44 protein-coding genes, 1 tRNA gene and 1 CRISPR repeat array (2 of these 46 only partly in view) are annotated in these 57671 nt (G+C 65.7%); of the genes, 20 read left to right on the top strand and 25 right to left on the bottom strand.

The window, feature by feature from the left end; genetic code table 11:
- From rpsD to PSQ40_RS16685, 4 genes are all read left to right on the top strand, one after another.
- Positions 1 to 617, top strand: partial view of a 30S ribosomal protein S4 gene (rpsD, locus tag PSQ40_RS16700; RefSeq protein ID WP_273928280.1) — the 3' portion only. The gene continues 7 nt to the left of window position 1, outside the view; 617 of the gene's 624 nt are visible here — the last part of the coding sequence; its start codon lies beyond the left edge, outside the window; the stop codon is at positions 615 to 617.
- Positions 618 to 722: 105 nt separating this feature from the next.
- Positions 723 to 1712, top strand: coding sequence for a DNA-directed RNA polymerase subunit alpha (locus PSQ40_RS16695; protein ID WP_273953023.1), 990 nt, complete (start codon positions 723 to 725; stop codon positions 1710 to 1712).
- Positions 1713 to 1839: 127 nt separating this feature from the next.
- On the top strand, positions 1840 to 2238 hold the full coding sequence (gene rplQ / locus PSQ40_RS16690) for a 50S ribosomal protein L17 (RefSeq protein WP_273953022.1): 399 nt from the start codon (positions 1840 to 1842) through the stop codon (positions 2236 to 2238).
- 21 nt (positions 2239 to 2259) lie between these two features.
- A tRNA-Met gene (locus PSQ40_RS16685) sits at positions 2260 to 2336 on the top strand.
- Positions 2337 to 2610: 274 nt separating this feature from the next.
- Here the strand turns inward: PSQ40_RS16685 and PSQ40_RS16680 are convergent.
- From PSQ40_RS16680 to PSQ40_RS16640, 9 genes are all read right to left on the bottom strand, one after another.
- Complete coding sequence (locus tag PSQ40_RS16680; RefSeq protein ID WP_273953021.1) at positions 2611 to 3156, bottom strand: ureidoglycolate lyase; 546 nt, start codon at positions 3154 to 3156, stop codon at positions 2611 to 2613.
- A 49-nt stretch (positions 3157 to 3205) separates the two neighbouring features.
- Positions 3206 to 3544 (bottom strand): polyhydroxyalkanoic acid system family protein, encoded by a 339-nt coding sequence (locus PSQ40_RS16675; protein ID WP_273953020.1) that lies wholly within the window; start codon positions 3542 to 3544, stop codon positions 3206 to 3208.
- Positions 3545 to 3546: 2 nt separating this feature from the next.
- A complete protein-coding gene (locus PSQ40_RS16670) occupies positions 3547 to 4671 on the bottom strand; it encodes an aminopeptidase (RefSeq protein ID WP_273953068.1) in 1125 nt (374 codons plus the stop codon).
- Positions 4672 to 4897: 226 nt separating this feature from the next.
- On the bottom strand, positions 4898 to 5293 hold the full coding sequence (locus PSQ40_RS16665; RefSeq protein ID WP_273953019.1) for a RidA family protein: 396 nt from the start codon (positions 5291 to 5293) through the stop codon (positions 4898 to 4900).
- Complete coding sequence (locus PSQ40_RS16660; RefSeq protein ID WP_273953018.1) at positions 5290 to 6960, bottom strand: AMP-binding protein; 1671 nt, start codon at positions 6958 to 6960, stop codon at positions 5290 to 5292. Before PSQ40_RS16660 ends, PSQ40_RS16665 begins: the two co-directional genes overlap by 4 nt.
- Positions 6961 to 6963: 3 nt before the next feature.
- Entirely contained in the window at positions 6964 to 8151 is a 1188-nt protein-coding gene (locus PSQ40_RS16655; RefSeq protein ID WP_273953016.1) for an acyl-CoA dehydrogenase family protein, read from the bottom strand.
- Position 8152: 1 nt separating this feature from the next.
- Complete coding sequence (locus PSQ40_RS16650; RefSeq protein WP_273953014.1) at positions 8153 to 9007, bottom strand: enoyl-CoA hydratase family protein; 855 nt, start codon at positions 9005 to 9007, stop codon at positions 8153 to 8155.
- Entirely contained in the window at positions 9004 to 9498 is a 495-nt protein-coding gene (locus PSQ40_RS16645; protein WP_273953012.1) for a MarR family winged helix-turn-helix transcriptional regulator, read from the bottom strand. Before PSQ40_RS16645 ends, PSQ40_RS16650 begins: the two co-directional genes overlap by 4 nt.
- A gap of 2 nt (positions 9499 to 9500) precedes the next feature.
- Positions 9501 to 11888 carry a bifunctional salicylyl-CoA 5-hydroxylase/oxidoreductase gene (locus PSQ40_RS16640; protein WP_273953010.1) on the bottom strand — a complete coding sequence of 796 codons (2388 nt, stop codon included), beginning with the start codon at positions 11886 to 11888 and terminating at the stop codon, positions 9501 to 9503.
- Positions 11889 to 12038: 150 nt separating this feature from the next.
- On the opposite strand from PSQ40_RS16640, the gene PSQ40_RS16635 reads away from it, so the two are divergent.
- The gene (locus PSQ40_RS16635) at positions 12039 to 12362 is read left to right on the top strand and encodes a DUF1840 domain-containing protein (RefSeq protein ID WP_273953009.1); all 324 of its coding nucleotides are present in this window, start codon (positions 12039 to 12041) and stop codon (positions 12360 to 12362) included.
- Between the two features lie 174 nt (positions 12363 to 12536).
- Here PSQ40_RS16635 and PSQ40_RS16630 read toward each other — a convergent pair whose 3' ends face one another.
- The 10 genes from PSQ40_RS16630 to PSQ40_RS16585 form a co-directional block, all read right to left on the bottom strand.
- Positions 12537 to 13583: a Bug family tripartite tricarboxylate transporter substrate binding protein gene (locus PSQ40_RS16630; protein WP_273953007.1), complete on the bottom strand. Its 1047-nt coding sequence runs from the start codon at positions 13581 to 13583 to the stop codon at positions 12537 to 12539.
- A 177-nt stretch (positions 13584 to 13760) separates the two neighbouring features.
- Positions 13761 to 14738 (bottom strand): tripartite tricarboxylate transporter substrate-binding protein, encoded by a 978-nt coding sequence (locus tag PSQ40_RS16625; protein ID WP_273953006.1) that lies wholly within the window; start codon positions 14736 to 14738, stop codon positions 13761 to 13763.
- A gap of 102 nt (positions 14739 to 14840) precedes the next feature.
- The gene (locus PSQ40_RS16620) at positions 14841 to 15581 is read right to left on the bottom strand and encodes an IPTL-CTERM sorting domain-containing protein (protein WP_273953004.1); all 741 of its coding nucleotides are present in this window, start codon (positions 15579 to 15581) and stop codon (positions 14841 to 14843) included.
- A 666-nt stretch (positions 15582 to 16247) separates the two neighbouring features.
- Entirely contained in the window at positions 16248 to 17501 is a 1254-nt protein-coding gene (locus tag PSQ40_RS16615) for a phenylacetate--CoA ligase family protein (protein WP_273953002.1), read from the bottom strand.
- A gap of 216 nt (positions 17502 to 17717) precedes the next feature.
- Positions 17718 to 18527 carry an ABC transporter ATP-binding protein gene (locus PSQ40_RS16610; protein ID WP_273928310.1) on the bottom strand — a complete coding sequence of 270 codons (810 nt, stop codon included), beginning with the start codon at positions 18525 to 18527 and terminating at the stop codon, positions 17718 to 17720.
- Between the two features lie 108 nt (positions 18528 to 18635).
- Positions 18636 to 19973 carry an ABC transporter substrate-binding protein gene (locus PSQ40_RS16605; protein WP_273953000.1) on the bottom strand — a complete coding sequence of 446 codons (1338 nt, stop codon included), beginning with the start codon at positions 19971 to 19973 and terminating at the stop codon, positions 18636 to 18638.
- Positions 19974 to 20069: 96 nt separating this feature from the next.
- Positions 20070 to 21146, bottom strand: a complete 1077-nt coding sequence (locus tag PSQ40_RS16600) for a branched-chain amino acid ABC transporter permease (protein ID WP_273952999.1) — start codon at positions 21144 to 21146, stop codon at positions 20070 to 20072.
- A 30-nt stretch (positions 21147 to 21176) separates the two neighbouring features.
- The gene (locus PSQ40_RS16595; protein ID WP_273952998.1) at positions 21177 to 22106 is read right to left on the bottom strand and encodes a branched-chain amino acid ABC transporter permease; all 930 of its coding nucleotides are present in this window, start codon (positions 22104 to 22106) and stop codon (positions 21177 to 21179) included.
- A 283-nt stretch (positions 22107 to 22389) separates the two neighbouring features.
- Positions 22390 to 23175 (bottom strand): ABC transporter ATP-binding protein, encoded by a 786-nt coding sequence (locus PSQ40_RS16590; protein ID WP_273952997.1) that lies wholly within the window; start codon positions 23173 to 23175, stop codon positions 22390 to 22392.
- Between the two features lie 18 nt (positions 23176 to 23193).
- On the bottom strand, positions 23194 to 25140 hold the full coding sequence (locus PSQ40_RS16585) for an AMP-dependent synthetase/ligase (RefSeq protein ID WP_273952995.1): 1947 nt from the start codon (positions 25138 to 25140) through the stop codon (positions 23194 to 23196).
- Positions 25141 to 25298: 158 nt separating this feature from the next.
- Between PSQ40_RS16585 and PSQ40_RS16580 the strand changes: the two genes are divergently transcribed.
- The 15 genes from PSQ40_RS16580 to PSQ40_RS16510 all read left to right on the top strand — a co-directional run bounded on the left by PSQ40_RS16580 (position 25299) and on the right by PSQ40_RS16510 (position 50071).
- Entirely contained in the window at positions 25299 to 26036 is a 738-nt protein-coding gene (locus tag PSQ40_RS16580; protein WP_273952994.1) for a Crp/Fnr family transcriptional regulator, read from the top strand.
- A gap of 172 nt (positions 26037 to 26208) precedes the next feature.
- On the top strand, positions 26209 to 26562 hold the full coding sequence (locus PSQ40_RS16575) for a PilZ domain-containing protein (protein ID WP_273952993.1): 354 nt from the start codon (positions 26209 to 26211) through the stop codon (positions 26560 to 26562).
- A gap of 204 nt (positions 26563 to 26766) precedes the next feature.
- Positions 26767 to 27339 (top strand): methylamine utilization protein, encoded by a 573-nt coding sequence (locus PSQ40_RS16570; protein WP_273953067.1) that lies wholly within the window; start codon positions 26767 to 26769, stop codon positions 27337 to 27339.
- A complete protein-coding gene (locus PSQ40_RS16565; RefSeq protein WP_409338609.1) occupies positions 27336 to 29693 on the top strand; it encodes a putative bifunctional diguanylate cyclase/phosphodiesterase in 2358 nt (785 codons plus the stop codon). The genes PSQ40_RS16570 and PSQ40_RS16565 overlap by 4 nt, the downstream gene beginning before the upstream one ends.
- A gap of 396 nt (positions 29694 to 30089) precedes the next feature.
- Positions 30090 to 31166 carry a pseudouridine synthase gene (locus tag PSQ40_RS16560; protein ID WP_337961837.1) on the top strand — a complete coding sequence of 359 codons (1077 nt, stop codon included), beginning with the start codon at positions 30090 to 30092 and terminating at the stop codon, positions 31164 to 31166.
- 107 nt (positions 31167 to 31273) lie between these two features.
- Complete coding sequence (locus PSQ40_RS16555) at positions 31274 to 32206, top strand: exopolyphosphatase (protein ID WP_273952992.1); 933 nt, start codon at positions 31274 to 31276, stop codon at positions 32204 to 32206.
- Between the two features lie 261 nt (positions 32207 to 32467).
- On the top strand, positions 32468 to 34414 hold the full coding sequence (gene htpG / locus PSQ40_RS16550) for a molecular chaperone HtpG (protein ID WP_273952990.1): 1947 nt from the start codon (positions 32468 to 32470) through the stop codon (positions 34412 to 34414).
- A gap of 467 nt (positions 34415 to 34881) precedes the next feature.
- On the top strand, positions 34882 to 35871 hold the full coding sequence (gene cas1f / locus PSQ40_RS16545; protein ID WP_273952989.1) for a type I-F CRISPR-associated endonuclease Cas1f: 990 nt from the start codon (positions 34882 to 34884) through the stop codon (positions 35869 to 35871).
- Between the two features lie 6 nt (positions 35872 to 35877).
- Positions 35878 to 39264: a type I-F CRISPR-associated helicase Cas3f gene (gene cas3f, locus PSQ40_RS16540; protein ID WP_273952988.1), complete on the top strand. Its 3387-nt coding sequence runs from the start codon at positions 35878 to 35880 to the stop codon at positions 39262 to 39264.
- 45 nt (positions 39265 to 39309) lie between these two features.
- Complete coding sequence (csy1, locus tag PSQ40_RS16535) at positions 39310 to 40596, top strand: type I-F CRISPR-associated protein Csy1 (RefSeq protein ID WP_273952987.1); 1287 nt, start codon at positions 39310 to 39312, stop codon at positions 40594 to 40596.
- Positions 40593 to 41600: a type I-F CRISPR-associated protein Csy2 gene (csy2, locus tag PSQ40_RS16530; protein WP_273952986.1), complete on the top strand. Its 1008-nt coding sequence runs from the start codon at positions 40593 to 40595 to the stop codon at positions 41598 to 41600. Before csy1 ends, csy2 begins: the two co-directional genes overlap by 4 nt.
- 33 nt (positions 41601 to 41633) lie before the next feature.
- Positions 41634 to 42668 (top strand): type I-F CRISPR-associated protein Csy3, encoded by a 1035-nt coding sequence (csy3, locus tag PSQ40_RS16525; RefSeq protein WP_273952984.1) that lies wholly within the window; start codon positions 41634 to 41636, stop codon positions 42666 to 42668.
- Between the two features lie 7 nt (positions 42669 to 42675).
- Positions 42676 to 43245: a type I-F CRISPR-associated endoribonuclease Cas6/Csy4 gene (gene cas6f, locus PSQ40_RS16520; RefSeq protein WP_273952982.1), complete on the top strand. Its 570-nt coding sequence runs from the start codon at positions 42676 to 42678 to the stop codon at positions 43243 to 43245.
- 129 nt (positions 43246 to 43374) lie between these two features.
- Positions 43375 to 45982: direct repeats of the CRISPR family, unit length 28 nt; unit sequence GTTCACTGCCGCATAGGCAGCTCAGAAA.
- 515 nt (positions 45983 to 46497) lie between these two features.
- Positions 46498 to 48669 (top strand): TonB-dependent siderophore receptor, encoded by a 2172-nt coding sequence (locus PSQ40_RS16515; protein WP_273952980.1) that lies wholly within the window; start codon positions 46498 to 46500, stop codon positions 48667 to 48669.
- 28 nt (positions 48670 to 48697) lie between these two features.
- Positions 48698 to 50071 (top strand): PepSY-associated TM helix domain-containing protein, encoded by a 1374-nt coding sequence (locus tag PSQ40_RS16510; protein ID WP_273952978.1) that lies wholly within the window; start codon positions 48698 to 48700, stop codon positions 50069 to 50071.
- Here the strand turns inward: PSQ40_RS16510 and PSQ40_RS16505 are convergent.
- The 6 genes from PSQ40_RS16505 to PSQ40_RS16480 form a co-directional block, all read right to left on the bottom strand.
- Positions 50046 to 52736 (bottom strand): bifunctional acetate--CoA ligase family protein/GNAT family N-acetyltransferase, encoded by a 2691-nt coding sequence (locus tag PSQ40_RS16505; RefSeq protein WP_273952976.1) that lies wholly within the window; start codon positions 52734 to 52736, stop codon positions 50046 to 50048. The two genes, PSQ40_RS16510 and PSQ40_RS16505, sit on opposite strands and share 26 nt — an antisense overlap.
- A gap of 57 nt (positions 52737 to 52793) precedes the next feature.
- Complete coding sequence (locus PSQ40_RS16500; RefSeq protein WP_273953065.1) at positions 52794 to 53720, bottom strand: histone deacetylase family protein; 927 nt, start codon at positions 53718 to 53720, stop codon at positions 52794 to 52796.
- A 169-nt stretch (positions 53721 to 53889) separates the two neighbouring features.
- Complete coding sequence (locus PSQ40_RS16495) at positions 53890 to 54606, bottom strand: MgtC/SapB family protein (RefSeq protein ID WP_273952974.1); 717 nt, start codon at positions 54604 to 54606, stop codon at positions 53890 to 53892.
- Between the two features lie 238 nt (positions 54607 to 54844).
- The gene (ggt, locus tag PSQ40_RS16490; protein WP_273952973.1) at positions 54845 to 56602 is read right to left on the bottom strand and encodes a gamma-glutamyltransferase; all 1758 of its coding nucleotides are present in this window, start codon (positions 56600 to 56602) and stop codon (positions 54845 to 54847) included.
- A gap of 408 nt (positions 56603 to 57010) precedes the next feature.
- Positions 57011 to 57226, bottom strand: coding sequence for a hemin uptake protein HemP (gene hemP / locus PSQ40_RS16485; protein ID WP_273952972.1), 216 nt, complete (start codon positions 57224 to 57226; stop codon positions 57011 to 57013).
- A 182-nt stretch (positions 57227 to 57408) separates the two neighbouring features.
- Positions 57409 to 57671, bottom strand: the final stretch of a protein-coding gene (locus tag PSQ40_RS16480; protein WP_273952970.1) for a molybdopterin-containing oxidoreductase family protein. It continues 1783 nt past the right edge of the window; 263 of the gene's 2046 nt are visible here — the last part of the coding sequence; its start codon lies off the right edge, out of view; its stop codon occupies positions 57409 to 57411.

Below are 57671 nucleotides of genomic sequence, written 5' to 3'. Positions count from 1 at the left end.
GTTACCTCGGCCCCAAGGCCAAACTCTCCCGCCGTGAAGGCACCGACCTGTTCCTGAAGAGCGCCCGTCGCTCGATCGCGGACAAGGCCAAGTTCGATTCCAAGCCTGGTCAGCACGGCCGCACCTCGGGTGCCCGTACCTCTGACTTCGGTCTGCAACTGCGTGAAAAGCAGAAGGTCAAGCGCATGTACGGCGTGCTGGAAAAGCAATTCCGCCGCTACTTCGAAGAAGCTGACCGTCGCCGTGGCAACACCGGCGCCAACCTGCTGTTCATCCTCGAGTCCCGTCTGGACAACGTGGTGTACCGCATGGGCTTCGGTTCGACCCGCGCTGAAGCACGTCAGCTGGTTTCGCACAAGGCCATCACCGTGAACGGCCAATCGGTCAACATCCCGTCGTACCTGGTCAAGGCCGGTGACGTGATCGCTGTCCGCGAAAAGTCCAAGAAGCAAGGCCGTGTGGCTGAAGCTCTCCAATTGGCTCAACAAGTCGGCATCCCGGCTTGGGTTGAAGTCAATGCGGACAAGGTCGAAGGCACTTTCAAGAAGTCGCCTGACCGTGATGAGTTCGGTGCAGACATCAACGAATCGCTGATCGTTGAACTGTATTCGCGTTAATCATCCGTTCAATTGAAATCGTTCCTATACCGCGGGGCACCGCGGTATAGGTGCTTCACCAGCCTTACCGGTGTAACGAGCCGGGGGTATTGAGAGGAAGTCTGAATGCAAACCAATTTGCTGAAACCCAAAGCAATCACCGTGGAACAGCTTGGCAACAACCGCGCCAAGGTCGCACTGGAACCGTTCGAACGCGGTTACGGTCATACGCTGGGCAACGCCATTCGGCGTGTTCTGCTGTCTTCCATGGTGGGGTACGCAGCGACTGAAGTCACGATCGCCGGTGTTCTGCATGAGTACTCGTCGATTGACGGTGTTCAGGAAGACGTCGTCAACATCCTTCTGAACCTGAAGGGCGTTGTGTTCAAGCTGCACAACCGTGACGAAGTGACCCTGAGCCTGCGCAAGGATGGCGAAGGTGTGGTGACGGCTGGTGACATCCAAACCCCACACGACGTTGAGATCATCAACCCCGACCACGTGATCGCCACGCTGTCGGCGGGTGGCAAGCTCGACATGCAGATCAAGGTGGAAAAGGGCCGTGGCTATGTGCCGGGCAACCTCCGTCGCTTCGCTGACGAGTCGACCAAGTCCATCGGCCGCATCGTTCTCGATGCATCGTTCTCCCCGGTCCGTCGCGTGAGCTACACCGTGGAAAGCGCCCGTGTGGAACAGCGCACCGACCTCGACAAGCTGGTGGTTGAGATTGAAACCAACGGCGCGGTCGCGGCTGAAGATGCCGTGCGTGCTTCGGCCAAGATCCTGGTCGAACAACTGGCGGTGTTCGCGCAACTCGAAGGTGGCGAAATCGCTTCGTTCGACACGCCGTCGCGTCCGGTGGGTGCTTCGTTCGATCCGATCCTGCTGCGTCCTGTCGACGAGCTGGAACTGACCGTCCGTTCGGCCAACTGCCTGAAGGCCGAAAACATCTACTACATCGGCGACCTGATTCAGCGCACCGAGAACGAGTTGCTCAAGACCCCGAACCTGGGTCGCAAGTCGCTCAACGAAATCAAGGAAGTCTTGGCTTCGCGTGGTCTGACCCTGGGCATGAAGCTGGAAAGCTGGCCGCCCGCTGGTTTGGACAAGCGTTAAGCTATAATCTTGGGCTCCGCTCTTTGGTGAGCGGATCACCCCGCTGCCCGGCTCGCGCCAGGGCAGCAAGTGCAACGGCCAGTACCTGATCCGGCTGGCCGTTTTTAAATAAAGAAAGGAAAGCACTATGCGTCACGGACACGGCCTTCGTAAACTCAACCGCACCAGCTCGCACCGCCTGGCGATGCTGCAGAACATGATGAACTCGCTCATCGAGCACGAAGTCATCAAGACCACCGTCCCCAAGGCCAAGGAACTGCGCCGCGTGGTTGAGCCCATGATCACCCTGGCCAAGGTCGACACCGTCGCCAACCGCCGTCTGGCTTTTGACCGCCTGCGCGACCGCGACAGCGTCACCAAGCTGTTCAACGACCTGGGCCCGCGTTTCAACGCCCGTCCCGGTGGCTACACCCGCATCCTGAAGATGGGTTACCGTGTTGGCGACAACGCCCCCATGGCCCTGGTTGAACTGGTTCAACGCGCTGAAGAAAATAATTCTGCTGAAGCCGCTCAAGCTGCTGAATAACAGGTTATACTACTAGCTTACCGCGCGATGGAGCAGTCTGGTAGCTCGTTGGGCTCATAACCCAAAGGTCGGAGGTTCAAATCCTTCTCGCGCAACCAAATTCAAGCGGTCTCCGCTGTTTTGCAAAAAGCCCACTTCGGTGGGTTTTTTGTTTTTCTGCATCCCCTTCTTGTTCGGATGGGGGGCCCGCGTGCGTGGACCTGCCGCGCCCACAGGGCGTTCATTAAAGCCCCGCACCCACCAACCCCCACGTCAGCATTCCAGTGCGACAGCATCCCCCGCCAGCCCAGCCCCCAAAAGGCCTGCCATCCAGCCCATCGCAGGCCCATGGGGCCTTGGCAGGTCACAGGGGCGACTGGCTGATCCCGAGGCTCAGTGGGGGGGGAGGGCGGCGATTTGCAAGGGCGCGGCCAGCCCGCTGAGCTCGCAGTCCACGGGGGCGCCGGGCGGGGTGTGCCGCTCCAGCACGACAAAGGCGCCGTCCTGCAGGGCCAGCAGGGCGTGGTGCCAGGTGCCAGGGTGCAACACAACGCCTTGCTGACCATTGGTGACGAAGGCCTGCACGTCGTCGGGGCCCGGCAGGGCATTGGCGCGGGCCACGACCACGATGAAACGCTGTCCTTCAAGCGGCATGAAGCTTTGGCTGCCGAGCTTGTGACGCTCCAGTTCGTGCACGGTGATTGGCAACGAGCGCGCCTGGGCCTGATAGATAGCCAAGCCTGCTTGTCCGTCCGCGTGGTGCAGCGACAGGGGCAGCGCCAAGTCCAGTCGCCAGCAACTGCCCTGGTTGATGGGTCGCGCGCCGGGGGGCGGTGTGTCGCCAAACCCTTCCAGCACGGTGCCGAAGGGCGCGAAGTGTTCGGCGCTCAGCGGGCGCAGGGGCAGGGTGGCGGGTGTCAGGGCAAGGGCAGCGTTCATGCCCACCGTGCAAGCACAGCCCGTGCCCGCCAGCGCCAGCGGTCGCCTGTCAGGCCGCGCCGGCCTGTGGTGCCGTGGGCACCGCCGCCACGCCGTCTTGGGGTTTGATCAGCTCGTCGAGTTGACGCGAAATCTCGGCTTCGATCTGGGGCTGGAATGAACCCAGCAGGAAACCCAGCTTGGCGTTCAGCTCGAAGCCTTGGGCCGTGACCTGCAGCGAGCCACTGGCACCCGCGCGGGTGAAGCTCAGCACGTCCTGCTCGGCGCCTTCGTCGTAGCGGCACTGCATGTCGAGCTTGCGTTCGGCCTTCTCGGCCCAGCGGCGGGCGACCTCGCGGGCGGCGGACAGGCCCAGGGCGTGGGCGCGTTGGATGTGGATGTCGGGCAAATTCAATCTCCGTCGGTCGCGCCGGGCAGGGTTGGCAGGGCTTGGCGCCGCTGAGCGGCAGGTAATTGCGCCAAGCGGCGGACCGCATCATAAAACGCGGGCCACGGTTCTGCGTGCTCCTTCTGCATTTGGGCGAACAAGGCCTCGAACGCGGGCACCAACCCATCGTAGGCCGCCTGGGTGCCGAAGCTCGCATTGTTGGCTTCGGCGACCCAGGGGTCATAGCCCGACCGCTGGCCCGGCGCGAGGCCCCAGGATTGGCGCAAGGCCGCGTAGCGGGCCCGGAACTGGGCCATGACCTCGGCCTTTTGCGCCAGGGCCGAGCGCCTGGCCTCGGGGTCCGCGTGGGGGGTGGGCGGGCGGTCAGCGCCGCGCGGCGTGGCCGGCGGCTGAAAGGGCTCATACAGGGCCAGCAGGGCCTCACGGGTGCTGCGCACCAGGGCCCGGAAGTCGCGCCGCTGCCGGTCGGCGCGTGCGTAGGCGTCACGGGCTGCGGGGCTGGCCTGCTGGGTCAGCCACTGGCGCACCCCGATCTGCTCCACCGCGGTGGCAAACGATTCATTGAAGGTGGTGTCGTCGTGGACGTACACCACCTGGTGCGCCATCTCATGGAAGATCAAGCGCGCCAAATCACCCTCGGGGTAGTGGATGAAGGTGTTGAGCAAGGGGTCGCCGCCCGCCCAGTTCAGCCAGCCCAGGGTCGAATAGGTGGGCACCCCATAGACCTGGGTTTCCAGGCCTTCAGCGCGCAGCACCTCGCTCAAGGCGTGGGCCTGGGCGGCGTCAAAGTAACCGCGGTAGCCGATGCAGCCCGCGACCGGAAAGCACCAGGTGCGCAGCGTCAGTGACAGCGGTTCGGCGGCCGTCACGTTCCAGATCGCAGCCGGGCGCCGCAAGTCGGCATAGCGCTGGTAGCTGGCGTTGTCCGGCAGGCCCAGCGCTTGCACAGCAAAGCGACGCAGGCGCTGCGCGGATTGCAGCTGTTGTTGCAGGGGCGCGGGGGTTTGGGGATCGGCCAGCCAGTCATCGATCGGCTTCGCCGCCTGCATCAGCTGCCAGTGGCCGTGAACCGATTGCCAGTAGTAGCCCATCTGGGCGCAGCCGCTCAGCAGCAGGCCGAGGCCCATGAGGACGCCGCCCCGCCCCAGGCGCACCAAGGCGGGGGACAGCCGGAGGCGCCGCAGAAGAAGACAGGTCAAGCGCATGGCCCAACGATAACCCGAGCAGCCGGCGGCCAGGTGCTGCGCCTCCGGCCTGCGGCGTTTGACATGGGGGCCGATCGCTTTGGCAGCGGCTGTCGCCGCCAGGCCAAGCCCTGGGGGGCGCAGGGCCGTCGCCAGGCGCACCACCGGCTCAGTCGGGTCGCACTGCGGTGACCTCGATCTCGACCTTAGCCCGGGCCTCGACCAGGGCCGCGACCTGCACGCAGCTCATGGCCGGAAAGTGGCGCCCCATCACCTCGCGGTAGACGGTGCCCAGCTCGCGCAGCCGGGCGTTGTACTCGTCGCGGTCCACGATGTACCAGGTCATGCGCACCATGTGCTCGGGGCCGGCCAGCCCGGCCTCGAGCACGGCGCGCACGTTCAGCAGGGCTTGCCGGGTTTGCGCAATGAAGTCGTCACTCTCGAACTGCTGCTCAGCGTTCCAGCCGATCTGGCCGCCGACAAAAATCATCGTGCCCCGCGCCGCCACGCCATTGGCATAGCCCTTGGGCGCGGCCCAGCCGGGCGGTTGCAGGTGTTCGATCATGGTGTGGGGTTCCTCAGTTTGAAGCGTTGCAGTTTGCCGGTTTCGGTGCGCGGCAGGCTGCTGCGGAACTCGATCTGGCGGGGGTACTTATAAGGCGCGATGCTGGCCTTGACGTGCTCTTGCAGGGCGCGCACCAGCGCCTCGTCGCCCACCTGGCCCGGGCGCAGCACACAAAAGGCCTTGACCACCATGCCGCGTTCCGCGTCGGGCACGCCAATGACCGCGCATTCGGCCACCGCCGGGTGCCGCATCAGCGCGTCTTCAACCTCGGGGCCGCCCACGTTGTAGCCGGCGGTGATGATCATGTCGTCGTCGCGGGCCTGGTAGTAGAAGTAGCCATCGTCGTCCTCGACAAAGGCGTCGCCCGGGTAGTTCCAGCCGGCTTTCACGTACTGCTGCTGGCGGGGTTCGTCGAGGTAGCGGCAACCGGTCAGGCCGGTCACGGTCAGCTTGCCGACCTGGCCGCGGGGCCGTTCGTGGCCGGCGTCATCCACCACACGCGCCACATAGCCCGGCACCACGCGCCCAATGGCGGTGCCGTGTGCGCTGCGCCGCACGTCGTCGGCCGGCGAGGAGATGAAGATGTGGAACATCTCGGTGGCGCCGATGCCGTCGGTCAGCTCGAGCCCGGTGGCAGACCGCCACATCTGGCGCGTGGCTTCGGGCAGCGCCTCACCGGCGCTCACGCAGGTGCGCAGGGTGGGCACGCCCAGGGCCTGGGCCACCGGCGCCATCTGGCGGTAGAAGGTGGGGGCGGTGTAGCAAATCGTGGCGCCCACCGCCTGGATGGTACGCACCATCGATTCAGGCGTGTAGCCCGCGTCCGGAAAGTACACCGAGGCACCGGCCCACATCGGGAACACCAGCAAGCCGCCGAGCCCGAAGGTGAAGGCCAGCGGTGGCGAGCCCAGCACGATGTCGTCGGGGGTGGCGCGCAGCACATGGCGCGGCCAGGCCTCGCAGGCCATCAGCACATCGCGGTGGGTGTGCACGGCGGCCTTGGGGCGGCCCGTGGTGCCCGAGGTGAAGGCCAGCAAGGCGACGTCGGTGGCCGCGGTGGGGCAGGGCGTGAAATGTGCAGGCTGGGAGGCGGCCAACACCCCCAGGTCTGCGGGGTCATCGGGCGAGCCAAAGCAGACGATGCGGCGCAACACCGGGTGCTCGGCCTGGGCCTGCGCCAGTTCGTCGCGCAGGCGCACATCGCACAGGGCCAGCGCGGGCTGGGCCTTGTCGATGATGTCCCCCAGTTCGCGGGCGCGCAGCAGCGGCATGCTGGCCACCGCGATGCCGCCGGCCTTGACCACCGCCAGCCAGGCCAGCGCCATGCCGATCGAGTTGCCGCCGCGCAGCAGGACCCGGTGACCCGATTGCAGGCCGGCCTCACGGCACAGCCAGTTCGCCATGCGGTCCACACGCTCGCGCACCTCGGTGTAGCTCAGCGTGAGCTGGGCCGAACGCAGCAGCGGGCGGTGCCCCCAGCCGCGCTGTGGGGCTTTGTCGAGCAGTTCTTCCACCAGGTTGAGCTGGCCCTGCAAGGGCAGGCCGGGCAGGTCGTAGTGCAGGCGCGGCCATTGCTCGGCCGGTGGCAGGCGGTCGTGCACGAAGCGGTCGACCTGGGCGCTGGGGGTGGGGGCGTCGGGCGCGTGGGGAGCGGTGGTGCCGGTCATGGTTCAACCTTGCAAGGCGGCTTTGCCGAGGATGAGCTGTTGCACTTCGGTGGCCCCTTCGTAGATGCGCAGGGCCCGGATGTCGCGGTACAGGCTTTCGACCTTGCAGCCCACCTGCACCCCGCGCCCGCCGTGCATTTGCAGTGCCATGTCGATCACGCGCTGGGCGTTCTCGGTGGCCACCATCTTGGCGCAGGCCGCGGCCTGGCTGCGCTCGGCCTGCGGGGCACCGCTGTCGCGCAGCCAGGCGGCGCGGTAGGTCAGCAGAGCGCCGGCTTCGATCAGGGCGCTCATTTCGCCGAGCTTGGCCTGGGTCAGCTGGAAGTCCGCCAAGGTGGCGCCGAACATGCGGCGCTGGCGTGCGTGGGCCACCGCCTCGGCCAGGGCACGGCGCGCCATGCCCAGGGCGGCGGCGGCCACGGAAGGCCGGAAGATGTCCAGCGTCTGCAAGGCCAGCTTGAAGCCCCCGCCCGAGGGGCCCAGCAAGGCGTCGGTGCCGACGTGGCAGTCGTCAAAGCGCAACGTGGCCAGTGGGTGCGGGGCCATCACCTGCAGGTGCTCCTGGTCGTTCAGGCCCGGGGCGTTGGCCTCGACGATCAGGGCCGACAGGCCGCGGGTGCCTGGGGCTTCGCCGGTGCGCGCAAAGACGCAATAGAAATCGGCCAGGCCCCCATTGCTGATCCAGGTCTTGACCCCATTCAGGCGGTAGTGGCCGGGGCTGGCCAGGGTGGCCTCGGTGCCAATGGCGGCCACGTCCGACCCCGCCTCGGGCTCGGTCAGCGCGAAGGCCGCGATCTTCTCGCCACGCGCCACGGCCGGCAGCCACCGGGCCTGCTGGGCCGGGTTGCCGGCCAGCGTGATGGCGCCGCTGCCCAGGCCCTGCATGGCGAAGGCAAAGTCGGCCAGCGGGGAGTGAAACGCCAGCGTCTCGCGCAGCAGCACCAGCGCGCGCGAGTCCAGTTGCGGCAGCGCCCCGCCGTGGGCGGCCGGCACGCAGTAGCGCAGCCAGCCCGCCTGACCCAGGCGTTGCACCCAGTCGCGGCAGGCCGCGCGGTCGTCGTGCTCGTCAACCTGCTGGGCCTCGGTCCAGGGCAGCAGGCCGGCCACCAGGTCACGGTGGGCCGCGTCGAAGAAAGGCAGTCCCAGGTGCTGGGTGTTGGGCCGCGCGGGCCAGGGGGCGGGGTGCTGCATCTCAGTCTCCGTGGAACTGGGGTTGTTGCTTGGCGGCAAAGGCTTCGTAGGCGCGACGGAAGTCCTGCGTCTGCATGCAGATGGCCTGGGCCTGGGCCTCGGCCTCGATGGCTTGCTCCAGCGTCATGGCCCACTCCTGGTTCAACATGGTCTTGGTCATGCCGTGCGCGAAGGTGGGGCCATCGGCCAGGCCACGTGCCAGTTGCTGCGCTTGCGCGAGCAGGGCCTCGGCCGGGTGCAGGCTGTTGAAGAAGCCCCAGGCCAGGCCTTCGTCCGCGACCATGGCGCGGCCGGTGAACAGCAGCTCGGAGGCGCGGCCCTGGCCGATCAGGCGCGGCAGCAGCGAGCAGGCGCCCATGTCGGCCCCGGCCAGGCCCACGCGGGTGAACAGGAAGGCGGTCTTGGCGCGTGGGCTGCCCAGGCGCAGGTCGCAGGCCAGGGCCATCATGGCACCGGCCCCGGCGCAGATGCCGTCGATGGCGCCAATCAGCGGCTGGGGGCACTGGCGCATGGCCTTGACCAGGTCACCAGTCATGCGCGTGAACTCGATCAGCTCGGGCATGGTCATGCGCGTCAGCGGGCCGATGATGTCGTGCACATCGCCGCCGCTGCAAAAGTTGCCCCCCGCGCCGGTGATGACCACGGCCTTCACATCGGTGGCGTAGCGCAGGGCGTTGAACAGGTCGCGCAGTTCGGCGTAGGACTCGAAGGTCAGCGGGTTTTTGCGCTCGGGGCGGTTCAGCGTCAGCGTGGCCACACCAGCGTCGAACGCCCAGCTGAAATGCTGCGCCTGGTAGGCCTGTAGCGGCTGGAACTGGGGGCGCATCGGGTTGCTGGCGCCAAGGTAGTGCTTCATGGGGTCTCCGGGTCGGGTTCGGTGTGTTGGGCCTGCGCTTTGACTTTGCCCAGCAGGCGGTGCAGGGTGCTGACCTCGCGCGGGCTCAGGGCGCTCAGGGCGTCGACGATCCAGCCTTCGTGTTCGCGCGCCATGGCGCGGAACTGCTGGTGGCCCAGCGGCGTCAGGCGCACGCGGTAGGCGCGGCGGTCGTCGGGGACTTCGACGCGCTCCACCAACTGCTCGGCCACCAGCTGGTCGGTGATGCCGGTGACGTTGCCCCCGGTCACCATCAGGCGCCGTGACAGGTCTTTCATCTTCAGGCCTTCGGGTTCGCGCTCCAGTTGGGCCATCAGGTCAAAGCGTGGCAGGGTGGTGTCAAAGCGATCGCGCAGGCGGCTGCGCACCTGTTTTTCGATCAGCTGGGTGCAGGTCAGCAGGCGCAGCCAGAGGCGCAAGGCCTCCGGGTGTTCGCTCGGGGCGCTGTCGTTGAGGCGGGCTTCCAGGTCCATGGTCAGTGGTCTTCTCGAGGGGCCGGGGGCCGGTTGGCGGCCTCGGCCTGGCTTTGTTTGAGTTGCTCGCGGTAGAGCTGGTCGCGGCCGCTCCAGTAGGGGCGGGGCCAGTCCACCGCAGGGCTGACCGTGCACTGCTGGCGCGCCGCCTGGTGCAGCGTCCAGGCCGGGTCGGCCAGGTGCGGGCGGGCCACTGCGCACAGGTCGGCACGGCCGGCGGCGATGATGCTGTTGGCCTGGTCGGCGTCGGTGATGGCGCCCACGGCCATCGTCAGGATGCCGGCCTCGTTGCGGATGCGGTCGGCAAACGGGGTCTGGTACATGCGGCCATAGACCGGCTTGGCGGCCCGCGAGGTCTGGCCCGAGGAGACGTCGATCAGATCGCAACCCGCGGCCTTGAACAGGCGCGCGATGGCCACCGCGTCGTCGGGGGTGGTGCCACCGTCGACCCAGTCGTGGGCCGACAGGCGCACGCTCATGGGGCGCTCGGCGGGCCAGACGGCGCGCATCGCGCTGAACACCTCGAGCGGGAAGCGGCAGCGGTTCTCCAGCGAGCCGCCATAGGCGTCCTGGCGCTGGTTGGTCAGCGGGCTGATGAAGGCGCTCAGCAAGTAGCCGTGGGCCGCGTGCAGCTCCAGCCAGTCAAAACCGATGGCCGCAGCCCGCCGGGTGGCGGCCACAAACTCGTCGCGCACCCGCACCATGTCGGCCGGCGTCATGGCCTGGGGCACTTGGTTCTGCGGGCCATAAGGCAGGGGGCTGGCGCTCAGCAGCGGCCAGTTGGGGGCGGCGTCGGGGGCGCCGCTGGCGCTGGGCAGGGGCTCATCGGTGCCCTCCCAGCCGCGTTGGGTCGAGCCCTTGGGGCCGGCATGGCCCAGTTGCACTCCGATCAGGGCGCTGCTCTGGCCGTGCACAAAGTCCACGATGCGGCGCCAGGCCTGGGCCTGGGCGTCGGTCCACAGGCCGGGGCAGCCTTCGGTGATGCGGCCGTCCGGGCTGGGGCTGGTCATCTCCACCATCACCAGCGCGGCACCGCCCAGGGCGCGGGCCCCCAGGTGCACCAGGTGGAAGTCCTGCACCAGGCCGTCGACCGCGCTGTAGGTGGCCATCGGCGACACCACGATGCGGTTCTTCAGCCGCGCTTCGCGCACCTGCAGGGGCGTGAACATGGGCGGCACGGCTTGGGCCGGGGCGCCGCTGCGCTGGGCCAGCCAGGCCTCGTAGCCGGCGATCCACTGCGGGTCGCGCAGGCGCAGGTTGTCGTGGCTGATGCGCTGTGAACGGGTCAGCAGCGAGTAGCTGAACTGCTCGATCTCCATGCCGCTGTAGCGCGACACGTTCTCGAACCACTCGGTCGAGTTGCGCGCGGCGTTCTGGATCTTCAGCACCTCCACGCTGCGCCGCGCCTGGTACTGCTGCAGCACCTCGGTCACCGAGGCGCCGCTGTCGGCGGCGGCGGCAAAGGTGTCGGCCAGGTCGATGGCGTCCTCCAGGGCGAGCTTGCTGCCGCTGCCAATCGAGAAGTGCGCGGTGTGGGCGGCGTCGCCCATCAGCACCACGGGCCAGCGGCGGTCGGGGCCCTGCACCTCGTGCACCCAGTTCTGGCAGATCACGCGTGGGAAGTTGATCCAGATCGCCGAGCCGCGCAGGTGCTTGGCGTTGCTGATCAGCGCCTGCCCGTCGAGGTAGCGCGCGAACAGGCGCTCGCAGAAGGCCACGCCTTCTTCTTGCGACATCTGGTCGAGGCCATGGGCTTTCCAGACCGATTCGGGGGTTTCGACGATGAAGGTCGAGGTGTCGGCGTTGAACTTGTAGGCGTGGGCCTGGAACCAGCCGTGCTCGGTTTCTTCGAAGGCGAAGGTGAACGCGTCAAAGGTCTTCTTGGTGCCCAGCCAGACGAAGCGGCAGCGCCGGGTGTCGATGTCGGGCTGGAAGGTGGCCGCATAGCGGCTGCGGATGCGGCTGTTGAGCCCGTCGCTGGCGATCACCAGGTCGGCCTGGTACTGCGCGGCCAGGGCTTGGTCGTCGGTGACGTCGCACTCGAACACCAGGTCCACCCCCAGGGCCTGGCAGCGGTCCTGCAGGATGTTGAGCAGGTGCTTGCGCCCGATGCCGCAGAAGCCGTGCCCCGTGGAGCGCAGGCTGCGGCCCTTGAAAAACACCTCGATGTCGTCCCAGTGGTTGAACGCATCGCCAATCAGCTGGGCGCTGGGCGCGTCGGCCGCGCGCAGCTTGTCCAGCGTCTGGTCACTGAGCACCACGCCCCACCCAAAGGTGTCGTAGGGGCGGTTGCGCTCCACCACGGTGACGCGGTGCGCCGGGTTCTGCTGTTTCATGAGCAGAGCGAAGTAGAGTCCGGCGGGCCCACCGCCGATGCAGAGGATGTTCATGTGGAAATAGTTTAGGTCTAAACTATTTGCCGACAATAGGGTTTGCCTGGGGGCCTGCGGGCGGGCCAGGCGGGGGCCGAGGGCCGAGGGCCGGGCGGCCGATGGGTGCAGAATCAGGTGGCTGCGGCCCCGTGCCGCCAGGAAGATCCGATGCTTTACAAGTTCAAATCCAAATCCACCGCCGACCTGATCATGCTCGAGCCCCACGGGCGCCGGGTGCTGGAGATCATCGGCAAGACGCCGGGGCCGCAAGGCATTGTGTTGGTGTCCCAGATGGCGGCAGCGCTGGGCGCGCTGGAGTCGGCCCTGGCGGCCGAAGATGCGCTGGCCGCGCAGGCCCGTGCCGAATCACCCGAGGAAGACGAGGACAGCCAGCGCTCGCAGGCGGTGTCGCTGCGCCAGCGCGTGGCGCCGTTCATGGACATGCTGCGCCGCTGCGAGGCGGACGGTCACGATGTGACCTGGGGCGTTTGAGGCCCGCTGTTGGGCCAGGGACTCCGCGGTCGTGACGACCGGTCGGTGGGGTGCCAGCGACCGCCTGCCGGTCGGAAGGGGCCGTTGCGCCCGCGCCTGGTCAGCCCAGGCCCAGCCGGGGCCGCTCGGGCTGCGGCCCGGCCCGCGCGCCGGGCCTGGTGAAGGTCTGGGGTGTCAGTCGACCTTGGCGCCCGAGGTCTTGACCACCTGGGCCCACTTCTTGTGCTCGCTGTCGATCAGCTTGGCGAACTCGGCGGGGGTGATGCCGCTGGGCAGCGCGCCCTGGGCCACCAGCTTTTCCTTCATGGCCGGGCTGGCCAGCGACTTGGCCACTTCCTGCTGGATGCGGTTGACCACGTCCGGCGGGGTGCCGGCCGGGGCCAGCAGGCCAAACCAGGAGCTGGCGTCAAAGCCCTTCAGGCTGGGGCCACCGGCTTCGGCCAGGGTGGGCACATCGGGCAGCGCGGGCGAGCGCTGGGCGCTGGTCACCGCCAGCGCCTTGAGCTTGCCAGCCTTGATTTGCGGCAAGGCCGAGGGCAGGTTGTCGAACATCACGTCCATGTTGCCACCCACCAGGTCCATCAGGGCCGGGCCCGAGCCCCGGTAGGGGAAGTGGATCAGGTAGGTGTTCGTCATGCTTTTGAACAGTTCACCGGCCAGGTGGATCGAGGTGCCATTGCCGCTGGAGGCCATGTTCAGCTTGCCCGGGTTGGCCTTGGCCACCTTGATGAAGTCTTGCACCGTGTTGATTTTCAGCTCGCGGGCCTTGTCGGGGTTGACCACCATCACGTTCGGCACGGCCGCGACCAGCGAGATCGGGGCAAAGTCCTTGATGGGGTCGAAAGGCATCTTCTCGTACAGCGCGCGGTTGATGCCATGCGTGCCCACCGTGCCCATCAGCAGGGTGTAGCCGTCAGCCAGCGATTTGGCCACGATGTCGGCGCCTACATTGCCGCCCGCGCCCGCGCGGTTGTCCACCACGAAGGCTTGACCGAACGCCTTTTGCAGCTCGGGTGCCATGGCCCGGGCCAGCAGGTCGGTGGTGCCGCCAGCGGCAAACGGCACCACGATGCGCACCGACTTGGTGGGCCAGCTGCTTTGGGCCAGGGCGGGGGCGGTGCCCAGGGCGGTCAGGCCGGTGGCAGCCAGGGCCAGGCCCAGGGGGGCGCGCAGCCATTGGCGACGCGCGGGCGAGTTCAGCGGGGAAGTGCAATCGGTCATACCAGTCTCCATGGGCTCGCCGGTGGATCCGGCGGCTGTTTGTTGTGTCAGTCGATTACTTTAACCCGCTCCAAGTCCAGTTCAGCGCGGTGAAGGGCCTTGCGGGGGCCCCAATGAAAAAACCGCCAGCCTCTTGCGAGGGCTGGCGGTTGTGCGCAAGTCAATCCGGGGGCGATCTCAGTCGGCGTAGACGCCTGCCGCCTTGATGATCGGGGTCCACTTGGCGATTTCGGCTTGCACGAACTTCTTGTGCTCGGCGGGCTCGATGCGCTTGTCGGTGGCCACCACGGCGCCCAGGGCTTCTTCCTTCTTGATGAAGTCGGGGTCCTTGAGGGCCGCCTTGAGCGCGGCGTTGATCTTGGCCAGCACCTCGGCCGGGGTGCCCTTGGGCGCGTACAGCCCGTGCCAGATGGTGATCTGGAAGTCCTTCACACCCGACTCCGCCAGCGTGGGCAGGTCTTTGAGCGACGGCGTGGTCAGGCGCTTCGGGGTGGTCACCGCGAAGGCCTTGACCTTCTTGCCTTCGATCTGGCTGCTGGTGTTGGTGGTTTGGTCGCACAGCAGGTCGATCTGGCCGCCGATCAAGTCGGTGATGGCCGGGGCCGTGCCCTTGTAAGGCACCGTGGTCATGTCGGTTTCGATGGCGTTCTGGTACAGCAGGCCGCACAGGTGCGAGGCCGAGCCCACGCCCGCGTTGCCCAGGTTGATCTTGCCCTTGTTCTGGGCGATCCAGGCGGTCAACTCTTTGTAGTTGTTGGCCGGCATGCTGGGCTTGGCGATCAGCGTCATGGGCACGTCGTTGATGATGCCCAGGTACTCGAAGTCGGTCTCCACCTTGAACGGCAGGTTGCGCACCAGCGCGGGCATGGTGGCCATGCCGATGTGGTTCACCAGCAGGGTGTGGCCATCGGGGGTGGCGCGGGCCACTTTGGCCGAGCCGATGGAGCTGCCGGCACCGGCCGCGTTTTCGATCACCACGGAGGTGCCCAGTTGCTTGCGCAGGGCTTCCGACAGATCGCGCGCCACGCGGTCGGTCGGACCACCGGCCGAGAACGGCACCACCAGGGTGACGGGCTTGTCCTTCAGGGGGTAGTCGGCAGCCAGGGCGCTCAGGGCCAAGGTGGCCAGCGCTGTCAAGGTGAGCAGCTTCTTCATGATGTCTCCAATGTGATTCCGCGGTAAATCATACCGATGGGGCCACGTTAATCCATCACGGGAACTACTTATCACCCAAGCCCTGTGCGGACTTGGGGGCTTTCAGCCCCGATGGGCGGCTGGGCGGCGGCGCTGCAGCCAGGTGATGCCACCGAGCAGGGCGGCACAGGTGATCAGGGCCCATTCGCTGAGGGTGGGCACGGCGCTCACCCCGCCCGCGACGACGGGATCGGGGATGCTGGTGTTGTTGAGCACCACGTTGTCCAGGGTCACGCCGGCCACGCCTCGCCACCCGTTGTTCAGACAACTGGTGGCGGTGGCGATGATGCGCACCGTGGTGCCGTTTTGAGCTGTCAGGTTCACTGCGGGCTGTGGAGCCAGGGCCGCTCGGTTGACGCCGGTTGCTTCGTACACCGTGGTGATGAGGTTCCCGTTGGTATCGGTGACTTCGACTTTGACGCTGCAATTGGCGGCGCCGCGTTCGTCTCTGTCCCAGATTTTGTAGCCCGCAGCCAAGCTCAAGGTGCTGGTGCCTGCGGCGGGCAAGGTCACGTCCTGGTAGATCTTGCAAACGGCAGCCGTGCTGGTGGAGTCAGTGATGAGGGCCAGCGCCCCATCCGTGGGTGGGCCGCTGAGGTGGCTGCGGTACGGCGTGGTGATCACATTGTCCCCCAGGGCCTGCCAGCTGCACTGGTTGGCAGGGGTCGAGCTGGTGGTCCAGTTGGCCAGACCCGACTCGAACGAATGGTTCTGCACCAGGTTGGCAGCGAAGCTGGCGCCGCTCAGGGTCAGGGCCGCCAGGCCGGTGAGGGTGGAGGTCAGGAAGGTGTTACGGGTCAGCACAGACAAGAGGCCGCAGGCGCGGCGGTCAATTCAGGTTGAAAGCACGGTGCCGCAGGGGCCCGCACACGGAGGTGGGGCGCAACCGCGTTCCGGGGCCCGGCGCACCGCGCCGGCCCATGCGTTGCAGGGCCTGGGCAGCCCGACGGCTGCTGGCCGTTCCGCAACGGAACATGCTTTCACTCCCCTTTTTTCTCGATGCTCAAGGCAGATTCACGCCCTGGTGACAGCAGGTCAAAGTCTAGGGTGGGGGGCCGATTTGGGCCGCATCAAGACCCCGTGCGTTGGACGCCAGGCTCTAACGGGTCTCTAACGGTGCTGTGGTAGGCGACTTGACCGGGCCCGTGCGCACGGACTGAGCGGGGTGTGAAAGCGGCGGGGTAGGGGACGGGGGAGAGGTGGGGGAAAAATGGGGGCGAAATGGGGGAGAACCGGGGGGGGGATCACTGTGCCGGCGCCAGGCCGGGCCACGCGGGGACGTTGCGGGCGAATGGTGGCCCTGGGTCTGGAGGGGGCCGTGGCGGTGTGGGCAGCGGGCCCGCACGGCGGCCTGGTCATGGGGGGGCGGGCCTGCTGGGATGACGGGCCCCTCCGGGCCGTGCTGGGCCGAGGGGGGCAAGCGGTGGCAAGGTGGGGGCGCTCAGCGACGCGGCCCACCCCGGCCTGGGCTCACTGGTAGCTGCGAGCGTCTTCGATCACTTTGCCGTCGTTGGGCAGGCTGCCGGGCGCGTGCAGCTCCACCTCGCCACGCAGCTTGGTGACATCGCGGATGGCGTCGCCCAGGGCGCGGGCCAGGCCCTCGGCGACCTCGGTGGTTTCGACTTTGAGCAGCATCTGGTCATTGGCCATCTCGCCGCTGACCACCAGGCGGGCTTTTTGCACCTGCGGAAAGCGCCGAGCGATCTCGGCCACCTGGCTCGGGTGCACGAACATGCCGCGCACCTTGGTGGTTTGGTCGGCGCGGCCCATCCAGCCTTTGATGCGGGTGTTGGTGCGCCCGCTCGGGCACTGGCCCGGCAGCACCGCCGACAGGTCGCCGGTGCCAAAGCGGATCAGCGGGTAGCCGCTGCTCAGCGTGGTGACCACCACCTCGCCGACCTCGCCGTCGGGCACCGGGTCGCCAGTGCCTGGGCGCACGATCTCGACGATCACGCCTTCGTCGAGCACCAGGCCTTCGCGGGCCGCAGTCTCGTAGGCGATCAGGCCCAGGTCGGCGGTGGCGTAGCACTGGTAGCCGTCAATGCCGCGCGCCAGGAACCAGTCGCGCAGGCTGGGCGGGAAGGCTTCGCCACCAAACAGGGCTTTCTTGACGCTGGGCAGTGGCAGGTTCAGTTCGGCGGCTTTCTCGACCAGGATCTTCAGGAAGCTCGGGGTGCCGATGTAGCCCGCGGGCCGCAGTTCGGCCATCGCCTGCACCTGCTGCTCGGTCTGCCCGGTGCCGCCAGGAAACACGCTACAGCCCAGCGCGTGGGCGCCGGTTTCCATCATCGAGCCCGCGGGCACAAAGTGATAGCTGAAGCTGTTGTGCACCAACTCGCCCGCGCGAAAGCCCGCGGCGTAGATCGAGCGCGCCAGGCGCCAGTAGTCGCGGCCCACGCCTTCGGGTTCATACAGGGTGCCGGGGCTGGCGAACACGCGCGGCAACTGCGCGCCAAAGCGCAGCGCGCTGAAGCCGCCGAACACATCGCCTCCGTCGGCCCGGGCGGCCTTTTGCAGCTCGAGCAGCTCGTGCTTGCGCGTCACGGGCAGGCGCGCCAGGGCGGCACGGCTTTGGATCTGCGCCGGGTCCACGTCAGCCAGCAGCCGGGCCAACGCGGGCGCGTTGGCCTTGGCGTGGGCCACTTGTTGGGGCAGGGCCTGCATCAGCGCGGCTTCGCGCTCGGCTGGGGAGCGCGTTTCCAGCGCGTCGTAAAAGGAGGTCATGGCAAGGTCCTGTGGGAGGAGGGCTCGGGCAGGGGCAAGGGCGAGGCGTCGCTGGTTTGTGACCAGGCGCATGGTTGTCGCCAGGCCAGGGTTTGGCCGGGCAAGGGGCTGGGCAGGCCTTCCGGGCCGGCCCAGATGCAGATGGCGCGCCAGTGGGCGCCGGCGTGCGGCATGGCGGTCGGATGCACGGAGGCGGTCATCGCGCGCACTCGGCTCTCAGGCCAGCCAGCGCTTGCGGCGCTTGTAGCTCTTCACGTCCTTGAAGCTCTTGCGCTCACCGCCCCCCACACCGAGGTAGAACTCCTTGACGTCTTCGTTGCTGGCCAGGTCGGCGGCGGCGCCGTCCATGACCACCCGGCCGCTTTCCATGATGTAGCCGTAGTCGGCGTACTTCAGGGCCATGTTGGTGTTTTGCTCGGCCAGCAAGAAGGTGACCTTCTCCTTGGCGTTGAGGTCTTTGACGATGTTGAACACCTCTTCGACGATCTGGGGGGCCAGGCCCATCGAGGGTTCATCGAGCAAGACCATGCTGGGGTTGGCCATGATGGCGCGACCGATCGCGCACATCTGCTGTTCACCGCCCGAGGTGTAGGCCGCCTGCGAGGTGCGGCGCGTCTTCAGGCGCGGGAAATAGGTGTAGACCTTGTCGAGGTTGGCGGCGATCTCGCCCTTGTCCTTGCGGGTGTAGGACCCGGTCATCAGGTTTTCCTCGATGGTCAAGTGGGCGAAGCAATGGCGGCCCTCCATCACCTGCACCACGCCGCGCTGCACCAGCTCAGCGGGGCTGAGGTTCTCGATGCGTTCACCGCGCAGCTCGATTGAGCCCTTGGTGACCTGGCCGCGCTCGCCTTGCAGCAGGTTGGAGATGGCGCGCAGCGTGGTCGTCTTGCCAGCGCCGTTGCCACCCAGGATGGCCACGATGCCCCCTTCGGGCACTTGCAGCGACACGCCCTTGAGCACGAGGATCACGTGGTTGTAGATGACCTCGATGCCGTTGACGTTGAGAACGATGTTGGGTTGGTCCATGGCTGTTCTTCGGGGTGGGGGCCAGGCCGCTGGCCCCCGGTTTTGCAGGCTGCCGGCCGCCGCCCGGACTGGGCGGGCGGCCGGTGGTTTCACCAGGCCGTCAGGCCATCAGGATTGGCAGTCGGCCGGGGTGCGCGGCGTCAGCTTCTTCTCGGCGGCGTACTTGGCGGCAGCGGCCTTGACCATGGGCTTGATGATCTGCTCATCGCCCTGCATCCAGTCGCTGGTGATCTTCCAGGCCTTGCCGTCCCAGCTGTGGATGCGCGCCCAGTAGGCCCCCATGTGGTCTTGGCACGAGGTGCTGATGGGGCGCAGCACGCCACCGAAGCCCAGCGCATCAAGCTTGGCCTGGGTCAGGTTGAGGTTCTCGAGGCCCCAGCGCACTTGCTCGCCGGTCATGACCTTGCCCTTGCCGAAGCGCTCTTGTGCGGCACGGATGCCTTCGACGGTCAGCATGGCGCTCATGGCACCGCGCAGCCACAGCACCTGGCCCACTTCTTCCTTCGGGCCCGTGCCCTGGCCCTTGGCGTGCAGCGTGGCCAGGGTTTCCTTGACCAGCTTGGCGTCGTAGTCGGCGCTGTTTTGCAGGGCCACGGCGTTGTAGCCCTTGGCGCCTTCGCCCACGTCACGCACATCGGGTTCGGCACCCGACCACCACACGCCGTACATCTTCTCGCGCGGGTAGCCGGTGGCCTGGGCCTCCTTGAGTGCGGTCGAGTTCATCACGCCGAAGCCCCACAGGATGGTGTAGTCGGGGCGCGACTGGCGGATTTGCAGCCAGGTGGCCTTTTGCTCCACGCCCGGGGCCGTCACCGGCAGCAGTTGCAGCTCAAAGCCGTGGGCGCGGGCGCGCTCCTGGATGATGGGCAGGGCTTCCTTGCCGAAGGGGCTGTCGTGGTAGACCAGGGCGATCTTCTTGCCCTTGAGCTTGTCGAGACCGCCTTCTTTCTTGCCAATGGCTTGCACCAGCACGTCGCCAGCGACCCAGTAGTTGCCGGCCAGCGGGAAGTTCCACTTGAACACCGTGCCGTCCGCGCTTTCGCTGCGGCCATAGCCCAGGGTCACCAGCGGGATCTTGTCGGCCGGGGCTTTTTCGGTGATGGCGAACGTGGCGCCGGTGGACCACGGCTGGATCACCGCGGCACCGCCGTTGTTGCCCTTCAGGCGTTCATAGCATTCCACGCTGCGCGCGGTGTCGTAGCCGGTTTCACATTCTTCCACCAGCAGCTTCACGCCGTTGATGCCACCGCGGGCATTGACCAGCTTGTAGTAGTCGACGATGCCGTTGGCGATCGGGGTGCCGTTGGGGGCGTAGGGGCCCGTGCGGTAAGAGAGCACCGGCATGTACTGCTCTTTCGCTTGCGCGAAAGCCGCGCTGCTGAGCAGGGTCGAGCCGCCGAGGGCCAGCACGGCGGTAGCGAGGGCCAATTGACGAAACTTCTTCATGGATGTCTCCTGTTGGTTTTAAGGGGAAGCACAGTCAGTAAACGGATTCAGCGTTCAAAAAGCATCGGGACTTGCGAGCATGGCGTCGGGGTGCACTCAGTGCGGGAAGGGCCACAGACGCAGTTTTTGTTTGGCGGTGGACCACAGCTTGGCCAGGCCATGCGGCTCCACGATCAGGAACCAAACGATCAGGCCGCCGAAGATCATCAGCTCGGCATGCGAGGCGGCGGTGGTCGAGATCTCGTAGCCCGTCAGGCCCGCCAGCAGGGGCAGCAGCTGGTTCAGCACGATGGGCAGGATGACGATGAAGGCGGCGCCAAAAAAGCCCCCCATCACCGAACCCAGGCCACCGATGATCACCATGAACAGCAGCTTGAACGACAGGTCCACCGAGAAGGCCCCGGGCTCCCAGGCGCCGAGGTAGAAGAAGGCCCACAGGGCGCCCGCCACACCGATGATGAAGGAGCTGACCGCGAAGGCGCTGAGCTTGGCGTACATCGGGCGGATGCCGATCACCGCGGCGGCCACGTCCATGTCGCGGATGGCCATCCACTCACGGCCGATGGCGCCGCGCACCAGGTTCTTGGCGGCCAGCGCAATGACCGCCAGCATGCTCAGGCAGAACAGGTACTTGCTGACATCGCTGTCCAGCGGCAGGCCGAACACCTGCAGGTTGGACACCGCCACCGAGCCCGACGAGTTGTCCAGCGTGAACCACTTGATGCGCAGGAACATCCAGTCCGCAAAGAACTGGGCCGCCAGCGTGGCCACCGCCAGGTACAGGCCCTTGACGCGCAGGCTGGGCAGGCCGAACAAGATGCCGAACACGGTGGCGCACAGGCCGCCGAGGATCAGGGTCGGGATCAGCGGCATGCCCGGGATGCGGGCAAAGAAGTTGTAGGCCCCGTAGGCGCCGACCGCCATGAAGGCCCCCGAGCCCAGCGAGATCTGGCCGCAGTAGCCGACCAGGATGTTCACGCCCAGCGCGGCCAGGGCCATGATCACAAACGGAATCAGGATGGCGCGGAACAGGTAGTCGCTGGCCGTGAACGGCACCACGACAAAGGCCAGCACCAGCAGCAAGGCCATGGCGATGCGGTCCTGAGCGATCGGGAAGATCTGCTGGTCGGCCCGGTAGTTGGTCTTGAATTGACCGTTTTCACGGTAGAACATGGTTGTCTCCTGGGAATTCTTGTTGTGGGGTCACACGCGATCGATGATCTTCTCGCCGAACAACCCTTGGGGCCGGAACAGCAGGAACACCAGGGCCAGCACGTAGGCAAACCAGATCTCGATGCCGCCGCCCACGAAGGGGCCGAGGTAGACCTCGGAGAGCTTCTCGCCCACGCCGATGATCAGGCCGCCGATGATGGCGCCGGGCACCGAGGTCAGGCCGCCCAGGATCACCACCGGCAGGGCCCGCAAGGCCACGGTGGCCAGCGAGAACTGCACGCCCAGCTTGCTGCCCCAGATCATCCCGGCCACCAGGGCCACGACGCCGGCCACGCACCACACGATGACCCAGATGCGGTTCAGCGGGATGCCGATCGACTGGGCGGCCTGGTGGTCGTCGGCCACGGCGCGCAGCGCGCGGCCGGTGGCGGTCTTCTGGAAGAACACGCTCAGGGCGGCCACCAGCGCGGCGGCGATGGCGGCGGCGATCACGTCCTCTTTGTTGATCAGGATGCCGCCCTGGAACATCGATTCCAGCGCGAAGATCGGGTCCTTGGGCATGCCGATGTCGATCTTGTAGACGTCGCTGCCAAAGATGCTTTGGCCCAGGCCTTCGAGGAAATAGGTGATGCCCAGGGTGGCCATCAGCAGGGTGGCGCCTTCCTGGTTGACCAGGTGGCGCAGCACCAGGCGTTCGATCAGCCAGGCCACAGCGAACATCACGCCGCCCGCGGCAATGAAGGCCAGCCCGTTCGCGACCACCGGGTGGGTGATGCCGGTCCAGAGCGGAATCCATTCGGCAAAGCGCGCCATCGCGAGTGCCGCGAACAAGACCATCGCGCCCTGCGCGAAGTTGAACACGCCCGAGGCTTTGTAGATCAGCACAAAGCCCAGCGCGACCAGGGAATACAGCATGCCGGCCATCAGGCCGCCAATCAGGGTTTCGAGAAAGAATGCCATAGGGTTCTCCAATCAGATTCGGTTGCCGCCGGGCCGCCCCAAGGCAACCGAGGCCCCCTTGGGGGGCAGCGCAGCACACGAAGTGGCAAGCGTGGGGGTCATGTTCGAGTTGCCGCCGGGCCGCCCCAAGGCAACCGAGGCCCCCCTGGGGGGCAGCGCAGCACACGAAGTGGCAAGCGTGGGGGTCATGTTCGAGTTGCCGCCGGGCCGCCCCAAGGCAACCGAGGCCCCCTTGGGGGGCAGCGCAGCACACGAAGTGGCAAGCGTGGGGGTCGTCATAGCTTCAGTGGGAGGTGCCCAGGTAGGCGCGGATGACGTCTTCGTTGTTGCGCACTTCTTCGGGCGCGCCGTCACCGATCTTCTTGCCGTAGTCCAGTACCACCACGCGGTCGGAGATGTCCATCACCACGCCCATGTCGTGTTCGATCAGCACGATGGTGGTGCCGAACTCGTCGTTGACGTCGAGGATGAAGCGGCACATGTCCTGCTTTTCTTCGACGTTCATGCCCGCCATCGGCTCGTCGAGCAACAGCACCTGCGGCTCCATGGCCAGGGCGCGGCCCAGGTCGACACGCTTTTGCAGGCCGTAGGGCAGTTGGCCCACGGGGGTCTTGCGGTAGGCCTGGATTTCGAGGAAGTCGATGATGCGTTCGACAAACTCGCGGTGCTTGATTTCCTCACGCTCGGCCGGGCCGATGCGCAGGGCTTGCAGCAGCAGGTTGCTTTTGATCTTCAGGTTGCGGCCCGACATGATGTTGTCGAGCACGCTCATGCCCTTGAACAAGGCCAGGTTCTGGAAGGTGCGGGCCACGCCCATCTCGGCCACCTGGCGCGAATTCATGTGGTCAAAGGTCTTGCCCCGGAAGGTGATCGACCCTTCGGACGGGGTGTAGACCCCGTTGATGCAGTTGAGCATCGAGCTCTTGCCGGCGCCGTTGGGGCCGATGATGGAGCGGATCTCGTGCTCGCGCACATTGAAGGAGATGTCGGTCAGCGCCTTCACGCCGCCGAATCTCAGGCTGATGTTCTGCACGTCGAGGATGACGTCGCCGATCTTTTTGGTGCTCATGGGGTGTCAGCTTCCTGCTCAGGCTGCGGTCTTGACCGGGGCAAAGGTTTTGGCGTCCGACAGCTTGAGCGTGGCGCTCACGCTGCCCGTGCGGCCGTCTTCAAACTTGACCTGGGTCTCGATGTACTGCTCGGTCTTGTTGCCGTACAGCGCGTCGACCAGCACGGCGTATTTCTCGCCAATGAAGCCGCGGCGAACCTTGTTGGTGCGGGTCAGTTCGCCGTCGTCGGCGTCCAGCTCCTTGTGCAGCACCAGGAAGCGGCTGACCTGCGAGCCCGCCAGCAGGCTGTCGTTGGCCAGGTCGGCGTTGACCTTCTCGACGCATTCGCGCATCAGTTGGTAGACCTCGGGTTTTTGCGCCAGGTCGGTGTAGCCCGCGTACGCCAGGTTGCGTCGCTCGGCCCAGTTGCCCACGGCGTCGAAGTCGATGTTGAGCATCACGCAGACGCGGTCACGGCCGTCGCCCAGGGCGACCACTTCCTTGATGTGCGGGAAGAACTTGAGTTTGTTCTCGACGTACTTGGGCGCGAACATGGCGCCGTCGTTGGCACCGCCCTTGAGGCGACCCACGTCTTTGACGCGGTCGATGATCTTCAGGTGACCGTGCGCGTCGATGAAGCCCGCGTCGCTGGTGTGGTACCAGCCGTCGGCGGTCAGCACCTCGGCCGTGGCCTTGGGGTTCTTGTAGTACTCCTTGAGCAGGCCCGGCGACTTGACCAGGATTTCACCGTTGTCGGCGACCTTGATCTCCACGCCTTTGCAGGGCACGCCCACGGTGTCGGCGCGGGCCTGGTTGTCGGGCTGCAGGCAGACAAACACGGCGGTTTCGGTCGAGCCGTACAGCTGCTTGAGGTTGATGCCAATCGAGCGGTAGAAGGTGAACAGGTCGGGCCCGATGGCCTCGCCCGCGGTGTAGGCCACCCGCACCCGCGACAGGCCCAGGGTGTTGCGCAGCGGGCCGTACACCAGCAGGTTGCCCAGCCAGTATTGCAGCGACGCCAGCAGGCCAATCGACTGCCCGTCCATGCGTGCGGGGCCAAAGCGGCGCGCGATGTCCATGCAGGCGTGGAACAGCGTGCGCTTGAGCCAGCCCGCGTCTTCCATGCGGATCATCACGCTGGTCAGCAGCCCTTCAAACACGCGCGGTGGCGCAAAGTAATAGGTCGGGCCGACCTCGCGCAGGTCGATGGCCACGGTGGCCGCCGACTCGGGGCAGTTGACCACGTAGCCGCAGACCAGCCACTGCGAATAGCTGAAGATGTTTTGCCCGATCCAGGCCGGGGGCAGGTAGGCCAGCACGTCCTCGTTGGCGCTCAGGTGGTCGAACTCGGCGCCGGCCTGGGCGCGGTCGATCAGGGCCTGGTGGGTGTGCACCACGCCCTTGGGGTTGCCCGTGGTGCCCGAGGTGAAGAACATGGCGCCGACATCGGAGGCCTGGGCCTGTTCGATCTCGCCGCGCCAGAAGTTGGGGTGGTTGCTGGCGAACACGGCGCCGCTGGCCACCAGCTCGTCCAGGGCGCCCAGGCCCGGGTCGACGTAGTTGCGCAGGCCACGCGGGTCGTCGTAGTAGATGTGGCTGAGCGCGGGGTACTGCTCGCGCACTTCCAGCATCTTGTCGACCTGCTCCTGGTCTTCCACCAGGCAGAAGCGCACCTCGGCGTTGTTCAGCGGGAACACGCACTCCGCGGCGGCCGCGTCCTGGTACAGCGGGATCGGGATGGCGCCCAGCGACTGGACCGCCAGCATGGTGGCGTAGAGGCGGGGGCGGTTGGCCCCGATCACCACCATGTGCTCACCCCGCACCAGGCCGGCCTGGTGCAGACCACAGGCGATGTGCTCCACCAGCTTGGCCAGGCTGGACCAGGTCTGGGTTTGCCAGATGCCGTATTCTTTTTCTCGGATCGCGGGCGCTTGGGGCCGTTCGGTCGCATGCTTCAGCAGCAGGCGGGGAAACGTGGTTTGCATGACGGTTCCTTGTCTCCATGAAATGGGGTGGTCCATGGGCCATCCCGTTGATTTACAGGGATCGTAGGCAAGCGTTTGACGTCCTGTTGTCGTTGCGATGACAATTTGTGGGTTATCCCTTGTTCGGACTTTCCCGAGGCTTGTCACCGAGGTTCCGCATGGTCATTGAGTCCCCGCTTTACCAGCGCCGCCGGGCGCCCACGGCCGAGGAGTTGGCCGGTATCCCCTGGCTGAGCCATTTGCAGCCTTCTGAGCGGGAGCGCATCGCGCCCGAGTTGGTGGTGGGGGATGCCTTGCCCGGCGATTACATCTGCCGCATGGGGCGGCCCGTCAACTACTGGTTCGGGGTGGTCGAAGGCCTGCTCAAGATGAGCGCCGACAGCGCCCAGGGCCACCCGATCACCTTCACCGGCGTGCCGCCCGGCGGCTGGTTCGGCGAGGGCACGGCGATGAAGCGCGAACCCTACCGCTACAACATCCAGGCCCTGCGCAAGAGCGTGGTGGCGGGGCTGCCGCTGGAGAGTTTTCACTGGCTGCTGGACCACTCGCTGGGCTTCAACCGCTTTGTCATGAACCAGCTCAATGAGCGGCTGGGGCAGTTCATTGCGGCGCGCGAAATCGACCGCATGAACAACCCCGATGTGCGGGTGGCGCGCAGCCTGGCCGCGCTGTTCAACCCGGTGCTGTACCCGGGCGTGGGCGAGGTGCTGCGCATCACCCAGCAGGAGCTGGCCTACCTGGTGGGCTTGTCGCGCCAGCGCGTCAACGAGGCGCTGCGCAGCCTGGAGCGCCAGCAGATCATCCGCGTCGAGTACGGGGGGCTGCGGGTGCTGTCGGCCGAGGCACTGCGCTCCACCTTGCTGGGCTCGGCCGACACCGGCCGCGAGCGCCGGTGACGCGCCACCAGTCCTCGCCACCAGCCCCCGCCGCCCGGCCCGGCCGGGGCCTGCGCGGAGGCGAGGCGCCCCGTCGGGCGAGCCCCGATAATGCGGGTCCGTTTTTTGAATGCCGCTCAGCCGCCAGGGGCTTGCCCGGGCGCCCGATCCAGGTCTGTTCGCCGTTGATGCCATGAGTGCCCTGCTTCCCATTTCACCGTCGGTTGACCGGCGCATCCAGTCCCGCAAGCTGATCCGCGTGCCGGCGGTGCTGGACATCGCGGGGCGGGCGCCGCTGAGTGTGCGCACGGTCGAGTTGTCGGCCAGTGGCCTGGGCTTGTCGTGCCCGGTCAACCTGGCCCCCGGCCTGATGTGCACGGTGAGCTTTCGCCTGCTGGGGCCGGCCAGCCTGACCGAGCTGGTGCTGCCCGGGCAGCTGACCTACAGCGTGCTGAGCCAGCGCGATGGCGGGTTTCGGATTGGGGTGCAGTTCAAGAACCTCAGCACCGACAACGCGAAGCGGCTGGAGGCCTGTTTAACCATTTGATCGGCCCCGGCCTTGCGCTGGAGGGGGTCCAATGGCCTCATATCCTTGTAGGATGGCAGCTTCAGTTGCCTGAATGGCGCTGTTCCTACCAGCCTGAGGTGCCTTGACGTGACGTTTTTTCATCACTTTGCCGTGTCCGGTGCAGTGTCCGCCTGCCTGTCGCACTGGCGTGGCGCCCGCCGCTCGGTGGTGGGCGGGGCCCTGATGTGGGTGCTGGCCGGGCTGGCCGCGGCGGGCTCGGTGCAGGTCGACGTGCGAGACGCCGCCGGCAAGCCGCTGTCCGAGGCGGTGGTGTTCCTGGAGTCGGCCGAGGCGGCCCGCCTCGTCAAGCCCATGGCGGGCGCCGAGATGGGCCAGCTCGACAAACAGTTTCTCCCCCGTGTGCTGGTGGTGACCCGGGGCACCGAGGTCACCTTCCCCAACCAGGACAAGGTGCGGCACCACGTCTATTCGTTCTCGCCGGCCAAAAAGTTCGAGCTCAAGCTCTATGCCGGCACGCCGGCCAACCCTGTTTTGTTCGATCAGGCCGGTGTGGTGTTGCTGGGCTGCAACATCCATGACGCCATGGTGGGCTGGATTTTGGTGGTCAATACGCCCTACCACGGCGTCAGCCAGGCCGGCAAGTTGAACCTCGACAACGTGCCCGCGGGCACGTACCGACTGCGCACCTGGCACCCCGGCATGGCCGTCGGGGCCCCAGCCTTGGACCAGGCGGTGGTGGTCCCAGCGTCGGGCGCCGTGCCGGTGGCGCTGCGTTTGAGTGGGTTGACGCCTTGAAACTGCGCTTCAAACGTTGGACCGGCAGCCTGATCACCCGGCTGGTGGTCTTTTCTTTGCTGCTTTTGCTGGTGGTGCAGGTGGCCGGGTTTGCGGTGGTGCGTCGCAGCATTGAGTTCAACGCCCGCCAACAGGTGGCGCGCGAACTGGATGTGGCCGAAAACGTCTGGGCCCGCATGCTGGCCCAGAACGTCGAGAAACTGCGCCAAAGCGCCACCTTGCTGGCGTCGGACTTTGGCTTTCGCTCCGCCATCAACTCGGGCGACACCGAGACCGTGCAGTCGGTGCTGGAGAACCACGGCAGCCGCATTGGCGCCACGGTCACGGCGTTCCTGGACACCGGCTTCAAGGTCACCGCCTCCAGCGTCGCCGACGACAAGATGGGCGAGGCCAGCAAGCTGATCGCGGGCCTGCCGGCCTACCTGTCCCAAACCCCGGCCGGGGCGCACCTCACGGTGCTCAATGGCGTGCCCTACCAGTTCGTCATGGTGCCGATGCGTGCGCCCGTCACCATCGGCTGGGTGCTGATGGGGTTCCCGGTGTCGGTGGACCTGGCCAATGAAATGCAGTTGCTGCTCAAGGTCAACGTGGTGATGCTCACCGGGGCCGAACGCGAGCGCAGCCTGGCCGTGTCCACCCTGCCGTCCACCGATGCTGACAGCCTGCTGCGTGGCAAGAACCAGACCGAGACGGTGCTGGGCGACGAGCTGGTCCTGGTGCGCCATGTGCAGCAGGCCAGTTACAGCGGGCAGGTCGAAACCCTCTTGCTGCGCTCGGCCGAAGAGGTGCTGGCGCCCTACCGCCGCCTGCAACTGTTGCTGGCGCTGATCAACGCCGGCGGCCTGCTGCTGTTCGCGGTGGCCAGCTCGTGGATGGCCCAGCGCATCACCTTGCCGCTGCGCGACCTGCTGGACGCCACGCTGCGCCTGGGGCGCGGCGAGTACCAGACCCCCATTCAGCACCTCCACCGCCAAGACGAAATCGGCAACTTGGCGCGCTCGTTTGACCACATGCGCGTCGACATCGACGCCCAGCAAACCGAGATCCGCCACCTGGCGTACTGGGACCGCCTGACCGGCTTGCCCAACCGCGAGCGATTTCGCGATGTGCTGGAGCAGGCGATCGCCGACAACACCGCCTCGGCGCGGCCGGTGGCCGTCATCTCGCTGGACCTGGACCGCTTCAAGCACGTCAACGACGTGCTCGGCTACGCCTTTGGCGACCGGCTGCTGCAGGCCGTGGCTGGGCGGCTGCAACGCCTGGTGACCTCGCCCGAGGACCTGGTGGCGCGCCGCGGCGGCAACGAGTTTGCGGTGCTGCTGCAAGGCGCCGACGCCCAGATGGCGATGGAGTTCACGCAGCGCATCGCGCGCTCGTTCGAGGTGCCGCTGGCCTTTGACGACCAGACCATCGACCTCAGCGCAGGCATGGGCGTGGCCTGCTGGCCGTCCGACGCCGACAGCGCCGACCTGCTGCTCAGCCGATCCGAGATCGCCATGTATGCGGCCAAGCGCAAGCTCAGCGGCGCGCTGCTGTACGACCCGTCGTTTGACTCGGCCAGCAGCCAGATGCTGTCCCTGTTGACCGAGTTGCGGCGCGCGGTCGAAGGCAACGAACTGCGCCTGTTCCTGCAACCCAAGGTCAGCCTGGTCGACGGCACGGTGGTCGCGGCCGAGGCGCTGGTGCGCTGGGAACACCCCCAGCGCGGCCTGGTGCCGCCGATGCAGTTCATCCCGTTTGCCGAGCAAACCGGCTTTGTGCGCAAGCTCACCCTGTGGATGTTCGAAGAAGCCGCGCGCCTGATGGGCGACGCACGCGTGCAGTCGCACCCGCTGAAGATTTCGATCAACCTGTCCACCCGCGACCTGCTGGACCCCGACCTCAGCGTGCGCCTGGGCAGCCTGCTGCAGCGCTACGGCGTGCCGGCCACCCAGTTCTGCCTCGAGATCACCGAGAGCGCGATCATGGACGACCCCCAGCGCGCCGAGACCACCCTGAACCGCTTGTCAGAGCAGGGTTTTCAACTCTCCATCGACGATTTCGGCACGGGCTACTCCTCGCTGGCCTACCTCAAAAGGCTGCCGGTGGACGAGCTCAAGATCGACAAATCCTTCGTCATGGGCATGGAAAAAGACGAGGACGACGCCAAGATCGTGCGCTCCACCATCGACCTCGCGCACAATCTGGGTCTGAGCGTGGTGGCCGAAGGGGTGGAAAATGCCGTCATCCTGGAACGCCTGGCGGACCTGTCATGCGACGAGGCCCAGGGTTACCACATCAGCCGGCCGCTGCCGGCCGAGGCTTTTTTGAGCTGGCGTGCCCAGCGGGCCGAAGCCCCCCTGCCCGAGGCCTGAGCGCCTGTTCCTGCCAACAACACACCGCACCGATCGACTGTCCATCGTTGCGGATTTTTCCTATTCAGCATGTCCGAACCCAAACCCCGCCCCACTTTGCGCGCTCCCCGACCCGACGGCGGCGCCGCCGGCCCACGCCCCAGCCCGGCCCGTTCGCCGGCGCGCTCACCCGCGGGTGAGGGGCGCCGAGCCGGCCCGCCCGCCGGTGGTGGCGCTGGGGGCCAGCGCGCGGCGGGTGACCGGCGTGGCCCGGCCGACCCGCGTGGCGGCCGTGACGCCCGCGATGGCCGCGACAGCCGGGGCCCTCGCGATGCACGCGACGGGCGTGACGGGCGTGACCCCCGCGACGCCCGGGACCCGCGCGACGCGCGTGGTGGCCCCCGCAGCGGTGGCCCGATGGGCGACCCCCGTGGTCCCCGCGGCCCGCGTGGTCCGGCAGACCGCCAGGCGGCGGCCCCGGCCGAGGACAAAACCTTCACCACCCGCACCGGCATCCGCACTTACAACGTGCCGTCCAAACCCACGCCCGTGCCCGTCAAGCGCCCGCCGGCAGGCCCCTTGGCTGGTGGCCCGCGTGGCGCGCCCGCCAGCCGCCAGCCCAGCGGCACTGGTCGCCGTCCGGCCGATGGCCTGGGGGGCGCGCCCACCGGCCCGCGTCCGGACCGCGCGGCGCGGCCGGCCACTGCGGGCGCCACGGTGGGTGAGGGCGACACCCAGCGCCTGAACAAGCGCATGGCCGAACTCGGCATGTGCTCGCGCCGGGAGGCCGACGACTGGGTCGACAAAGGCTGGGTGCGTGTCAATGGCGTGGTGGCCGAGATGGGCCAGCAGGTGCGCCACAGCGACCGCATCGAGATCGACGACCAGGCCCGTGGCCAGCAGGACCAGCAGGTCACCATCCTGTTGCACAAGCCGGTGGGCTACGTCAGCGGCCAGGCCGAGGACGGCCACGAGCCCGCGGTGGTGCTGATCCAGTCGCGCAACCGCTGGGCGGGCGACACCTCACCGCACCGCTTCCAGGTGCCGCACCTGCGTGGCCTGGCCCCGGCCGGGCGGCTGGACATCGACTCGGTGGGCCTGCTGGTGCTGACCCAGGACGGCCGTGTGGCCCGCCAGCTGATTGGCGAGGACTCCGAAACCGAAAAGGAATACCTGGTCCGTGTGACCTACGCGACGCCCCAGGGCGACGTGGCGCTCAATGTGCAGGCGGTGTTCCCGCCCGAGCAGCTGGAGCGCCTGCGCCACGGCCTGAGCCTGGACGGCCAGGCCTTGCGCCCGGCCCAGGTTGACTGGCAAAACCCTGAACAGCTGCGTTTTGTGCTCAAAGAAGGCAAAAAGCGCCAGATTCGCCGCATGTGCGAGCAGGTGGGGCTCAAGGTGGTGGGCCTAAAGCGCATCCGCATCGGTCGCGTGGTGCTGGGCCAGCTGCCGGTCGGCCAGTGGCGCTACCTGGGGGCGCACGAGCAGTTTTGAGGGCGGGTGGCGCCGGATTTGAGCGCCGTCACGTTATCCTTCGCTTGCAATCTGTAACATGGTGCCCGGCGAACCGATTCGCCGCTAACGATTCTTCGGAGATGTGGATGAGCAGCCCCAAATACCGTCTTGTGACCCGCAGCGATTTCGATGGCCTGGTATGCGCCGTGCTGCTCAATGAGCTGGACATGATCGACGAGATCACCTTCGTCCACCCCAAGGACATGCAGGACGGCAAGGTGCCCATCACCGCGCGTGACATCACCACCAACCTGCCCTACGTGCCCGGGGCCCACATGGTGTTTGACCACCACGAGTCCGAAACCGTGCGCAACACCGGCGAGCGAGCCAACCACATCATCGAAGCGCACGCCCCGTCGGCGGCGCGCGTGGTCTACAACCACTTTGGCGGCAAGGCGGCTTTCCCGCGCATCACCGAAGAGATGATGGCGGCGGTCGATCAGGCCGACTCGGCCCAGTATTCGCGTGAAGACGTGCTCGACCCCCAGGGCTGGGTGCTGCTCAATTACCTGATGGACTCGCGCACCGGGCTGGGCCGTTTCCGCGAGTTCCGCATCAGCAACTACACGCTGATGATGGACCTCATCAAGTACTGCCGCGACCACACCATCGAGCAGATCCTGCAATTGCCCGACGTGCAAGAACGCGTCACGCTGTACTTTGACCACGCGGCCCGCGCCAAGGAGCAGATCCTGCGCTGCGCCACCCAGGTGGGCAACCTGGTGGTGCTGGACCTGCGTCAGGAAGAAACCATCTGGGCGGTGAACCGCTTCATGATCTACGCACTGTTCCCCACCGCCAACATCTCGATCCACGTCATGTGGGGTCTGCAAAAGCAAAACACCGTGCTGGCCACGGGCAAGTCCATCCTGGACCGCAGCAGCCGAACCCATGTCGGCAACCTCATGCTCGAGTACGGCGGCGGTGGCCACAACGCGGCCGGCACCTGCCAGATCGCCAACGACAAGGCCGACAGCGTGCTGCAGACCTTGATCCAGCGCATCAACGCCGACGGCTGAGCGGCCGCCCCGGTCCCCATCCCCGCGCGGGCGCCCCTGACGGCGGGTGCCCACCTCACAGGCCGCTTTGGCGGCCTGTTGTCATTGGCACGCCGGTGCGGCCACCGGCACCGCACCCCGCCCCCACCGCAGGCCCTTGAAGAACCGCGGCAGCGCCCATAATTGCGGCCTGCAGGGGGCGACCTGCCCGGAGCCCAGGCGGGCCGGGCCCGGTTCGACCGCCGCTTTTTTCACAGCACCCGATACACCTCAGAAGACACCATGAGCAAACAGACCCTGTCATTCCAGGCCGAAGTGGCCCAACTGCTGCACCTGGTCACCCACTCGCTGTATTCCAACCCCGAGATCTTTCTGCGCGAATTGATCTCCAACGCCAGCGACGCTTGCGACAAGCTGCGTTTTGAAGGCCTCAACAACGCGGCCCTGTTTGAAGACGCGCCCAACCTCGAAGTGCGCGTGGCCTTCGACAAGGCGGCCCGCACCATCACCATCACCGACAACGGCATTGGCCTGTCGCAACAAGAAGCCATCGACAACCTGGGCACCATCGCCAAGAGCGGCACCAAGGAGTTCATGGGCAAGCTCAGCGGCGACCAGAAGGCCGACGCCCAGCTGATCGGCCAGTTTGGCGTGGGCTTCTATTCGGGCTTCATCGTGGCCGACAAGATCACCGTCGAATCGCGCCGCGCCGGCCTCAGCGCCGAAGAAGGCGTGCGCTGGGTCAGCGGTGGCACCGGCGACTTTGAAGTCGACACCATCACCCGCGCCCAACGCGGCACCAGCATCACCCTGCACCTGCGTGACGACGCGGAGGAATACCTCAACGCCTGGAAGCTCAAGTCCGTCATCAGCAAGTACTCTGACCACATCAGCCTGCCCATCCTGATGGAAAAGGAAGAGTGGAAAGAAGGCGAAAACGACCAGCCCGGCGCCATGGTGCCCACCGGCGAATGGGAAGCCATCAACAAGGCCAGCGCCCTGTGGACGCGCCCCAAGAAGGACATCACCGCCGAGCAGTACAACGACTTCTACAAGGCCATCAGCCACGACTTTGAAGACCCGCTGACCTGGGCCCACAACCGCGTCGAAGGCAACACCGAGTACACCCAGCTGCTCTACATCCCGGCCAAGGCCCCGTTCGACCTGTGGAACCGCGACAAGAAAGCCGGCGTCAAGCTGTACGTGAAGCGCGTTTTCATCATGGACGACGCCGAAGCCCTGATGCCCACCTACCTGCGCTTCGTGAAGGGCGTGATCGACTCGGCCGACCTGCCGCTGAACGTCAGCCGTGAGCTGCTGCAAGAAAGCCGCGACGTGCGCGCCATCCGCGAAGGCTCGACCAAGCGCGTGCTGTCGATGCTGGAAGACCTGGCCAAGCACGACAAGCACGACACCACCCCCAACGCCGACGGCGTGACCGATGTGGTCGACCCCGACGACAAGGCCAAGGAAGGCAAGTACACCCGCTTCTACGCCGAGTTTGGCGCCGTGCTCAAGGAAGGCCTGGGCGAAGACTTTGCCAACACCCAGCGCCTGGCCAAGCTGCTGCGCTATGCCAGCACCCAAAGCGACACCGTCAGCGTCAGCCTGGCCGACTACAAGGCCCGCATGAAGGAAGGCCAAGACGCCATCTACTACATCACCGCCGACAACCTGGCCGCCGCCAAGAACAGCCCGCAGCTTGAAGTTTTCAAGAAGAAGGGCATCGAAGTCCTGCTGATGACCGACCGCGTGGACGAGTGGTCGCTCAACTACCTGCAAGAGTTCGACGGCACCCCGCTGCAAAGCGTGGCCAAGGGCGCGGTCGACCTGGGCAAGCTGCAAGACGAAGCCGAAAAGAAGGCCGCCGAAGAGGCAGCCGAAGCCTTCAAGCCCCTGCTGGCCAAGCTCAAGGAAGCCCTGAAGGACAAGGCCGAAGACGTGCGCGTCACCACCCGCTTGGTCGACTCGCCGGCCTGCCTGGTGGTGCAAGACGGTGGCATGAGCACCCAGCTGGCGCGCATGCTCAAGCAAGCCGGCCAAGCCGCCCCGGAAAGCAAGCCTGTGCTGGAAGTGAACGCCGAGCACGCCCTGGTCAAGAAGCTGGACGGCAGCGTGCACTTCAACGACCTGGCCCACATCCTGTTCGACCAGGCCCTGCTGGCCGAAGGTGGCCTGCCGGAAGACCCCGCCGCTTATGTGAAGCGGGTCAACGCCTTGCTGGCCTGAGCTGTGATGGCTGAATGAGCTGATTCATACCCAGCGCGCGTGCCAGGCGCGCTGGTGATGGGTTGCCTGAAACCCCGGTGCTGCGCGTGATGCGCGGGCCGGGGTTTTTTGTTGGGGGCGGCAGGTCCTTGCACACTCTATTGCATTTCTGAAGCATAAAAAACCCTGTGAGTTTGCCTTTGGGGCGGCATCCTCACGTATAAATATAGAAAACAAAAAGTAGATTTTTTAGTGCTGTCTGTGCTGTTGCAGGTTTGCCCTTCTGTTTGACTTTTCTCATCAGGGGCACCTGATTTGCAAGGCATGTTCGCCACAGGGAGCGACATGCTGTGACGGCAGCGATCTCAAAAACCAGTGGTTAAAAAGGTGTGCCAGACACTGTGCCTGTGCTCCCAGGTGGCCAGTCGTCTTGGTTCATTGCTGATTGCAATGCAGTCAATGGCCTGTCAAGCCCAGATACCCGTTTCATGAACGATTTCAGTCCATCCGACCTGAAGAGCATCCTTCATTCCAAACGAGCCAATCTCTATTACCTCGAGCACTGTCGGCTTTTGGTCAAAGGGGGGCGGGTTGAGTATGTGACGGAGCGTGGTAAAGAATCGCTTTATTGGAACATTCCAATTGCCAACACAACGACAGTGCTGTTGGGTACTGGTACGTCAATTACCCAGGCGGCGGTACGTGAGTTGGCCAGGGCGGGGGTGATGCTGGGTTTCTGTGGCGGTGGCGGAACCCCGCTCTTTGCGGGAACCGAATCCTCGATCGAAGTGGCTTGGATTCCCGGGCAGAGTGAGTACCGTCCGACCGAATACCTCCAGCAGTGGGTTCGCTTCTGGTTTGATGATGGACTGAGATTGGCCGCTGCCCGCACTTTTCAAAAAGCCCGTCTGGACCGGCTTGGCACCCATTGGGCCCAGAGCAAGTCGCTGAAAGATCAGGGATTTCAGCCGTCCTTGGATGAGCTGAACGCCCTCATTTTGGCAAGTCGCGAACGGATTACTTCGGCTTCAGATGTCACGGCCTTGCTGACGGAGGAAGGTCGTTTGACCAAGCAGTTGTATCGACTGGCCAGTCAGGCGACTCGCTATGGTGACTTTACCCGCGCCAAACGTGGCGAAAGCCTCGATGCGGCCAACCAGTTTCTCGATCACGGTAATTACCTGGCCTACGGCTTGGGGGCAACGGCCGCCTGGGTTTTAGGGCTGCCTCATTCGCTGGCCGTGCTGCATGGCAAAACACGGCGAGGAGGCCTGGTGTTTGATATTGCCGACCTCATCAAGGACGCCGTCATCTTGCCTCAAGCGTTTGTCTCGGCCGCCAAAGGCCACAGCGAGCAGGAGTTTCGTCAAGCTTGCATCGAAAGCCTGACGCGGACCGAAGCGTTGGATTTCATGATCGACACCCTCAAGCTCACCGCAGCAACGGTCAGTCGGATGGCCCTACTCAGCGAAAAGTGAGCTGCCATGAATGTTCTCTTGATATCGCAGTGTGACAAGCGCGCACTGACGGAGACCCGCCGAATCCTCGACCAGTTTGCCGAGCGACGAGGCGATCGCACTTGGCAAACGCCCATCACGCAGGATGGCTTGGACACCTTGCGTCGCTTGCTGCGTCAAACTGCGCGAAAAAACACGGCCGTCGCCTGCCACTGGATCCGCGGCCTGGATCACAGCGAGCTGCTCTGGACCGTGGGGGACGCCTCGCGCTTCAACGATCAGGGGGCGGTCCCCACCAACACGACGCGACGCAACGTGCTGCGTGCCCACGACCAGAACGACTGGCACCACGGTGACTTGCTGCGCTTGTTGGCTGACATGGCTGGTTTGATGCACGACTTGGGCAAGGCGATCCAGGCATTTCAAGAGCGTTTGATCCATGGGGCGAGCGGCCGCAATCTCATACGCCACGAGTGGGTGTCCTTGCGGTTATTGGAGGCCTTCGTGGGGCGTGATGGTGACGCCGCTTGGTTGGCCCGATTGGCCCAGCCCTCCCAGGCCGATGTGGCGACGTGGACAGAACGGTTGCACCGTGATGTGCCCGGGCAGCCCAATCCTTCCCCTTTCAAGGGCCTCGCCCAGGCGCCCCTGGCTCAGGCGCTGGGGTGGTTGGTGCTGACTCATCACCGTTTGCCGGTGCTACCGTTTGGTGCGCCTTTTCAGGCCAGTTTGCTGGAGGGAGGGCTGGCGCTGGTCAGCGCCAGCTGGAATGAATCGGAGTTCAGCCAAGCAACGCCCGAAGGGCTTCAGCCTTACTGGACCTTTCCGCATGGGCTGCCAGTCGCCACGCCCGAATGGCAGCAGCGGGCAGCTCGCATCGCGCAACGGCTGAGTGCTTATGCCGACACGGAGGCCGCCAAAGGACTGTTGGATAACCCGTTTGTGATGCATTTGGCTCGGCTGAGCCTGATGTTGGCTGACCACCATTACTCCAGCCTTGGCGTCGGATCTGATCTACGGCCTGTGCGTGATCGCGTCATGGTGGCTGCACCGACCGCCTTGTGGGCGAACACCCGTCCTGGCGGCTTGCTCAACCAAACGCTGGATGAGCATTTGGTTGGCGTTGCGCAGCACAGCGCTGAAGTGGCTCGGTTTCTGCCTGAGTTCGAGCGCCACCTGCCGCGTCTGGGCAAGCACCGCAAACTCAAGCAACGTTCCGTCAGTGAGGCCTTTCGGTGGCAGGACAAAGCGGCTGATCTGGCGGCTGGGCTGCGCGAAGCCAGTCAGACCCACGGTGCCTTCATCATCAACATGGCTTCTACGGGCTGTGGCAAGACGTTGGGCAACGCCCGCATCATGTACGCCTTGGCCGACCCCGTGATGGGCATGCGCTGTGCGTTTGCCATGGGGCTGCGGACCTTGACCTTGCAGACTGGCCAGGCGTTTCGCCACTTGCTGGGCCTGGGGGATGACGAGTTGGCCATTCGCGTCGGTGGAGCCCCCAGCAGAACTTTGTTTGAGCACTTTGAGCAGCAGGCCGAAGCCAGTGGTTCGGCCTCACGTCAGTCGCTTTTTGCCGACGACGGCGATGACGGGCATGTGCTCTACGAGGGGCAGCATCATGACCATCCGCTGCTGAGACGCGCGGTGGTCGACCCAGAGGTGCGTAAATTGTTGTTGGCTCCTCTGCTGGTGTGTACCGTCGATCACCTGACGCCCGCCACCGAAAGCCAACGCGGCGGCCGCCAGATCGCACCCATGCTGAGATTGATGAGTGGCGATCTGGTGCTCGACGAACCCGATGACTTTGACTTGGCTGACCTGCCGGCCTTGACTCGCCTGGTGCACTGGGCAGGGCTTTTGGGGGCGCGCGTATTGCTGTCCTCTGCCACCTTGCCGCCAGCCCTGGTGCAGGGGCTGTTCGAGGCTTACGCTGCGGGGCGCCAACAATTTCAAGCCAACCGAGGCGCGCGACCCGCGGCAGGTGCCGCAAATCCGCCAGTCGTTTGCATGTGGGTTGATGAGTTCGCTCGGCAGCATGCCCCGTGTGCTGATGCATCGGATTTTGGGACCCATCACCAGACCTTTGCCCAAGAGCGGGCGTTGGCCTTGGCCCGGCAAGCTGAGTTGTCTCGGCGCCGTGTCGAGTTGCGCCCCCTGGAGGGCTTGAGCGGGCGGCTGGAGGAGGCCTGCCAATCGTTGGCGGCTGCAGCCCTGCAATCCGCTTGCGAACTGCACGCTCAGCATCACAGTGTCGACCCGCACACGGGCAAACGCGTGAGCTTTGGCTTGGTGCGTTTGGCCAATGTCGAGCCGCTCATTCAGGTGGCGATCAGCCTGCTGACCCAAGAGGCTCCGCCGGGCTTGCGAATTCACCTGCGCGCGTATCACTCGCGTCACCCTTTGTTGATCCGTTCAGCCATTGAGCGTCAATTGGACTCCGTGCTGAAGCGGCACCAGCCCAGCGCTGTATTCGACACCCCTGCCGTGCGCGAGCGGCTGCAGTCCAGCACGGAAGAGGATCACCTCTTCGTTGTGTTGGGCTCGCCGGTCACCGAGGTCGGACGTGACCATGATTACGACTGGGCGGTTGTCGAACCGTCTTCGCTGCGATCACTGATACAGCTGTTAGGCCGCGTGCGCCGTCACCGTGCTGGCCCTTGTTTGGGTACCAATGTGCATGTGTTCAGCCGCAATCTGCGCAGCTTCACACACCCCACGCAGGCCGCATTTTGCAGGCCTGGGTTCGAGTCTGATTCGGGCGCTTTTCGCCTGGGGCAGCATGACTTGCGAGCCCTGCTGGATCCACAGGTGCTGGCCACATTGGACGCACGTCCTCGCATTCTTTGTGCTGCGCAGCAGGTTTTGTCACCGCAATCAAGCTTGATTGACCTGGAGCATGCCCGCATGCAAGACCAAATGCTGCCGCGGACCGTGAGCGCAGTCCCCAAATCCGGCCGCAAAGGCGGTACGCCAACATCACCGCCGATCAATGCGAGCAGTTGGTGGCGTCTGCCTCCGAGCGCTGTGTTGTTGACGGGACTCTTGCCTCAACAGCAACCGTTTCGCGACGACGGCATGCCGCCGGATGTGGCTTTGGTGCTGCTGCCCGATGAGAGCGGCGACGAGGCCGTTCTGCACCAGGTCCTGGAACCCAAGCGTGGACGTCGGGGGGACACCCTGTATGTGCGGGTTGAGCGCGAACTGCATCACCCGCTGTCAGACGCGGTCCTCCGCAGCAAAACGATTGTGCCCTGGGGCGTGCTGGATTACATGGCCGAGCTGCGCGATCTGTCTGAGGCCATGGATCGTCCGTTGCGCTGGTGTGCCGAGCGGTTTGGAACCGTCAACGTCAGTGCCCATGAGGCGGGGTGGTGCTCACACCCTGCTTTGGGCTTTTGGAAGGTGAGGTAGTCGAGCGATCTTTGAACTTTCAAACTTTTTAACTCAGGGATAAACATGTCAGCATCAGAACCGAGAGCCCATGCGCTTCGCGCATTGATCTCCGACTTTCTTATCGAGCGTCTGAGTGGCAAGCTAGAGAAGCTGCCCTCCGAAGACCCCAAACGAACAGAACTTCAGGCGCAGTTTCAGCCTGCGGTGTGGCTGGAGGATGCGGCCCGCCGTGTCCAGCAGATTCAGGCTGTCACGCATTCACTGAAACCGATCCACCCCGATGCCAAGGGCAGCAGTTTGTACCGACCACCGAAGGCACTGCTCGAGGGTGATTGGGTTGGTAGCCACTGCCTCGGCGAGTCTTTCGACTCGGATGTGGTGGGCAATGCAGCGGCACTGGACGTTTACAAATTCTTGAAACTCAGTCACGAGGGGCAGAGTTTGCTGGACCTGTCCGTGTCGGGTGACGCCGACTTGGTGGCAGCTTTCAGTGAAGATGAGACGTTGGGCCGTGAATGGGCCGCGGCTTTCGCAGGTCTGGCGGCCGGTCGATCAAAGCTCAGCAGTCACACCAATGCCAAGCAACTTTACTGGTTGCTCGACGACGAAACGCGGTCCGCGCACGACGACGGCGCTTACCACCTGCTAGCGCCTCTGTACCCCACCTCACTGGTACACCGGGTGTACCAACAACTGCAGGATGATCGCTTCAGTGACGAGGCCAAAGCGGCACGTGCAGCGCGCAAAGAAGGGTCGTATCACCCTCGTCCGGTGCGTGAGTATCCCGATCTGGCAATCCAGAAACTGGGCGGAACCAAGCCGCAGAACATCAGCCAGTTGAACAGCGAGCGGCGTGGCGACAACTGTCTGCTGGCCTCGGTTCCCCCGGTCTGGAAGTCAGCGGCAGTGCGTCCTCTGTGGGGTGTGCGCAGCTTGTTCGAGGTGTGGGGGCGACGCCCCAGCGTCCAACAGCCGACACGTCAGTTGCGACGGTTTCTGGAGGGACAACCGCCCGCCAACGAGGTCACTCGGCGGCGTGTGCGCGACACGGTCGAGGCCCTGGTGGATGAGTTGATCCAGTTTCAAGCCGAACTTCTCGGGCTTGAACCTGGCTGGACCCAGTCGAGCGAATGCGAGCTTCCAGCAGCCCAACGTGCCTGGTTGGATCCAGAAGACTTCACTCCTGTGTCCGGTATCGAGCCAGATGCGGGTGACGCGGTTGCCGCGGACTTTGCGCGTTGGCTCAATGCCCAGCTTCGCAGCCTCTTGCCCGTCGGCGACGATGAGTTTGCTGTCTGGCGCAAATTGGCGCGAGAAGCGCTGCGTGCCGTCGAACGGGAGCAGGCATGAACGCAGAGTCAATCAACTCGCCCGAGCATTGGGCCTTGCTGGTGGTGCCTCGTTTGCGGGTCCAGAACGCGAATGCCATCTCAAGTCCCCTGACTTGGGGTTTCCCGGCCATGACCGCCTTCTTGGGTTTGATGACGGCTTTGGAGCGCCGACTGGGGCCTGAATGGGGTGTTCAGTTCAAGGCTGTCGGGGTGATCTGTCACGACTTCGAGGCTCAGGTCACCACCGGTGGATTCACTCGGGCCTTCCACCTCACTCGCAACCCTGTGGGGGCAGATGGCAGTACCGCAGGCATCGTGGAGGAGGGGCGTGTACACCTGGAGCTGACCTTGGTTTTCAGTGTGCGCATTGCTTCAGCTCGACTTGATGATGCTGAACGCCAGCAACTGTTGGACCGCGTGGTGCTCGAGTTGGCGGGTATGCGTTTGGCTGGTGGCAGTGTCATGCCGGCCTTGCCGGGTGCCCGTGGACGACGCCCCAAGCCCTATCTGGAGCTGGAGGCCGAAGATGAACTCGCGCAACGGCAGCAACTGCGCAAACTGGCGCGCACCTGCCTACCCGGTTTTGCCCTGGTGTCGCGCGATGATCTGCTGCGAGCGCGGTTGGCCGGCCTGCATGCGGAAGGTGCGACCGGAGCCACTGCGCTGGACGCTTGGTTGGACTTGTCGCGATGGAATCACCGCGCTGTCCAATCAGGTGAGGACGGGGCCGTCACATGGCAAACCGATGGGCGTGTGGGGTGGACGGTGCCCATTCCTGTGGGCTATGCCGCGCTGTCGGACTTGTTTGCACCAGGCGCTGTGGCTGGTGCGCGTGACAACCGAACGCCGTTTCGCTTTGTGGAGACCATCTGGTCCATGGGCCAGTGGGTCAGCCCGCACCGCCTCCGGAACCTTGACGACTTGTTCTGGTACGCCCGTGTGGAGGGCGATGGCCCTCACACGACCTACCGCTGCTGCAACGACTTCAACCCAAGTGATCAAGCGCTGGAAACCGACGCTTGACCCCCATTCGTACAAATTCTAGGAATTCACATCATGGCTACAAACACGACCCTCAAGACCGCTTCCGTTCTGGCTTTTGAGCGCAAGTTGGACCCCTCAGATGCGCTGCTGTTCTCCGGCCTTTGGAATGCGCGACAAAGCGAGTCCGGGTGGGCGCCTGTGGTGGTTCGCGAAAAGTCGGTGCGCGGCACCATTTCCAATCGCCTCAAGACCAAAGACCAAGACGCTGCCAAGCTCGACGCAGCCATCGAGAACCCTAACCTGCAAACTGTGGATGTCGCCACTTTGCCCGCAGACGCTGACACCTTGAAAGTGACTTTCTCGTTGCGCGTTTTGAGTGGTGCCGGGACCCCGAATGCCTGCAACAACGCGGACTACCAGGCCAAACTGTTGGGCACCGTGCGTGACTATGTGCAGCGTGTCGGCTTCGCGGAGCTGGCCTCACGCTATGCCTACAACCTGGCCAACGGCCGATTCCTGTGGCGCAATCGGGTGGGTGCCGAACAGGTGGAGGTCTTGGTCCAGCACATGGTCAATGGCGCGCCGCAAAGCAGCTGGACGTTTGATGGCCTGGGCTTGTCGCTGCGCGATTTCACCCCAGGCGTTGCCGCCGAAGCCTTGCAGGAGCTGGGTGATTTGATCGCCTCCGGCTTGAATGGTCAGAGCCATGTGTTGCTGCAGGTCACGGCGTTCGCCCGTTTGGGATCCGGTCAGGAAGTCTATCCGTCACAAGAGCTGATTCTGGACAAGGCCAGCTCGGGCAAAAGCAAGACGCTGTATACCGTGAGCGGCGTGGCGGGCATTCACTCCCAGAAGTTGGGCAATGCCATCCGCACCATTGACACCTGGCATCCAGAGGTGGCCGAGGTGGGCCCGATCGCCGTGGAACCCTACGGCTCCATCACCACGTTGGGCAAAGCGTGCCGCAAGCCCGCTGACAAGATCGACTTCTACAACCTGTTGGACAACTGGCTGCTCAAAGACAAGGTGCCCGCTTTGGAGCAGCAGCACTTTGTGATAGCCACCCTGATTCGTGGTGGTGTTTTTGGCGACGCAGGTAAGGATTGAGGCCCCCATGCTGACGCATTACCTTGACGTCCATTTGTTGCCCGATCCTGAGTTTGCGCCTCATCACTTGTTAACCGCCTTGTATGCCAAGCTGCACCGTGCATTGGTGCAGTTGCAGAGCCAAGGCTTGGCAGTGGGGTTTCCTGGCTACAGCGATCGGCCCCTGGGACTTGGACAAACCCTGCGTGTGTTTGGCTCACCGGATGCTTTGGCTCAACTCATGGCCAGTCCTTGGCTGAAGGGCATGGCGGACCATGTGACGGTGGATCCGGTGTTGGCACCTGTTCCGGTGAGCGCAGAGCACCGGCGACTGTCCCGTGTTCAAGCCAAGAGCAACCCTGAGCGCCTGCGCCGTCGCCAGATGAAGCGCCATGGTTTGACACCTGAACAAGCCCGTGAACGGGTGCCCGACAGTGCGGCGGAGACCTTGAGCCTGCCATTCCTGTCGGTTCAAAGTGCCAGCACTGGGCAGCGCTTTTTGATGTTCTTGCGCCTGGGGCCAGTGCAGGCCGACCCGGTACATGGCGACTTCAATGCTTATGGATTGAGCACCACGGCCACCACGCCCTGGTTCTGACCCTTTTTTCCAGCGCCCGTGCAAGTCCTTGTGAATCAAGGACTTGCACGCGTTGATTAAAACTTGGGTTTTGTCTGCGGGTTGTTGCTTTTGCTTTGAGATTCAATGACTTAGCAAGAGTCGACTTGAGTTCACTGCCGCATAGGCAGCTCAGAAAAATCCAGGGCCTTGCTGACCGCGTTCACACGTGTTCACTGCCGCATAGGCAGCTCAGAAATTGGCCTCATCAATGGTGGCATGCAGCCGGGCGTTCACTGCCGCATAGGCAGCTCAGAAAAGTCTGGAAAGGAAGTAGATCAGGACGAAAAGGTTCACTGCCGCATAGGCAGCTCAGAAAAAGATATGGGCTAGGCCAATAACCCGGATCCTGTTCACTGCCGCATAGGCAGCTCAGAAAAGCATCACTCACACGATCCGGAGCGCTGCAATGTTCACTGCCGCATAGGCAGCTCAGAAATGGCTGGCCGAGTTCTGCGCCGCGGTGAGCTCGTTCACTGCCGCATAGGCAGCTCAGAAACGTTGTCCTGGCGATCATTCCTTTGCTTGGCTGTTCACTGCCGCATAGGCAGCTCAGAAATGGTCCGCCGACACCATGGGCGCCAAATTCCGGTTCACTGCCGCATAGGCAGCTCAGAAAATCAAAGATTGGACGCTCGGCGCCGTCACCGGGTTCACTGCCGCATAGGCAGCTCAGAAATTCCAACGCAGCCGCCTGCTTGTCGATGTTGGGTTCACTGCCGCATAGGCAGCTCAGAAAAAGTAGAAACGATGGACGGATGCGATGCCTACGTTCACTGCCGCATAGGCAGCTCAGAAAGTGGGGGAGATGCGATAGATCACATCGGTCAAGTTCACTGCCGCATAGGCAGCTCAGAAACACTGCAGAACCGTGGGGAGGTTCCCCAGGCCGTTCACTGCCGCATAGGCAGCTCAGAAATATCCGTGGCACCTGGACTCCCACCGCTGAATGTTCACTGCCGCATAGGCAGCTCAGAAACTCGGCAAAGACGCCGAACTCCGCACCACCACGTTCACTGCCGCATAGGCAGCTCAGAAAAAGAACGTACCCGGCTATGCCACGTTTGCCAAGTTCACTGCCGCATAGGCAGCTCAGAAACCACCCAACAGAATGGAGGCAACGCATCATGAGTTCACTGCCGCATAGGCAGCTCAGAAATGACCGGCTCCGACCGGATGCGCTCTGCCAACGTTCACTGCCGCATAGGCAGCTCAGAAAAGCCGCAGCGCATCGCCGTCGTCAGCGAGTGGGTTCACTGCCGCATAGGCAGCTCAGAAAATCCTCCAGCTCAAGGACGGCAATGTCCGAGGGTTCACTGCCGCATAGGCAGCTCAGAAATGATGCCGTCCTTTCGGTCTTTACGTGGGGGTGTTCACTGCCGCATAGGCAGCTCAGAAACTCGCCAGGGCCGCCCGAATGCGGGCCCACACGTTCACTGCCGCATAGGCAGCTCAGAAAAGCTCGGGCTCTTGCGTGATGATGTAGAAGTCGTTCACTGCCGCATAGGCAGCTCAGAAAACGCGCCCGCGCTTGCCGCCCACGGTGCGCTTGTTCACTGCCGCATAGGCAGCTCAGAAAGTGAACGGAGAGCCGGCAAGAATGGCGGCCTGGTTCACTGCCGCATAGGCAGCTCAGAAATGGGCACCGATCGCAACGCGGCCATCCGCAAAGTTCACTGCCGCATAGGCAGCTCAGAAAAGCCGAGAAGGTGGCATAGAACTGCGCCGAGCGTTCACTGCCGCATAGGCAGCTCAGAAATCAAACCAGTATCGCTCTGCGTCGATCAATGCGTTCACTGCCGCATAGGCAGCTCAGAAAAGCACGGTCAGCGCGCCGGTGCCGGAGTTGTGGTTCACTGCCGCAAAGGCAGCTCAGAAAACAGCGGTGCCAAAGAGCAAAAAATCCTCGTCGTTCACTGCCGCATAGGCAGCTCAGAAATGCCGCCCGTGGTGGCGCCGCAGCTTGCCGCGGTTCACAGCCGCATAGGCAGCTCAGAAAGCCAAGAACCATAGAAATCACGATAACTGCACGTTCACTGCCGCATAGGCAGCTCAGAAAAATGGGGTGTTCCATCGTGCTGGGGCTCCGCGGTTCACTGCCGCATAGGCAGCTCAGAAAAATGTGATGGTCTACCAGTTCGAGCGCATCCAGTTCACTGCCGCATAGGCAGCTCAGAAAGTTTGGCGGGAGCTGCGGCGCGTGGAGGCCGTGTTCACTGCCGCATAGGCAGCTCAGAAATGCGTGTATTGCGCGTGCTCCAGGGCGAGTTTGTTCACTGCCGCATAGGCAGCTCAGAAATGCTCAAAGTCGGCCCAAACCGCCTGAAAAACGTTCACTGCCGCATAGGCAGCTCAGAAACGCTCAAAAGAGGTCTCCCCCGAGGTTCTGGCGTTCACTGCCGCATAGGCAGCTCAGAAAACGTGCGAGCCCATGCCCGGACACGCTCACTGGTTCACTGCCGCATAGGCAGCTCAGAAAAGGCAGGGAGGCCCAGACGCGGGCACATTTGCGTTCACTGCCGCATAGGCAGCTCAGAAAATCAGCTGCGACTGGGGCAGGGGCGGCGCTTTGTTCACTGCCGCATAGGCAGCTCAGAAAATCACTGAGCCAGGCGCCCAGCCCATGATGCGGCTCACTGCCCCATAGGCAGCTCAGAAAAGCCGTGCCCAAGGGTTGGAAGCTGGTTCCCGGTTCACTGCCGCATAGGCAGCTCAGAAAACGGTCAGGAATGCGACCACGGTGTTGTCAGGGTTAACTGCCCCATGAGGCACGCAGAAAAGTGCGACGGCAATGTGCGGTGGGGGCTGTGTCACCGCTGTGCCGCCAATGAATCCCTCTACAGACAGACCATCCAAACGGCGCAGGTCGCCCACCGACCTCAGGTGATTGCAAAACTTCGCGTGATCCCGCTTGTTGGGTTGCGTTGGGCATCGCAATCTGTCCTGTGTTCGACAGCCATCCCTACGGTGGGTCGGCACGGTTGCGGTGGTTGGTAGGCCCAATTCCACTCGCGAATCGAACAATCTCCGAGCGCCTCACAGCCGTTGGACACCGCTCCAAAGCGCCGGAGCCACCCGCTGTAGAAGGGCCTCAACAAGTCCTCACCTCATCCACTCTTCCACTTGCGTACTAGGAATCATTCTCATTAGAATTCGAGAATGATTCTTATTAGCAAGTTAAAGACTGTGCACGCTGCGCGACCCAGCTGGCGTGCCTCTCGTTCCTCTCAGGCCGTGCGCCTGGCGCTTGGCGCCCTGGCTGTGGGGGCTGCTTGGCCGGCGGCTTGGGCGCAGTCGGCTGCGACGACGGCCACCGCCACCGCCACCACCGCGACAGCGACCGCCAACCCCAGTGCCGCTGCCAGCCTGCGCGAAGTCCAGATCAAAGAGGCCCCCGACACGGCCACCGAAGGCACGGGGGCGTACACGGTGCGCGCGGCGTCCACGGCCACGCGGTTGGACTTGTCGCTGCGCGACACGCCGCAGTCGATCAGCGTGATCACGCGCTCGCAGATGGATGACTTTGGCCTGCGCAGCGCCAACGAGGTGCTGGACATGGCCACGGGCATCAACGTCGAACGCATTGAAACCGACCGCACTTACTACTCGGCGCGCGGCTTTGACGTGACCAATTTCCAGGTCGATGGCCTGGGTCTGCCGTTCACCAACGGCGGCCAGGACGGCGACCTGGACACGGCCATTTACGACCGGGTCGAAGTGCTGCGGGGGGCCAATGGCCTGACGTCATCGACGGGCAACCCGTCGGCCACGATCAACTTTGTGCGCAAGCGGCCGACCCGTGAATTCCAGGCCAGCACCGGCCTGACCCTGGGCAGCTGGAACCAGCGCCGCGTCGACGCGGATCTGTCGGGCCCGCTCAACGAGGCGGGCACGGTGCGGGGCCGCCTGGTGGTGGCCGACGAGGACAAAAACAGCTACCTCGACCGCTATTCGCTGCACAAGCAGGTGTTGTCGGGGGTGATCGAGGCCGACCTGGGCGCAGGCACGCGGCTGACCGCTGGCGTGGCTTACCAAAAGAACACCCCGCGCGGCAGCCTGTGGGGCGCCTTGCCGCTGTTCAACAGCGATGGCTCGGCCACGAATTACGCGGTGTCCACCAGCACCTCGGCCAACTGGTCGTACTGGAACACCACCGACACGCGCCAGTTTGTCGAGCTGAGCCAGGCCCTGGGGCAGGGCTGGTCGCTCAAGGCCGCCTTCAACCACCGCGTGCTGCGCTCGGAGGGCAATTTGTTCTATGCCTACGGCACGCCCAATGCCAGCACGGGGCTGGGGCTGTACAGCTACCCCTCGTACTTCCGCAGTGCCGAAAAGCAGAACGTGCTCGACGTCTATGCCAGCGGGCCGTTTGCCTTGGCGGGCCGCCAGCACGAGTTGGTGCTGGGGGCCAGCAGCGCGCGCAGCGACATGCGTCAGCTGTCGCTGTATGGCAATGACATTGGCACGGCCTTGCCGGCGTTGGTCAACTGGACCGGCCAGTACACGATGCCCAGCTTCACGGCCTCGTCCAACCAGGCGGACTTTGTGATCCGCCGCCAAAGCCTGTACGCCACTGCGCGCTGGAACCTCAGCGACCGGCTCAAGCTGATGACTGGGGCCAATGTGACCCAGGTGGAAAGCACCGGACAGAACTACGGCGTGGCGCACCGCTACGACCAGACCAAGGCTTCGCCGTTCCTGGGCGCCACCTACGCGCTGGACGCGCAGCACTCGCTGTACGCCAGCTACGCGGGCATCTTCAACCCGCAGACCCAGGTGGGTGCCAACCTGCAGCCGCTGGCGCCGGTGCAAGGCCGCAACCTCGAGGGCGGCATCAAGGGCGAGTGGCTGGACAAGCGCCTGAACGCCTCGGCCAGCGTGTTCCGCACGCAGCAAAAGAACACCGCCGAGGCCACCAGCACCTACGTGGACAGCACCCTGGTGTACCGCGGTGTGGACGCCACCTCGACCGGCTTTGAGCTGGACGTGGCCGGCCGCATCCGCCCCGACTGGGAGCTGAGCGCGGGCTACACCCAGATGCGCATCCGCAACGACAACACCGGCGCCGACGCGCGCACCTATGTGCCGCGCCAGACCCTGCGCCTGGCCACCAGCGTGCAGGTGCCGCAGGTGCCGGGCCTCAAGGTGGGGGCCAACCTGCGCTGGCAGGGCGACATCTGGCGTGACCAGGGCGTGACCACGGCCTCGGGTCAGGCCATCGTCACGCGCCAGTCGGCCTATGCGCTGCTGGGCTTGATGGCGCGCTACGACATCAACCGCCAGTGGAGCGCCACGCTCAACATCAACAACCTGACAGACCGCAAGTACCTCAACAGCCTGTACTGGGCCCAGGGCTACTACGGCGCGCCGCGCAACGTGAATGTGAGCCTGCAATGGCGTTATTGATGAACCCCCTGGCCGGAGGGGCCCGCTGATGCGCGCCGCACTGGTGGCGGTGCACCGCTGGGTGGGCTTGGCGATGGCCGTGTTCCTGGTCATCGCGGGCCTGACCGGGGCCGTGATCTCCTGGGACCACGAGCTGGACGAATGGCTCAACCCGCACCTCAACGAGGCGCCGGGACGCGGCCCCGCGCCGCCCGCGCTGCAATGGGTGGCCGAGATCGAACAGCGCCACCCGCAGGTCAAGGTCAGCTACGTGCCGATGGCGGTCGAGCCCGGGCACGCGCTGGCGTTTGGCGTCGAGCCCCGACCCGACCCGGTGACCGGGGCGCTGGCAGAGCCCGGTTTCAACCAGGTCTTCATCGACCCGGTCACCGGGGCCGAACTGGGGCGGCGCCAGTGGGGCGCCGTGTGGCCGCTGGGGCGCGAGAACCTGGTGTCCTTCCTGTACGTGCTGCACTACAGCCTGCACCTGCCGGCCTGGGGCGGCATTGACCGCTGGGGCGTGTGGCTGATGGGCGTGGTGGCGGTGTTCTGGACGGTGGACTGCTTCACCGGCTTTTACCTCACGCTGCCACCCGCGCGCCGGGCCGGCCCGGCGGGGGCTTCCGCGGCCCGCCGCGGGGCGGGCGCCGCCACGGCTTCACGCCCTGCCTCGGGCGGCAAGTCCTGGTGGGCGCGCTGGCAACCGGCGTGGCGCGTGCGTTGGCAGGGCGGGGCCAGCAAGCTCAACTTTGACCTGCACCGCGCCGGCAGCCTGTGGACCTGGGCGCTGCTGTTCGTGCTGGCCTTCACGGCGTTCTCGCTGAACCTGTACCGCGAGGTGTTTTTTCCGGTCATGTCGCTGGTGTCCGAGGTCACGCCCACGCCGTTTGAGCAGCGCACCCCGTCCAGCCAGCCCGGTGGGGTGGCGCCGCGACTCGACTACGCACAGGCCTTGCAAGCGGCGCAAGGCCAGGCCCGCGCGCGCGGCTGGACCGAGCCGGTGGGCTCGGTCTACCACGCGGCTTTGTACGACCTGTATGGCGTGCAGTTCTACCGCCCCGAGGACGGCCACGGCGCTGGCGGGGTGGGTCACCGCACCCTGTTCATCGACGCCAGTGACGGCCGCGTGCTGGGCCAGCGCGTGCCCTGGGAAGGCAGCGCTGCCGACCTGTTTGTGCAGGCGCAGTTTCCGCTGCACTCGGGGCGCATCCTGGGCCTGCCGGGGCGCATCCTGATCTCGGTCATGGGCCTGGTGGTGGCCATGCTCAGCATCACGGGCGTGCTGATCTGGTGGCGCAAGCACCGGGCACGGCGTGATCAGGCCAGGTCACTGGCGGCCGCGGCGCCGGGGGCTGCCGACGACCCGGCTCAGGCCCCGGCTCGGGGGCCACAAACCCTCACAGCGCGTGGGTCACGAGTTTGAACTCGGGGTCTTCCGGGAAGGCCTTGACGCTGAAGCCCAGGCTGCGCATCAGCTTGAGCATGGGCTGGTTGTTGGCCAGCACCAGGCCGTCGATCTCCGACAGGCCCTTCTCGCGGGCCACGTCCATGATGGCTTCCATCAGGCGTGAGCCCAGGCCCTTGCCATTGAAGTCGTCGGCCACCACCAGCGAGAACTCACAGCTGGTCTGGTCGGGGTTGGTGATGTAGCGCGACACACCGACGATGCGCTCGCGCTCCTGCACCTCGCCCTGGTCGTCGATGCTGCGCTGCTTGACCACCGCCACCAGCGCCATCTCGCGGTCGTAGTCGATCAGCGTGAAGCGCGCCAGCATCGAGGGCGGCAGCTCGGTCATCGACGACACAAAGCGGAAGTACCGGCTTTCTTGCGACAGGCCGTGCACCAGCTCCTGCAGCATCTGTGCGTCGTCGGGGTGGATCGGGCGCACCGTGTACTCGCCCCCCCCGCGCAGCGGCAGCACGTGCTCGTAGCGGGCCGGGTAGGGCAGGATGGCCAGGTGCTGGTAGTTGCTTTGGCGGCCGCTGGCGGCCTGCGGGGCGCTGTCGATCACGATGCGCGCGTCCACCGCCACCGCCCCGTCCTGGTCCACGATGATGGGGTTGATGTCCATCTCGCGCAGCTGGGGCAGCTCACAGACCATTTCTGACACGCGCAGCAGCACCTGCTCCAGCGCCTCCTGGTCGACGGCGCTGGCGCCGCGCCAGTCGCCCAGGGTTTCGGCCACCCGGGCGCGGTCGATCAGGCGCCGCGCCAGGAACTGGTTCAGCGGTGGCAGCTCGACGGCGCGGTCGTCGATCAGCTCGATCATGGTGCCGCCCGCGCCGAAGGTGATCACCGGGCCAAAGGGGTCGTCGGTCAGCAGGCCGATGCAGATCTCGCGGCCGCGGCGCGAGCGCGCCATCTTCTGCACCGTGGCGCCGTTGATGCGCGCCTGCGGTTGCAGCCGGGCCACGCGCTCGAGCATGTCGTTGTAGGCGTCGCGCACGCTGACCGCGTTCATCAGGTTGAGCACCACGCCCTGCACATCGGACTTGTGGCTGATGTCGGGCGAGTCGATCTTCAGCGCCACCGGAAAGCCCATCTGCGTGGCCGTCATCATGGCCTCGTTGGCGTTGCGCACCAGCACCGTGTGGGTGACCGGGATGTGGAAGGCCGACAGCAGGGTCTTGGACTCCATCTCGGTCAGCACCTTGCGCCGCTCGGACAGCACGCTCTCGATCACCAGGCGCGCGCCCTCCAGGTCGGGCTTGGCCAGGGCAGACAAGGGCGGCGGGGTTTGTTGCAGCAGCTGCTGGTTTTGGTAGAAGGCCGCCAGGTTGCCAAAGGCGCCCACCGCCGCTTCGGGGGTGCGGAAGCTGGGGATCAAGGCCTCGTTGAGCACCCCGCGCGCCGGCACCACCTGGTTGTCGCCCATCCAGCAGGCCAGCAGCGGCTTGCCCATCTGGGGCTTGAGCTGGGCCACGGCCTGCGCGATGGCCTGGGCGTCCACGCCGACCTTGGGCGAGCAGATGACCAGCACGCCGTCGATCTGGCGGTCTTTGTTGGCGGCGGCCACCGCGGCACTGAAATGCTCGGGGCTGGCGTCCTCGGACAGGTCGATCAGGTCGGTCAGCGAGGCCAGTGCGGGCAGCTGCGGGCGCAGCGCCTGCACCGACTCGGGCGACAGGCGACCCAGCTCCAGCTTGATCTCATTGACCCAGTCGGCGGCCAGCACGCCGGGGCCGCCGCCGTTGGTGACGATGGCCAGGCGCCGCCCCACGGGGCGGTAGCGCGAGGCCAGGCATTTGGCGGCCGAGAACAGCTCGACAAACGAGCGCACCCGCACGGCACCGGCGCGGCGCAGCGCGGCGTCGAACACGTCGTCGCTGCCCACGATGGCGCCGCTGTGCGTCTGGGCGGCCTCATTGCCGGCGGGCTTGCGGCCGGCTTTGAGCACCACCACCGGCTTGGCGTTGGCGGCCGAGCGCAGCGCGCTCATGAAGCGGCGCGCGTTGGAGATGCCCTCCAGGTACACGATGATGCTGTGCGTCTTGCCGTCGTTGGCCAGGAAGTCGAGCACATCGGCCATGTCGACCACGGTGTTGGGCCCCAGCGACACCACGGTGGAAAACCCCACCGCGTTGTTGCGCGCCCAGTCCAGCATCGACGCCGTCAGCGACCCCGACTGCGACACCAGGGCCAGCGTGCCGGTGCGCGCCAGGGGGCCGCTGATGCTGGCGTTGAGCTGCAGCGGCGGGCGCTGAAACCCCTGGCAGTTGGGCCCCAGCAGGTGGATGCCCTCGCGCAGCGCGATCTTGCGCAGCTGCAGCGCCTGCTCGGCGCTGATGCCGCTGGAGATCACCAGCGCCGCCTTGCAGCTGAGCCGTGCCGCCACCTCCAGCGCCGCGCCCACGTCGTGTGGCACCAGCGCGATGATGGCCAGGTCGGCCTTGGTCTGCGCCAGGTCGGCCAGCGTGCCCGTGGTGTGGATGTCGATGAAGCGCAGGGTGCCGGTGTAGCGCTGCGCCTTGATGGCCTCCTGCAGGGCCTGGGTGTGGGCGGGCAGTGGCTCGCCGTCGCCCGCGGTGGGGGCGAACACGACGATGGAGTCGGGCGAGAAAAGGGCGGTCAGGTAGTGTTTGTCCATGGGGTCCGTCGCGGTCGGTCGTGGGCGTTGCTGGCAGCTGCCATGCTCGCTCAAAAATCAGTCGGCGCCAATCAGCACTTTGACGTGGGCACCCGCACTGCGGGCCAGGGGGCTGAGCACATAGCCGCCCTCCAGGCAGGAGATGATGCGCCCCTGGCAGTGGCGGCGGGCCACCGCCATCAGTTGCTGGGTCACCCATTCGTAGTCGGCTTCGAGCAGAGCCAGGTTGCCCATGTCGTCGTCGCGGTGGGCGTCAAAGCCCGCCGAGATGTAGATCAGTTCGGGCGCAAAGGCCTCCAGCGCGGGCAGCCAGTGCTGGGTCACGGCGTCGCGGAAGGCGTCACGCCCCGATCGCGCGGGCAGGCCCACATGGACCATGCCGGGCCGATTGGGCACCTCGTCGGGGTAAGGGTACAGGCCTTTTTCGTAGATGGAGCACATCAGCACGCGCTCGTCACCCTCGAAGATGTCCTCGCTGCCGTTGCCGTGGTGCACGTCAAAGTCGATCAGCGCCACCCGGCTCAGGCCGTGCACGTCCAGCGCGTGGCGCACACCCACCGCCGCGTTGTTGAAAAAGCAAAAGCCCATCGCCTGCCGGTAGGCTGCGTGGTGGCCGGGCGGGCGCACGCAGCAAAAGGCCGCCGCCACCTCGCGGTTCAGCACCAGATCGGTGGCCTGGACGGCTGCGCCAGCGGCGCGCAGCGCGGCGGTGACGGTGTGCGGGTTCATTTGGGTGTCGGGGTCGACCGCGCGGTAGCCCTCGCGGGGCGACGCGGCCAGGATCTCGCTGACGTACAGCGAGGCATGGGCGCGGCCCAGTTGCTCGGGCGTGGCCAGCGGGGCGTCGTAGGGCTGCATGTAGTCGAGCAGGCCCTTGATCAGCAGGTGGTCGTGGATGGCGGCCAGGCGCTCAGGGCATTCGGGGTGGTCCGGGCCCATCTCGTGGCGGCTGCAGTCGGCGTGGGTGATGTAGGCAGCGAGCAAAACAGTCTCCGACATGGGGCGGGAGGTCCGCCCCTTTTCGCACACTGTAGGCCGGGCGGGCCCCCCGCCATTTGACCTGAGGCAAGGGTTGCAGCGGGCGCCCCGCAGGGGCCCCCGCCCGGCCCCCAGACGGCACCGCACCGGGCCGGGCCCGAGGGGGCGGTCAGCCTCATTCGGTGGTGCTGGGGCTCCAGAAGGCCTGGTGCACAAAGGCCTCGCTCTTCAGCTTGGCCACCAGGGCGTTGAGTTCGCTGCCTTCGATGGAGGTGGCTGACAGCGTGGCCTCGATCTCCACCTCGTGCTCGCCGAAGGCATGCACCGACAGGTCACGCAGCGGGTGCTGCCACTGCTCCAGCAATTGGTGCAGCAGGGACATGGCTTGCTTCTGGTGTTCGCGTGGGGTGATCAGGTAGACCGTGCAGGTGACCTCGACCGAGGGCGTGGCCAGAGGTTGGCGGTTGATGCGGTCCACCACCGGGCGCAGCAAGGTGTTGGCGGCCAATACAAACAGGGTGCCGACGAAGGCTTCCACCACCAGGTCCGAACCCGCGCAGGCGCCCACCGCGGCCGAGGCCCACAGCGTGGCGGCGGTGTTGAGGCCGCGCACGCTGCCCTCTTCGCGCATGATCACGCCGGCGCCCAAGAAGCCGATGCCCGACACCACATAGGCAATCACCCGCACCGCGCCGTCACTGCCACCGAGCCGGTTGGCCATGTCCACAAAGATGGCCGCGCCCACCGCCACCAGCACATTGGTGCGCAGGCCGGCGGTGCGCTGGCGAAACTGGCGTTCCAGCCCGATCAGCCCGCCCATCACAAAGGCGGTGCTGAGGCTCAGCAGCGAGTCGGCCAGGGACACGAGGTTGATGTTTTGCAGGGCTTGCATGGCGTTCCATCAGCGCAAAAAGGAGGAGGGCGGGGGGCTGGCGCCATTGTGCCCAGCCTGACCGCCGGGTGTGATGACAAAGCCGTTGAAACCCCGGGCCCGTGTGGCGAGTCCCGCGCGGCGGGCCGGCAGGCCGGCGGGGCTGGCGCAGGCACCGGCGACGAAGCGAGTGCGGGCGTGGGTGTGGGGGCGGGTGCGGGTGCGGCCCCCCCGCGGCCGGCGGTGGGGCCGCCTGGCGTCAGTAGCCCAGTGCCAGGCCGGTGTTGCGGCGCGGGTCGTTGGCGCCGTAGAAACGGTTTTTGCCCACCGGCTTGCCCCCCAGCGTGGGGGCGCCAATCAGCACCGCGGCCAAGTGGTTGGCCTGCTGTGGCTGGCCCAGTTGGTGGCCCGCGGCCTCCAGCAGGCGCCGGGTGTCGGGCGACAGGGCATAGGGCTCGACGAAGGTCACGTCGGGCATCCATTGCTGGTGAAAGCGCGGGGCGTCCACCGCCTCCTGCACGTTCATGCCGTAGTCGATCACATTGATCAAGGTGTGCAGCACCGCGGTGATGATGCGGCTGCCACCCGGGGTGCCCAGCACCATCACGGGCTGCTGGTCCTTGGTGACGACGGTGGGGCTCATCGACGACAGCGGGCGCTTGCCCGGGGCGATGGCGTTGCGCTCGCCTTGCACCAGGCCATAAATGTTGGGCACCCCGACCTTGACGGTGAAGTCGTCCATCTCGTTGTTCAGCAGCACGCCGGTGCCCGGCACGGTGAGGCGGGCGCCGAACCAGTCGTTCAGTGTGTAGGTGACGGCCACCACATTGCCCCAGCGGTCGGCGATCGAGTAGTGGGTGGTGTTGCTGCCCTCGTGCGGGGGCACGCCCGGCTTGATGTCCTTGGACACCCCGGCCTTGTGGGGGTGGATGGCGGCGCGGATCTGGGCCGCGTAGCCTTTGTCGGTCAGGCGCTCGATCGGGTTGCTGACAAAGTCGGGGTCGCCGAGGTAGCTGTTGCGGTCGACGTAAGCGTGGCGCATGGCCTCGATCTGGTAGTGCACCGCCTGGGCCGAGCGAAATCCCAGCTCCTTGAGCGGGTAGCCCTCCAGGATGTTGAGGATCTCGCACAGGATCACCCCGCCCGAGCTGGGCGGCGGCGCCGACACCACCTGGTAGCCGCGGTATTGGCACTGGATGGGCGCACGTTCGCGGGTCTGGTACTGGTCCAGGTCGGCCTGGGTGATGAGGCCGCCGCCGGCCTGGCTGGCTTGAGTCAGGGCCTGGGCAAACGGGCCCTGGTAGAAGCCCGCGGCGCCTTGCTCGCTGATCTGGCGCAGCGTGCGGGCCAGGTCCTTTTGCACCAGCTTGTCGCCCACTTGGTAGGGCTCGCCCTGCTTCAGGAAGATGGCAGCGCTGGCCGGGTCCTGGCGCAGGTCGGCGGTGGCGCTGTGCAGCATGTCGACGTCGCCCTGGTCGAGCACGAAGCCGTCTTCGGCCAGCTGGATGGCGGGGGCCAGCAGCGCGGCGCGGGTCAGGGTGCCGTACTTCTCGCGGGCCGTTTCCAGGCCGGACACGCTGCCGGGCACCCCCACCGCGAGGTGACCGCGTGTGCTCAGGCCTTTGATGACGTTGCCCTGGCGGTCCAGGTACATGTGCGGCGTGGCGGCCAGCGGGGCCTTTTCGCGGAAGTCGAGGAAGGTTTTGCGGCCATCGGCCAGTTGCAGCGTCATGAAGCCGCCGCCGCCCAGGTTGCCTGCCGCCGGGTAAACCACCGCCAGCGCGTAGCCCACGGCCACCGCGGCGTCGACCGCGTTGCCGCCTTGCTGCAGCACCGACACCCCGATCTTGGTCGCCAGGTGCTGGGCCGTGACCACCATGCCCTGTTCGGCGGCCACCGGGGCGGCCGAAGCCGCGTGGGCGGCGCCCTGCCAGGGCCACCACAGGCTGGTCAGCCACAGGGCGGTTGTGCACACGGCGGTCGTGCACAGGCGGTGACGGCTGGGGGCGAACAACATCGGGGCATCTCCTGGGGACGAGCAAGGATGAGCGGCTCCCGACCAGGCTGGGCGGGGCCCACGCCAGGCGAGGCCGCTGGCGCACGGGCGTCAGTGTAGAGGTGACTGCGCCGTCTGGCCGGGAGCGCTTGGGCCCCAGCCGCGGGCGCGGCCGTCCGGAGGGGCCCGTGAGTCACGCAGGGGACAAAAACCCAGGCCGCCGCGCGCTGGCGTGGGTGGCCTGGGAGGCTGGGGGGTCAGGGACGGCAGGCGGCCGGGGGCGGCGGGTCTGCCCCCGGTGCTGGGTCGCTGTAGGGGTGGGGAAAAAAGGCTTGGCTGGTCGTGGTCACCGGTGTCGGTGCCGACGATGGCTGGCCAAAACGACTTTGGGGGACGGATGAACGTCCCTGAGTCGCCCCACGATGAAACTCATTTGGTCAGGATCAACTTGCCCAGGCGGGTGGCTTGCAGCTTGTAGCGCAGGCCGTTGTGCACGATCTCCACCGCCTTTTGTCCGCCCAGCAGGGCCTGGCTCGGCAGCTCGCGCAGCGGCTCGGCGCCGTGGGGGCGGGACGCTGCGGTGATCCGGTCCGGGGTCGAGACGGCGTCATGAAACGAAAGTGACAGGGCGTTGTGCATGGACATGGCGGTGGCTCTGGTTGAACTCTGGCGTGGTCCGGTGCGGGGCGGGGACCTTGGGGTCCTGCGGCGCCACACGGGGCTGGCTGGGCCCTATTATGCACACAAATGAGAATCAATCTCATTTGATGTCAAAAATTTTTTCAGGGGTGGGTGCCGCCCGGGGCCCTCCGGGCGGCGGTGTGGCGTCAGGCCAGCGCGCTGACCTGCACTGCGCAGTCGTAGAAGGTGGGGCCGCGGCCCATGTCGGTCAGGGCCTGGCCGGTGAGCTGGTTCACGTTGGTGCCGTTGAGCCCCATCTTGCGCCACCACAGGCCCAGGCCCACCACCACGCCGGGGCGGGCGCGTTCGCTGACGTCGGCCTTGCAGTGGTATTCGCCCCGGGCGTTGAACACGCGCACCACGTCGCCGTGGCGGATCTGGCGTGCCGCCGCGTCGTCGGGGTGGATCT

The sequence above is a fragment of the Curvibacter cyanobacteriorum genome (genome assembly GCF_028649475.1).
Taxonomy (GTDB): Bacteria; Pseudomonadota; Gammaproteobacteria; order Burkholderiales; family Burkholderiaceae_C; genus Curvibacter; species Curvibacter cyanobacteriorum.
Note: the sequence above shows the minus strand (reverse complement) of the source record. Positions and strands in the feature narration are given on the sequence as shown.

Coding starts and splice junctions, on each gene's coding strand:
- PSQ40_RS16590 (WP_273952997.1), bottom strand. CDS start 23,175: ATGAGCACCAAAAAGATCGGCGACGTCATCCTCGACGTGCAGAACATC.
- PSQ40_RS16505 (WP_273952976.1), bottom strand. CDS start 52,736: ATGGACAAACACTACCTGACCGCCCTTTTCTCGCCCGACTCCATCGTC.
- PSQ40_RS16570 (WP_273953067.1), top strand. CDS start 26,767: ATGTGGGTGCTGGCCGGGCTGGCCGCGGCGGGCTCGGTGCAGGTCGAC.
- PSQ40_RS16680 (WP_273953021.1), bottom strand. CDS start 3,156: ATGAACGCTGCCCTTGCCCTGACACCCGCCACCCTGCCCCTGCGCCCG.
- PSQ40_RS16615 (WP_273953002.1), bottom strand. CDS start 17,501: ATGACCTCCTTTTACGACGCGCTGGAAACGCGCTCCCCAGCCGAGCGC.
- PSQ40_RS16660 (WP_273953018.1), bottom strand. CDS start 6,960: ATGACCGGCACCACCGCTCCCCACGCGCCCGACGCCCCCACCCCCAGC.
- PSQ40_RS16625 (WP_273953006.1), bottom strand. CDS start 14,738: ATGAAGAAGCTGCTCACCTTGACAGCGCTGGCCACCTTGGCCCTGAGC.
- PSQ40_RS16650 (WP_273953014.1), bottom strand. CDS start 9,007: ATGAAGCACTACCTTGGCGCCAGCAACCCGATGCGCCCCCAGTTCCAG.
- PSQ40_RS16640 (WP_273953010.1), bottom strand. CDS start 11,888: ATGAACATCCTCTGCATCGGCGGTGGGCCCGCCGGACTCTACTTCGCT.
- rplQ (WP_273953022.1), top strand. CDS start 1,840: ATGCGTCACGGACACGGCCTTCGTAAACTCAACCGCACCAGCTCGCAC.
- cas6f (WP_273952982.1), top strand. CDS start 42,676: ATGCTGACGCATTACCTTGACGTCCATTTGTTGCCCGATCCTGAGTTT.
- PSQ40_RS16560 (WP_337961837.1), top strand. CDS start 30,090: ATGGGCGACCCCCGTGGTCCCCGCGGCCCGCGTGGTCCGGCAGACCGC.
- PSQ40_RS16645 (WP_273953012.1), bottom strand. CDS start 9,498: ATGGACCTGGAAGCCCGCCTCAACGACAGCGCCCCGAGCGAACACCCG.
- PSQ40_RS16670 (WP_273953068.1), bottom strand. CDS start 4,671: ATGGGCCTCGGCCTGCTGCTGAGCGGCTGCGCCCAGATGGGCTACTAC.
- PSQ40_RS16575 (WP_273952993.1), top strand. CDS start 26,209: ATGAGTGCCCTGCTTCCCATTTCACCGTCGGTTGACCGGCGCATCCAG.
- PSQ40_RS16665 (WP_273953019.1), bottom strand. CDS start 5,293: ATGATCGAACACCTGCAACCGCCCGGCTGGGCCGCGCCCAAGGGCTAT.
- PSQ40_RS16555 (WP_273952992.1), top strand. CDS start 31,274: ATGAGCAGCCCCAAATACCGTCTTGTGACCCGCAGCGATTTCGATGGC.
- PSQ40_RS16600 (WP_273952999.1), bottom strand. CDS start 21,146: ATGTTCTACCGTGAAAACGGTCAATTCAAGACCAACTACCGGGCCGAC.
- PSQ40_RS16610 (WP_273928310.1), bottom strand. CDS start 18,527: ATGGACCAACCCAACATCGTTCTCAACGTCAACGGCATCGAGGTCATC.
- csy2 (WP_273952986.1), top strand. CDS start 40,593: ATGAACGCAGAGTCAATCAACTCGCCCGAGCATTGGGCCTTGCTGGTG.
- PSQ40_RS16580 (WP_273952994.1), top strand. CDS start 25,299: ATGGTCATTGAGTCCCCGCTTTACCAGCGCCGCCGGGCGCCCACGGCC.
- PSQ40_RS16655 (WP_273953016.1), bottom strand. CDS start 8,151: ATGCAGCACCCCGCCCCCTGGCCCGCGCGGCCCAACACCCAGCACCTG.
- htpG (WP_273952990.1), top strand. CDS start 32,468: ATGAGCAAACAGACCCTGTCATTCCAGGCCGAAGTGGCCCAACTGCTG.
- hemP (WP_273952972.1), bottom strand. CDS start 57,226: ATGTCCATGCACAACGCCCTGTCACTTTCGTTTCATGACGCCGTCTCG.
- PSQ40_RS16630 (WP_273953007.1), bottom strand. CDS start 13,583: ATGACCGATTGCACTTCCCCGCTGAACTCGCCCGCGCGTCGCCAATGG.
- PSQ40_RS16605 (WP_273953000.1), bottom strand. CDS start 19,973: ATGAAGAAGTTTCGTCAATTGGCCCTCGCTACCGCCGTGCTGGCCCTC.
- csy3 (WP_273952984.1), top strand. CDS start 41,634: ATGGCTACAAACACGACCCTCAAGACCGCTTCCGTTCTGGCTTTTGAG.
- ggt (WP_273952973.1), bottom strand. CDS start 56,602: ATGTTGTTCGCCCCCAGCCGTCACCGCCTGTGCACGACCGCCGTGTGC.
- PSQ40_RS16595 (WP_273952998.1), bottom strand. CDS start 22,106: ATGGCATTCTTTCTCGAAACCCTGATTGGCGGCCTGATGGCCGGCATG.
- PSQ40_RS16510 (WP_273952978.1), top strand. CDS start 48,698: ATGCGCGCCGCACTGGTGGCGGTGCACCGCTGGGTGGGCTTGGCGATG.
- PSQ40_RS16695 (WP_273953023.1), top strand. CDS start 723: ATGCAAACCAATTTGCTGAAACCCAAAGCAATCACCGTGGAACAGCTT.
- cas3f (WP_273952988.1), top strand. CDS start 35,878: ATGAATGTTCTCTTGATATCGCAGTGTGACAAGCGCGCACTGACGGAG.
- cas1f (WP_273952989.1), top strand. CDS start 34,882: ATGAACGATTTCAGTCCATCCGACCTGAAGAGCATCCTTCATTCCAAA.
- PSQ40_RS16635 (WP_273953009.1), top strand. CDS start 12,039: ATGCTTTACAAGTTCAAATCCAAATCCACCGCCGACCTGATCATGCTC.
- PSQ40_RS16495 (WP_273952974.1), bottom strand. CDS start 54,606: ATGCAAGCCCTGCAAAACATCAACCTCGTGTCCCTGGCCGACTCGCTG.
- PSQ40_RS16585 (WP_273952995.1), bottom strand. CDS start 25,140: ATGCAAACCACGTTTCCCCGCCTGCTGCTGAAGCATGCGACCGAACGG.
- csy1 (WP_273952987.1), top strand. CDS start 39,310: ATGTCAGCATCAGAACCGAGAGCCCATGCGCTTCGCGCATTGATCTCC.